The organism is Paenibacillus sp. 3LSP (genome assembly GCF_032465655.1).
GTDB classification, from domain to species: Bacteria; Bacillota; Bacilli; order Paenibacillales; family Paenibacillaceae; genus Fontibacillus; species Fontibacillus barengoltzii.
In genome coordinates, this window is the sequence record NZ_JAWDJI010000195.1 from 1 (window position 1) to 57671 (window position 57671).

At 48.2% G+C, this 57671-nt stretch carries 52 protein-coding genes and 2 pseudogenes (1 of these 54 running past the window's edge); 51 read left to right on the plus strand and 3 right to left on the minus strand.

Annotated elements, in window-relative coordinates:
• Positions 1 to 113 precede the first annotated feature (113 nt).
• The 4 genes and pseudogenes from RW092_RS16595 to RW092_RS16605 form a co-directional block, all read left to right on the plus strand.
• Complete coding sequence (locus RW092_RS16595; RefSeq protein WP_316010721.1) at positions 114 to 500, plus strand: helix-turn-helix domain-containing protein; 387 nt, start codon at positions 114 to 116, stop codon at positions 498 to 500.
• Positions 501 to 514: 14 nt separating this feature from the next.
• The gene (locus RW092_RS16600; protein WP_316010722.1) at positions 515 to 1282 is read left to right on the plus strand and encodes an ImmA/IrrE family metallo-endopeptidase; all 768 of its coding nucleotides are present in this window, start codon (positions 515 to 517) and stop codon (positions 1280 to 1282) included.
• On the plus strand, positions 1272 to 1760 hold the full coding sequence (locus RW092_RS23840) for a hypothetical protein (RefSeq protein ID WP_410055545.1): 489 nt from the start codon (positions 1272 to 1274) through the stop codon (positions 1758 to 1760). The genes RW092_RS16600 and RW092_RS23840 overlap by 11 nt, the downstream gene beginning before the upstream one ends.
• Positions 1726 to 2403: pseudogene (locus tag RW092_RS16605) on the plus strand (transposase); the annotation flags it as partial. The gene RW092_RS23840 and the pseudogene RW092_RS16605, both read left to right, overlap by 35 nt.
• Before the next feature lie 48 nt (positions 2404 to 2451).
• Here the strand turns inward: RW092_RS16605 and ltrA are convergent.
• Positions 2452 to 3852, minus strand: coding sequence for a group II intron reverse transcriptase/maturase (ltrA, locus tag RW092_RS16610; RefSeq protein WP_316010723.1), 1401 nt, complete (start codon positions 3850 to 3852; stop codon positions 2452 to 2454).
• A gap of 891 nt (positions 3853 to 4743) precedes the next feature.
• Here ltrA and RW092_RS16615 point away from each other — a divergent pair.
• From RW092_RS16615 to RW092_RS16675, 13 genes and pseudogenes are all read left to right on the plus strand, one after another.
• A complete protein-coding gene (locus RW092_RS16615; protein WP_016312649.1) occupies positions 4744 to 5652 on the plus strand; it encodes an ABC transporter permease in 909 nt (302 codons plus the stop codon).
• A gap of 33 nt (positions 5653 to 5685) precedes the next feature.
• Entirely contained in the window at positions 5686 to 6606 is a 921-nt protein-coding gene (locus RW092_RS16620) for a carbohydrate ABC transporter permease (protein WP_028537984.1), read from the plus strand.
• A gap of 57 nt (positions 6607 to 6663) precedes the next feature.
• Entirely contained in the window at positions 6664 to 8361 is a 1698-nt protein-coding gene (locus RW092_RS16625; protein WP_255315323.1) for an extracellular solute-binding protein, read from the plus strand.
• Between the two features lie 36 nt (positions 8362 to 8397).
• A complete protein-coding gene (locus RW092_RS16630; RefSeq protein WP_316010724.1) occupies positions 8398 to 9381 on the plus strand; it encodes a Gfo/Idh/MocA family protein in 984 nt (327 codons plus the stop codon).
• Positions 9382 to 9399: 18 nt separating this feature from the next.
• Entirely contained in the window at positions 9400 to 10482 is a 1083-nt protein-coding gene (locus tag RW092_RS16635; protein ID WP_127575862.1) for a Gfo/Idh/MocA family protein, read from the plus strand.
• 288 nt (positions 10483 to 10770) lie between these two features.
• On the plus strand, positions 10771 to 11367 hold the full coding sequence (locus RW092_RS16640) for a hypothetical protein (protein ID WP_316010725.1): 597 nt from the start codon (positions 10771 to 10773) through the stop codon (positions 11365 to 11367).
• Positions 11368 to 11482: 115 nt separating this feature from the next.
• The gene (locus tag RW092_RS16645; protein ID WP_028537980.1) at positions 11483 to 12457 is read left to right on the plus strand and encodes an ABC transporter permease; all 975 of its coding nucleotides are present in this window, start codon (positions 11483 to 11485) and stop codon (positions 12455 to 12457) included.
• On the plus strand, positions 12444 to 13748 hold the full coding sequence (locus tag RW092_RS16650) for a hypothetical protein (protein WP_316010726.1): 1305 nt from the start codon (positions 12444 to 12446) through the stop codon (positions 13746 to 13748). The genes RW092_RS16645 and RW092_RS16650 overlap by 14 nt, the downstream gene beginning before the upstream one ends.
• Positions 13738 to 14409, plus strand: coding sequence for an ABC transporter ATP-binding protein (locus tag RW092_RS16655; protein WP_316010727.1), 672 nt, complete (start codon positions 13738 to 13740; stop codon positions 14407 to 14409). The genes RW092_RS16650 and RW092_RS16655 overlap by 11 nt, the downstream gene beginning before the upstream one ends.
• Before the next feature lie 346 nt (positions 14410 to 14755).
• Positions 14756 to 15088 (plus strand): annotated as a pseudogene (gene tnpA / locus RW092_RS16660) (IS200/IS605 family transposase); the annotation flags it as partial.
• Between the two features lie 100 nt (positions 15089 to 15188).
• The gene (locus RW092_RS16665; RefSeq protein WP_316010728.1) at positions 15189 to 15518 is read left to right on the plus strand and encodes an ArsR/SmtB family transcription factor; all 330 of its coding nucleotides are present in this window, start codon (positions 15189 to 15191) and stop codon (positions 15516 to 15518) included.
• A 119-nt stretch (positions 15519 to 15637) separates the two neighbouring features.
• Entirely contained in the window at positions 15638 to 16438 is an 801-nt protein-coding gene (locus tag RW092_RS16670) for an MFS transporter (RefSeq protein ID WP_316010729.1), read from the plus strand.
• Complete coding sequence (locus tag RW092_RS16675) at positions 16404 to 17246, plus strand: MFS transporter (RefSeq protein ID WP_316010730.1); 843 nt, start codon at positions 16404 to 16406, stop codon at positions 17244 to 17246. The genes RW092_RS16670 and RW092_RS16675 overlap by 35 nt, the downstream gene beginning before the upstream one ends.
• 47 nt (positions 17247 to 17293) lie before the next feature.
• Here RW092_RS16675 and RW092_RS16680 read toward each other — a convergent pair whose 3' ends face one another.
• Positions 17294 to 18478 carry an ROK family protein gene (locus tag RW092_RS16680; protein ID WP_316010731.1) on the minus strand — a complete coding sequence of 395 codons (1185 nt, stop codon included), beginning with the start codon at positions 18476 to 18478 and terminating at the stop codon, positions 17294 to 17296.
• Between the two features lie 382 nt (positions 18479 to 18860).
• On the opposite strand from RW092_RS16680, the gene RW092_RS16685 reads away from it, so the two are divergent.
• The 6 genes from RW092_RS16685 (at position 18861) to RW092_RS16710 (ending at position 27229) form a co-directional block, all read left to right on the plus strand.
• Positions 18861 to 19838: an ROK family protein gene (locus RW092_RS16685; protein WP_316010732.1), complete on the plus strand. Its 978-nt coding sequence runs from the start codon at positions 18861 to 18863 to the stop codon at positions 19836 to 19838.
• Positions 19839 to 19910: 72 nt separating this feature from the next.
• Positions 19911 to 21233 carry an ABC transporter substrate-binding protein gene (locus RW092_RS16690; RefSeq protein ID WP_316010733.1) on the plus strand — a complete coding sequence of 441 codons (1323 nt, stop codon included), beginning with the start codon at positions 19911 to 19913 and terminating at the stop codon, positions 21231 to 21233.
• Between the two features lie 25 nt (positions 21234 to 21258).
• A complete protein-coding gene (locus tag RW092_RS16695; RefSeq protein WP_316010734.1) occupies positions 21259 to 22131 on the plus strand; it encodes a carbohydrate ABC transporter permease in 873 nt (290 codons plus the stop codon).
• 26 nt (positions 22132 to 22157) lie between these two features.
• Positions 22158 to 22976 (plus strand): carbohydrate ABC transporter permease, encoded by an 819-nt coding sequence (locus RW092_RS16700; protein WP_028537974.1) that lies wholly within the window; start codon positions 22158 to 22160, stop codon positions 22974 to 22976.
• Positions 22977 to 22999: 23 nt separating this feature from the next.
• A complete protein-coding gene (locus RW092_RS16705) occupies positions 23000 to 25462 on the plus strand; it encodes a glycoside hydrolase family 38 N-terminal domain-containing protein (RefSeq protein WP_316010735.1) in 2463 nt (820 codons plus the stop codon).
• Positions 25463 to 25483: 21 nt separating this feature from the next.
• Positions 25484 to 27229 (plus strand): class I mannose-6-phosphate isomerase, encoded by a 1746-nt coding sequence (locus tag RW092_RS16710; RefSeq protein ID WP_316010736.1) that lies wholly within the window; start codon positions 25484 to 25486, stop codon positions 27227 to 27229.
• A 26-nt stretch (positions 27230 to 27255) separates the two neighbouring features.
• On the opposite strand, the gene RW092_RS16715 is transcribed toward RW092_RS16710, so the two are convergent.
• Positions 27256 to 27381, minus strand: coding sequence for a hypothetical protein (locus RW092_RS16715; RefSeq protein WP_254899704.1), 126 nt, complete (start codon positions 27379 to 27381; stop codon positions 27256 to 27258).
• A 288-nt stretch (positions 27382 to 27669) separates the two neighbouring features.
• On the opposite strand from RW092_RS16715, the gene RW092_RS16720 reads away from it, so the two are divergent.
• The 28 genes from RW092_RS16720 to RW092_RS16855 all read left to right on the plus strand — a co-directional run.
• Positions 27670 to 28305, plus strand: coding sequence for a hypothetical protein (locus RW092_RS16720; RefSeq protein WP_316010737.1), 636 nt, complete (start codon positions 27670 to 27672; stop codon positions 28303 to 28305).
• On the plus strand, positions 28295 to 28849 hold the full coding sequence (locus tag RW092_RS16725; protein WP_316010738.1) for a hypothetical protein: 555 nt from the start codon (positions 28295 to 28297) through the stop codon (positions 28847 to 28849). Before RW092_RS16720 ends, RW092_RS16725 begins: the two co-directional genes overlap by 11 nt.
• A 175-nt stretch (positions 28850 to 29024) precedes the next feature.
• Positions 29025 to 29987 carry an ABC transporter permease gene (locus tag RW092_RS16730; RefSeq protein ID WP_232228376.1) on the plus strand — a complete coding sequence of 321 codons (963 nt, stop codon included), beginning with the start codon at positions 29025 to 29027 and terminating at the stop codon, positions 29985 to 29987.
• 18 nt (positions 29988 to 30005) lie between these two features.
• Positions 30006 to 30896 carry a carbohydrate ABC transporter permease gene (locus RW092_RS16735; protein ID WP_316010739.1) on the plus strand — a complete coding sequence of 297 codons (891 nt, stop codon included), beginning with the start codon at positions 30006 to 30008 and terminating at the stop codon, positions 30894 to 30896.
• Between the two features lie 119 nt (positions 30897 to 31015).
• Positions 31016 to 32713, plus strand: coding sequence for a type 2 periplasmic-binding domain-containing protein (locus tag RW092_RS16740; protein ID WP_316010740.1), 1698 nt, complete (start codon positions 31016 to 31018; stop codon positions 32711 to 32713).
• 70 nt (positions 32714 to 32783) lie between these two features.
• The gene (locus tag RW092_RS16745; RefSeq protein WP_316010741.1) at positions 32784 to 34706 is read left to right on the plus strand and encodes a cache domain-containing sensor histidine kinase; all 1923 of its coding nucleotides are present in this window, start codon (positions 32784 to 32786) and stop codon (positions 34704 to 34706) included.
• Complete coding sequence (locus RW092_RS16750) at positions 34678 to 36294, plus strand: response regulator (protein ID WP_316010742.1); 1617 nt, start codon at positions 34678 to 34680, stop codon at positions 36292 to 36294. Before RW092_RS16745 ends, RW092_RS16750 begins: the two co-directional genes overlap by 29 nt.
• A 199-nt stretch (positions 36295 to 36493) precedes the next feature.
• Positions 36494 to 38773: a helix-turn-helix domain-containing protein gene (locus RW092_RS16755; RefSeq protein WP_316010743.1), complete on the plus strand. Its 2280-nt coding sequence runs from the start codon at positions 36494 to 36496 to the stop codon at positions 38771 to 38773.
• Between the two features lie 267 nt (positions 38774 to 39040).
• Positions 39041 to 40003 carry an ABC transporter permease gene (locus RW092_RS16760; RefSeq protein WP_316010744.1) on the plus strand — a complete coding sequence of 321 codons (963 nt, stop codon included), beginning with the start codon at positions 39041 to 39043 and terminating at the stop codon, positions 40001 to 40003.
• A 15-nt stretch (positions 40004 to 40018) separates the two neighbouring features.
• Positions 40019 to 40918 carry a carbohydrate ABC transporter permease gene (locus RW092_RS16765; protein ID WP_016312613.1) on the plus strand — a complete coding sequence of 300 codons (900 nt, stop codon included), beginning with the start codon at positions 40019 to 40021 and terminating at the stop codon, positions 40916 to 40918.
• A 28-nt stretch (positions 40919 to 40946) separates the two neighbouring features.
• Positions 40947 to 42587, plus strand: coding sequence for a type 2 periplasmic-binding domain-containing protein (locus tag RW092_RS16770; RefSeq protein ID WP_316010745.1), 1641 nt, complete (start codon positions 40947 to 40949; stop codon positions 42585 to 42587).
• Between the two features lie 25 nt (positions 42588 to 42612).
• Complete coding sequence (locus RW092_RS16775) at positions 42613 to 43662, plus strand: glycoside hydrolase family 88/105 protein (protein ID WP_316010746.1); 1050 nt, start codon at positions 42613 to 42615, stop codon at positions 43660 to 43662.
• Positions 43663 to 43910: 248 nt separating this feature from the next.
• Positions 43911 to 44669 (plus strand): SDR family oxidoreductase, encoded by a 759-nt coding sequence (locus tag RW092_RS16780; protein ID WP_316010747.1) that lies wholly within the window; start codon positions 43911 to 43913, stop codon positions 44667 to 44669.
• A 94-nt stretch (positions 44670 to 44763) separates the two neighbouring features.
• Positions 44764 to 44937, plus strand: a complete 174-nt coding sequence (locus RW092_RS16785) for a hypothetical protein (RefSeq protein ID WP_016312609.1) — start codon at positions 44764 to 44766, stop codon at positions 44935 to 44937.
• 172 nt (positions 44938 to 45109) lie between these two features.
• Complete coding sequence (locus RW092_RS16790; RefSeq protein WP_316010748.1) at positions 45110 to 45595, plus strand: nitroreductase family protein; 486 nt, start codon at positions 45110 to 45112, stop codon at positions 45593 to 45595.
• Between the two features lie 215 nt (positions 45596 to 45810).
• The gene (gene helD / locus RW092_RS16795) at positions 45811 to 48186 is read left to right on the plus strand and encodes an RNA polymerase recycling motor HelD (RefSeq protein ID WP_316010749.1); all 2376 of its coding nucleotides are present in this window, start codon (positions 45811 to 45813) and stop codon (positions 48184 to 48186) included.
• A gap of 194 nt (positions 48187 to 48380) precedes the next feature.
• Entirely contained in the window at positions 48381 to 48980 is a 600-nt protein-coding gene (locus RW092_RS16800) for a TetR/AcrR family transcriptional regulator (protein WP_028539897.1), read from the plus strand.
• A gap of 171 nt (positions 48981 to 49151) precedes the next feature.
• On the plus strand, positions 49152 to 50003 hold the full coding sequence (locus RW092_RS16805) for an NmrA family NAD(P)-binding protein (RefSeq protein WP_316010754.1): 852 nt from the start codon (positions 49152 to 49154) through the stop codon (positions 50001 to 50003).
• 273 nt (positions 50004 to 50276) lie between these two features.
• A complete protein-coding gene (locus RW092_RS16810) occupies positions 50277 to 50603 on the plus strand; it encodes a hypothetical protein (RefSeq protein WP_016312604.1) in 327 nt (108 codons plus the stop codon).
• A gap of 116 nt (positions 50604 to 50719) precedes the next feature.
• Positions 50720 to 51265: a GNAT family N-acetyltransferase gene (locus RW092_RS16815; protein ID WP_198032048.1), complete on the plus strand. Its 546-nt coding sequence runs from the start codon at positions 50720 to 50722 to the stop codon at positions 51263 to 51265.
• On the plus strand, positions 51262 to 51783 hold the full coding sequence (locus tag RW092_RS16820) for a GNAT family N-acetyltransferase (protein ID WP_028539900.1): 522 nt from the start codon (positions 51262 to 51264) through the stop codon (positions 51781 to 51783). Before RW092_RS16815 ends, RW092_RS16820 begins: the two co-directional genes overlap by 4 nt.
• A gap of 29 nt (positions 51784 to 51812) precedes the next feature.
• Positions 51813 to 52319 (plus strand): GNAT family N-acetyltransferase, encoded by a 507-nt coding sequence (locus RW092_RS16825; protein WP_085170837.1) that lies wholly within the window; start codon positions 51813 to 51815, stop codon positions 52317 to 52319.
• Between the two features lie 69 nt (positions 52320 to 52388).
• Positions 52389 to 52931 (plus strand): histidine phosphatase family protein, encoded by a 543-nt coding sequence (locus tag RW092_RS16830; RefSeq protein WP_127575844.1) that lies wholly within the window; start codon positions 52389 to 52391, stop codon positions 52929 to 52931.
• 243 nt (positions 52932 to 53174) lie between these two features.
• Complete coding sequence (locus RW092_RS16835; protein ID WP_316010750.1) at positions 53175 to 53969, plus strand: aminoglycoside phosphotransferase family protein; 795 nt, start codon at positions 53175 to 53177, stop codon at positions 53967 to 53969.
• Positions 53970 to 54218: 249 nt separating this feature from the next.
• Positions 54219 to 55295, plus strand: a complete 1077-nt coding sequence (locus tag RW092_RS16840) for an ABC transporter substrate-binding protein (RefSeq protein WP_316010751.1) — start codon at positions 54219 to 54221, stop codon at positions 55293 to 55295.
• Positions 55285 to 56286, plus strand: coding sequence for a FecCD family ABC transporter permease (locus RW092_RS16845; protein ID WP_051417166.1), 1002 nt, complete (start codon positions 55285 to 55287; stop codon positions 56284 to 56286). The genes RW092_RS16840 and RW092_RS16845 overlap by 11 nt, the downstream gene beginning before the upstream one ends.
• Complete coding sequence (locus RW092_RS16850) at positions 56283 to 57065, plus strand: ABC transporter ATP-binding protein (RefSeq protein ID WP_028540220.1); 783 nt, start codon at positions 56283 to 56285, stop codon at positions 57063 to 57065. The genes RW092_RS16845 and RW092_RS16850 overlap by 4 nt, the downstream gene beginning before the upstream one ends.
• Positions 57066 to 57108: 43 nt before the next feature.
• On the plus strand, positions 57109 to 57671 hold the 5' portion of the coding sequence (locus RW092_RS16855; RefSeq protein ID WP_316010752.1) for a magnesium chelatase ATPase subunit I. Its footprint extends 376 nt past the window's final position; 563 of the gene's 939 nt are visible here — the first part of the coding sequence; its start codon is at positions 57109 to 57111; its stop codon lies beyond the right edge, outside the window.

A 57671-nucleotide genomic window follows, 5' to 3' on the forward strand; every position in this document is an offset into this window, starting at 1 on the left:
TTTCGATGTGAGTGAACCGATGCCTCTTTAGTAACATTTTAACTGAGTGATCGCGTCCCGTTTACATATCACCCGTTGATTTTATATAATAAAATCGGAATGGGGGAAGAAGCATGGCAAATATTTGGGAATTTGTTCGGTTTAATACGTCTGAACGTCCGAAATATACTCGTTACGAATTAGCGAAGTTAGTACGTGAAAAAAGGGAGCAAGCTAAATTATCTCTTGATGATGTGGCTACCCAGTTTAATGTAGATGTTGAGTTGTGGAAAAGTATTGAAAATGCTTCCCGTTCTTTTAATGTCAAGATTTATAAAATTATTAGTGCTTTTTTAGACATGTCTATCAGTGAGCTTCTTGCAAAAGATGTAGACGACATGGCTGCAATTAGTTTTCGAGCGAACGACAAAGAAGAAAATGAAGAAATTAGCGAAGCAATTTATCTTGCAAATTTAATTTTTGATGAAATGGTTATGCAAGAGAAATTAAGTTCGCATTAGTCCGAGGTGGTTTTTTGGCTAAACAGAGAAAACTAAGCCGCGAAAAAAGGGAAGCGCTGTATCATTCAGTAATCCCAATTGCCTCTAGGTTTAGGAAGGAATTCCTTGATGATACAATCCCCATTAAGGACACCTTCCAAACGCTCGAGCAGTTGGGATTTTTTATTGTTCGTTTTCCAACACACAACAACCTTTCCGGCTTTCATTTGAAAAAAAGCGATTACGATTGTATTTTCATAAATAGTTCGCATCCACTAAGCCGTCAATACTTTTCTGGTTGGCATGAATGTTACCATGCATACACCGGTGAAGGTGGGGGGATTAGCTTAGAAGAAGACACGCAGCTCGACGAAATTGAATATAAAGCTGAGTGTTTTGCCGGTTGTATTCTTATGCCTGAACATTTGGTTAGTTCGTATATTCGTGAAAAAGGAATATCTTTGAGTTACCCAAGTTATGACCAACTAGTTCGCATGCAAAATTATTTCAGAGTTAGTTTGAGTGCACTTTTGACAAGGTTGATACAAATATATCCAGAACACCAAAGTGTTCTTTCCAAAAGGTTTGCCCTGACACACGCAAGCCGGTTAGATGATATGAAAGAAGTGGTCCGAAGAGTCAACGGTGACATTGAGCTCATTCTGCCCAGTAATGAGTTTTCGGTATCTCCACGATTTTATGTGAAACTGCATGAAAATTTAAGCGCTGATCGGATAACTGCAGCAAAAGCAGAATCTATACTGGATTTAATCGAAAAAGTTAGGGAAAAGTATGGAGTTTGACTTTTCGAAATATCCAATATGTGATACCGACATCTGGGTGAATATATGTTTAGCGGACCTTCATTCGCGATTATTTGCGAAATATGAAAAACTGGTTTTTGCAGATGTAGTTGAAGGAGAAATCATGGCGTGGAATAAAAATCCGGACTTTTCATTTATCGCGGAGAATTTCGATTCTTATAAAAAACATGGAGAGATATTTGTTATCCAGCACGATGTCCACATTTATGAAGAGGATAGAAAGATTCTAGAGACAACTCTCTATCAACTAGGATTTCAAATTGATTTCAAAAACCAGCCTCCTGAAAAGAATAAAGGTGAGTTCGTTTCCGCTATTTATGCAGACCATTTTGGAATTCCCTTAATGCAATCAAATGATGGAGCATTTCAAGAAGGTGGACGAGGTCGGGTTGAATTTCCAGATCTAAGAATCAAGAACTGGTTTCTTCTACCTGGATCATCGAACGGTAGATCATAAGTACAACATCATTACCGACGTGCATATCACGCCTGGCAACGTCCATGACTCTGTCCCCTATATCGATCGACTGGAGCATATCGTTAAAAAGTTTGGATTCGAAAAAACACTTGAAGCCGTGGTGCTTGATGCAGGGTACTTCACATCGTACATTTGCAAGAAGCTTCAGGATAAAAACCTATTCGCTGTCATTGGAAAAAGATCGTTTACGCCGACCAAAGGACTCATTGCGAAGTGGCGTTTCAAATACGATGCAGACAAGAACGTATACATCTGTCCCCAAAAGCATGAATTAACATATAGCACAACAGATCGAGAAGGATATCGGCAGTACAAATCCGACCCTAAGCACTGCGCGGAGTGCCCCATGCTGAAGGAATGCACCAGGTCGAAAAATAAAACAAAGGTGATTACGCGGCATGTTTGGCAGCCAAGCAAGGAATGGGTGAATGCCAATGGAAGAAGTCGGTCCGGTAAGTATTTGTACCGGTTGCGTTATCAGACAATTGAGCGAAGCTTCGCGGATGCCAAAGAGCTCCACGGGCTTCGCTATTGCCGTTTCCGGGGTCGTAAGAAGGTTCAGCAGCAAGCATTGATGACCGCGACCTGCCAGAAATCGGATAGGAGGCTATCCATTAGTTGAATAGCCGACCTTCCACACCACCGTACGTACCGTTCGGTATACGGCGGTTCAATCGTTTAAGTGCAAGTTACGAAGACGCTCGTATTGGGCAGGGAAGTCATAATACCCTGCCTGTGCGAGCTTTTCGTTTGTTATAGAGCGTTGCAGGATTGCACTCCCAGCCACACGCCAGTACCCCAGTCGTGTGTTCCCCCATTGGTAGGCTTGCCATTCCGGTATCCCTAGCTTGCGCAGGTTCTGTACCTTCGTTCTCGGCTTCTTCCATTGCTTCCAGATGTACATGCGGAGTCGTCTTCTCAGCCACTCGTTCCATCCTTGCAGAATCCGTTTCATGTCGGCTACATAAAAGTGGCCGAGCCAGCCGCGAATATAGACCTTTACGTCCTCCATAATCTGTCGAACCTTTCTCCCTTGACTCCGTCTCGTTAGTTCTTTCAGCTTCTTCTTCGCTTTTGCGAGAGATTGCGGATGAGTGCGGATATACACACCGTTCCCGTTCTTCCCCAAAGCAAAGCCAAGGAATTTGAAATGTTTCCGAGCGACTACACTGACGACCTTGCTTTTCTGCGCATTCAGTTTGAGCTTCAGCTTGTTTTCCAAATATGCTCGACAGGATTCCAGAAGCCGCGTTGCTGCTCGTTTGCTCTTCGCCAGCACGACGATGTCATCCGCATAGCGAATGACCACCACGCCTCTGCGTTTCATCTCCTGATCAAACTCATTCAGATAGATATTGGCCAGTAGCGGCGATAACGGGCCGCCTTGTGGTGAGCCTTCTTCGGTCTCGCGTCGTACTCCGTTTTCCATGACACCGCTTTTGAGATACTTCTTGATCAAATCGGTTACTCGTTTGTCCTGGATTTGCTTGCGCAGCAAGTTCATGAGCAGTTCGTGGTTCAAAGTATCGAAGTACTTTGAGAGATCAATTTCGACGGCGTAGCTATACCCCTGATCCGCATAAGTTTTTACACTTTTAATCGCTTGCTGTGCGCTTCGCCCGGGGCGGTAACCATAGCTACCTTCCGAGAAAAGTGGCTCGAACAGCGGTTGCAGTTGCTGGGATATGGCTTGTTGAATCACTCGGTCTATCACGGTGGGAATGCCGAGTTTTCGCACTCCGCTTCCATCTGGTTTGGGGATTTCCTTGCGACGCACCGGACTTGGTTTGTAACTCCCGTCCCGGATGCTTTGCAAGAGTTCCTCTCTGTGTTCCTTCAACCACGGCAGTGCCGCTTCGACGGTCATACCGTCTATTCCCGGTGCGCCGTGGTTGCTCTTAACCCGCTTATAGGCTCTGTTCAGGTTGTCCCTCTCCAGTATCTTCTCAAGCAGGTTGTTTGCACCGTCTCTTTCTTTGCTTTCCCGAGTGTCGACGCTCCGCGCTCCTGCATACTCTTCGCGTTCCACGCTATCCCTTTGCAGGCAGCCCTTCTGGTATTCTGCTTTCATCGCGTCGACTCTCCTTCCAGTATGTACTCGAGACTGACGATTGTTCAGCCCTTCCGTTCGCTGCTGTCGCAGCTTGCGTACTATGGCGTCTGCTGACTTCTCACAGCAAGCTTTACTCCATGATTCGGATTTTTTTTTCCTACTCCATGTCTGTGAGACCTCCCCGGGTAAGAGCGATAACCTTCCCCTCATCTATCTGCCACATTTACATGGCGGGATTCGGGCAGTATTGGACTTTACTTTGTATGGCAAGCTCGTCCGTCCCCCCATGCCTCATATGTTCGTCAGACCGAGGGTTTGCCTCCGGCTTCCTTCAGATTCCGCCTCGCGGCGGACGCCCTTGCCCTTGGCTAACAGTTCCTACTGCCAAGCCTGTAGCGGACTTTCACCGCCAAGTTATCGCCCATGCCGGGCGCACCATCAAAAAGATCGCCAATATTCTGGCCAAGAGGGCCGAATAAGGAGGCGATCTTTTTAATTTCAACTCAAGTTTTGGTTTTTCTATACTTCACTCTAGTTATAAAAATAAAAGCCCCAAAAAAACGGGGCTTAATCAACATTCTGACCTAAGCTGACAAGCTTAGAATTTTTTCTACATTTAAAACTTATTACATATATTGATTATGTCATATTGAATGTTACACAAAAATGGATATATAAACCAATTTATTCCTAGAAATTTACACATATTAAACCTTAGAGGTGACTTTTACAAAAAAATATCTTGGAATTTTTCTTATAGCATATTGAATATATTCATTTATATCGAATATTATTAACACATAGAAAGAAAACGCTTGCAACTAAGGGGGGAGTCTATCGCAAAGTTAGCAGCTTAGGAGTACAAGTCACTAGAATCCATCCAACGAAGCTTTAGGAGGTGAACACAGCATGGGATCCAGCAAATTACGTAAAATTTGGTATTTCCGGCATATTTACTTGTTTTTGCTTCCGGCGATCATTTGGTATTTGATTTTTGCCTATTATCCGATGTACGGCATTTTAATAGCGTTCAAAGATTTCAAATACAATCTGGGCATATTAGGGAGCCCATGGGCTGGCTTTAAGTATTTCGAACAGTTCCTTAACGATTCCAGCTTTTATGATGTCCTCCGTAATACCTTGTCAATCAGCGCGCTCAAGCTGATTTTCGGATTTCCGGCGCCGTTGATTCTGGCTTTGATGCTCAATGCGGTGATGCACGGAAGGCTCAAAAGAGTGTTCCAAACGATTTCTTATTTGCCGCACTTCGTTTCGTGGGTTGTTGTTGTGACTTTGCTGCAAAAAATTCTGTCCCCGAACGTCGGGCTGATTAATGACATCCGGTATCAAATGGGGTTGGAACCGATCTTCTTTATGGGTAAGCCGGAATTGTTCTATCCGTTGGTCGTCATATCCGACATCTGGAAAGGGGTCGGCTGGGGATCGATCATTTACTTGGCTGCGTTAACGAACATCGATCCTCATTTGTATGAGGCGGCGGAAATCGATGGGGCCGGAAGGTGGAGTAAGCTGTTTAAAATTACGCTTCCCAGCTTGACGCCAACGATCGCGATCCTGCTCATTTTCTCGCTCAGCGGCATTCTGAACGCAGGCTTTGACCAGATTTGGCTGATGCAAACCCCGGCGACCTTAAGCGTGTCGGAGATATTAGACACTTATGTGCTGAAGACAGGACTCCAGCAAGGGCAATTAGCTTATTCTACTGCCATCGGTTTATTCAAATCAGCGATCTCACTTGGGCTCATTGTGCTTGTCAACTATATCTCCCGAAAAGTGAGCGAGGTATCGCTATGGTAATAAGCCAACGGCAAGCATGAGGAGGTTGTGCGCATGGGGGCGAAAAGGCTGACGTCGGCGGACCGAATTTACATGGTGCTTAACTATTCGGTGTTGTTTATATTTTGCGCCACGGCGCTGTATCCCTTTATCTATTTCCTTGCCCTTTCGTTTAATGACGGCTACGACGCGATGAAGGGCGGAATCTACTTTTTTCCGAGAGTCTTTACTTTAGAGAATTATGCAAAAGCGTTTACCAATCCATTGATCTTAAATTCGTTTTATGTATCGATCGCCCGAACCGTGATTGTAACGGTTGGTTCGGTATTATTGACGGCTTTGCTAGCCTACGCGCTGTCACGGAAAGGCTTGCCCGGCCGAAAGTATATTGTCTTCTTCTTTTTCTTCACCACATTGTTCAGCGGGGGCTTGATCCCGACCTTTATTCTGTTCCGGCAAATCCACATTCTCAACACGTTTTGGGTATTGGTGCTGCCTTCCCTTTACAGCTTCTTTAACGCGATTATTATGAAAACCTTCTTTGACGGAATTCCTGAAGCTTTGTCCGAGTCGGCCCGGATTGATGGTGCCAGCGAATTATCCGTATTCGCCAGAATCATCCTGCCGCTCTCGATGCCGGTACTGGCGACCATTGCCTTGTTTGTTGGGGTCGGGGTGTGGAATGACTGGTTCACGGGGCAGTTTTTTATCCAAAATGAAAAATTACACCCCGCAGCGACCTTTCTAAACAAAATGATTAGTGAAGCTTCCTTCCAGTCGATGACTTCGTCGTCAGGGAACAGCGGTTCTGCGATTCAGAACATGACCGAATCCCAGCTGGAGCTGCGAGGAGTGACCCCGGAAGCCTTGCGGATGACGTTCGTCATCATCATTACCACACCAATCATTTGTGTCTATCCGTTTCTTCAGAAGTATTTCGTAAAAGGCGTATTGGTTGGTTCGCTTAAGGAGTAGTTGGTATAAAAGGTGAAGCCTTTTATATAAAATTGTTCATTGAAAGGGGAGTAGAGTATGAGCAAGAACGGGTTGAGGAGCGGTTTTATCATCACACTGATCGCTATCCTGCTGACAGCATGCGCAGGGTCAGGCGGGACTAAGGAGGCGAGCACGGTTAACTCGGGTTCGAATGAACCGGGGAACGTGAGTGAGACGGGTGCCGAACAATTTAAGCCTGTCACCTTAACGTACCTCAGCGCCTGGAACGGCGGCGGAGGTGCTTTCCCGCAAGATCAGGAGAATAATCCCGTAGCTCAAAAAATCCGGGAAAAAACCGGGGTCACTTTAAAGATGGAATCGATTACGACCAGCGAAGTAGAGAAATTGAACACCATCTTCGCTTCCGGTACGGTTCCGGATATCGTGAATGCTCCATTCTGGTCAACGACCGGGGGAGAAGGACAAGTTATCAAGAAAGCGGCCATGGAAGGCCAGATTCTGGACTTAACACCTTATCTGGATAAGTATCCGAATGTAAAAAGACTTGTGACAACCGGGATCGCTAAAGACTTTAACGAGTTCGATCTGAACAGCCCGGATTTTGAAGGAAAAACCTATCTCATTCCTACCGAAACTCCAGACGGAACCCCTGAGAGCATTCATAACTGGAACTACGGCCTTTTTGCCCGGGGAGATATTCTGAAGGCGCTGAATGTCAAAGCCGAGGAGATCGACACGCAAGAAGAGCTGTATGATTTACTGGTTAAAATCAGAGACGGCGGCTTTAAGGATATTGCCGGCAAACCGGTCATTCCGGCAGGTACGATGTGGAATGGCTGGGATTATGGCCAATTCCTTGCCGGTTGGTCCGATTACAACATTTCCGACTACCGTGAAGAAGACGGGAAGCTGATCCACTGGACGCAATCCAAGGATCATGAAGAACGGCTGCTCTACATGAGAAAGTTGCTGAACGAAGGGTTGTTTGACCTTGAAGCCTTCAGTAATACGAGCACAACGGCGAACGAAAAGCTGACGACAGGCAAGCTCGCTGTATTCGGTGCACAACCGATGTTAGCGGAGTTGTCTAAGACGCTGTATAAGACGAATCCGGAAATGCAATACGAGCTGCTTGGCCCGATGAAGAATAAGCGCGGTGAAATTCGGACGCAAGTAGAGAAACCGGGACGTTCCGGCTTCCCTGTCCTGTTCTTAAGCGCGAACATCAAGGACCCTGATGCAGCATTGCGTTACATTGATTACGTTAACAGTGAGGAAGGACGCTTGCTTGCCTACTACGGTATTGAAGGTACGCACTACACGCTGGAAAATGGAATTCCGCAATGGATTCCGGACGTGAAGAAGCAATTTGATGAGAACCCGGATCTGAAGAGAGACGCAGGGCTTAATTTCCTTCCGGGACGATTCATTGGCGCCTTCTCTGATTCCGTCACTTGGCCGATTCCAGAAGACCAAAAAACGCAGTGGCAAAAGCTGGAGGAGAGCTTCTCGGCCAGAATGCCGATCAAGATCATCGACAAGGTCAGCGCGAGTTACCTCGCGAGAGAATGGCCGAAGTATGACGAGTTTATCAATAAGACCAGCAGCTTGAATTTTGATGATGAATTTAAGAAAGCCCTATTTGCCTCGTCGGATCAAGAAGCTCTAAATATACTGCATAAAACTCAAGAGAAATTCCGAGATGCAGGCGTAGAGGAAATGGCGGCGTTTGTGGCGCAAAAAGCGGCAGAGCGGGATGATGTAGGGTTCTAACCCCTACTCATCCTGAAGATGAAGGAGGGAACGAAGATGTTGAACGTGGCAATGTTAAGTAAATGGCATGTGCATGCAGAGGATTATGCCAGAATGTTACAATCCCATGGGGATGTGAGAATCACCGCGGTATGGGACGAAGAACCTGAACGCGGCAGAGAATGGGCGACTCGATTAGGTGCGGACTTTGAGGCAGATCTGGACACTCTTTTGCGGCGGGAAGATGTGGATGGGGTAGTGGTGGATGCCCCTACAAGCATGCACGCTGACGTCATGGTGGCTGCGGCGCAAGCCGGCAAGCATATTTTCACCGAGAAAGCGATGGCGCTGACCACGGAGGAATGTGAGCGAATATCGGCAGCGGTACGTGAGGCCGGCGTTAAGTTCTGTATCTCCTTCCCGGCCCGCACGAGACCGCAGGAATTGTTCGCAAAGCAGCTGATCGATGACGGAATCCTAGGGGATGTGACACTTCTGCGCATTCGGAACGGGCATGACGGGGCATTAAACAATTGGCTGCCGGAGTACTGGTATGATGAGAAGCAAGCCGGCGGCGGGGCGATGATGGATTTAGGCTGTCACCCGATGTATCTTGCCAGCTGGTATTTAGGAAAGCCAAAACGGATCACTTCCATGTTCCACTACTTCACTCATCGCGCCGTGGAAGATAATGCACAATGCTCCATCGAGTTTGCCAACAACGCGGTTGCCCTGGTCGAAACCAGCCTGGTGACGTATCGAACTCCTTCTGCGCTTGAAATTTACGGTACAGAAGGCACATTGATCATCTCGGATTCGAACGTGAAAGTCATTTCGAAGAAATTCGATTCCCCCTTCTCCGGATGGATATCGCCAACACAGTTCCCTGCAGCGCAGCCGCTCCCGATCGTTCAATGGGTGGATGCCTTGCTTGAGGATAAGCCGATGCCGTTCGGACTGGAAGATGGAACGAAATTAACAGAGCTTCTGGAGGCGGCCTATATCGCCCACAAGGAAAATCGAACGGTGGAGTTCAAGTAGCGCGGAGGAGGGGAACAGATGAGAACGGTAAAAGTAGGGATCATCGGTTGCGGACTCATTGCCAATGACAAGCATATGCCGAGTTTAGCGAAGGTGGACAATGTGCGGATGGTAGCCTTCTGCGACTTGATCCCGGAAAGAGCTGAGGCTGCCGCGAAGAAATTTGGTACGCCGGATGCCAAGGTGTTCACGAATTATAAGGATCTGCTGGCGCTGGAAGAGATCGAGGTTGTACATGTGTTAACCCCCAATAGTTCTCATGCCTCGATTTCCATCGATGCGCTCGAAAGCGGCAAACATGTCATGTGCGAGAAGCCTATGGCGGTCACGGGTGCTGAGGCAAAAGCGATGTATGAAGCTCACTTGCGAAGCGGCAAGAAGCTCACCGTCGGTTACCAGAGTCGATCCAGCGCCAAGAGCCAACTGCTCAAGAAGATGATCCAAAATGGCGAACTGGGAGATATCTATTTCGCCAAAGCGGTGGCTACTCGCAGAAGAGGTGTACCAACCTGGGGCGTGTTCTTGGATAAAGAGAAGCAAGGCGGCGGCCCGATGATCGATATCGGAACTCATTCCCTGGACTTGATCCTCTGGTTAATGGATAATTATGAACCGGAAAGCGTCGTCGGCAGTGTGTTCCATAAGCTGAAATACACCGAAAATGCCGCAAACGAATGGGGCTCTTGGGATCCGAATGAGTTCGAAGTCGAAGACTCCGCGTTTGGCTACGTGAAATTCAAAAATGGAGCTACGGTCATCATCGAAACGAGCTGGGCCTTAAATATTGCGGATGACTCAGGCAATTTGGTGTGCGGCACGAAGGGCGGAGCGGATTTTAACAATCGTAAGCTGCGGATCAATGGCGAACGAGACGGAAGCTTGTTCGTGAATGAAATCGATGTCGATCCTAACGCGAGAGAACTGTTCCGCGGGGAGAAGCTGACCGATTTCGAGTATGAAGCGAAACAATGGATTCATAGCATCGTCAACGACACGGAACCTCTCGTGAAACCGAGGGAAGCGATGATCGTATCTCAGATTTTGGAGGCGGTCTATCAATCCGCGGAAACGGGGAAGATCGTTTATTTTGATCAGGAATAAGTACGTATAAGGCCATGAGGCGTAAGCTTCGCGGGACAGAGGGCATGAAAACAAAATGGGGCTGTCCAGAAAGTCAGTGAAAATTGACCTCTGGACGCCCTGTTTTGTTAAATGTTAAAAAAAGGAACAAAATAACCTAATTTTCCTGTAGAATGAAGTTACCACACAACAATCTACAAAAGGCGTAGCTCGGCGTGATTGATGAGATGATTGAAGCCATCCCGGATGAGCAGTTGTTTGCTCACTATACGGCGAGGGCTAAAGAAGGTTCACACGGAGTTTGGGATTGTGGCTTTGGCTCACAATTTGCTTAAGGTGGCGGGTATCCGCCACGCTACTCTATCAATCAAAATATATATTATATTTACAAAAATGCCATTGACTACAAATAATAAGAGAATTATTATAAAAAGGTATATATTGACATTTAAGAGGATGGAGGTAATTGAATTTATGAAAACTAGTTTCAAGTATTTGGTGGCGACGTCTGTAATTAGCATTTCTCTTCTTGCAACTGCTGTGCCTGGATTTGCCGATACAGCGCTAAAAGCATCGGGTGGATGGAGTGAATCAGGAGGCTATTATATTAATCAAGCTAGATCAACTGGCGTAGGTATTTTCGCAAGTGATAGTCCCGATAAACATTATGGTGAACGTCGTACAAAAACAGAAGATCATGGTGAGACTGTATTTTACGCAGCTTATGGTTACACTATTTGGAAGGATACATACCATTATACAACTGCAAGGATGGAAGATAACAAAGGAAATGTGAGAACAACTAGTGGTAGACAATGGGGAACTGGATATACAGAGGCACAATCTCCATGGTATGCACCAGGTATATTTGAAAATACTGAGGCCAGAACGTACTGGGGACATTAAGCTTAACTCATATTGGGACATAAGTAGGATTAATATAGTGAAAAGGTTACTCAATCTATGGATTCGGATTAAGTAACCTTTCACTCTTTAACCCAAATGAAATGAGGAAAATGAATTGATTACGCTAAGAAAGAAAGATGCAGTTCTTTACATTGTTTTGACCGGTCTATTTTTATTCTTCTGTATCTTTCAAACTTATTTACATAAGCAAGAAGAGTTTAATGAAATTTCTAATGAACTATATACTAATCATCATAAAGTTCTTATTAATCAAGGTGATGATCGGTGGTTAAAGGAATTGTCGGATTCCGATTGCAGAATTTTCGCAGAATATAATAGCACCTATCGAGCGTTATTGAAAAATTCAGGGGAATGGTCTCCTCCAATAAGATCGGGGCATTATTTCTTAGAAACAGACCAAGGCCGCAAGGCAGTGGTTGGCAATGAAATGAGAAAACAAGTATATGAACGCGGAGGAAATAAATATATTACTTTTCAAGGAGTAGAATATGAAGTCACCGGTTTTATGGGGGCTTCATTTGCAAGTTCGATAGATTATTTAGTATTACTTATTAATCCTGAACTTCCGAATATCCCTAAAAATACTAGAATTATTGTGGATGGCGATAACGAATCTACAGTTGAAGAGTTAGTTGAAAAAGTTGTAAGCAAAAACCCCCTTATATCTCAGATTGAAAGTACACAGAAAGGTGTAACTAGAACAGCAGAAGTATCATTTTTTAATTTTTTGTTATTCGTTGAAATGTGCATTCTTATATTATTCACTATTACAGCTTTTATAAGATACTGGTATGAAAAAGAAAAGAAAACCATTCGTGTTTTGTTCCTCTTGGGCGTTTCGAAAAGAAAAATATATCAACAAATTATAAATAAATCACTGCTAATTGTGATTTTTTCAAGTATTTCCACATTTTTTGTCATTTATATCTTTGATTCATTCATCTTATTTAATTTGGGTTCGATGATTTTGCTGACATTTCTTTTCTTATTTAGTGTTTGGCTATTGTTGAGCTTATTTTTTTATAATGATCATGCAAAAGGAAAGGTAACCAGGAATGATCCTCAATGAATATAGGTTATATCTAAAGAAATATAAATTTTTGGTACTCATCATGTACTTGCAAATCACAGTTTTTTTAATCCTTTTTGGAACGTTTGTTGCTTTTCTACAGCAACTTGATTATGAAAGTAGGAGCCTTGGTGAAATATATGAAGGAAAGGCGGTCTATCAATTACTGGACAATTATTATGATGGGGAAAAGTATCAAGATTTTAATAGTCAATCGGACTATTTAATAAAATTAAAAAATTACTATTCGATGCTAAATACTTCAACCGATTTTCAATATTTGGCAATGTTTAATCATCACATTCTACTGGAAGATAAAGGCCTTCCGCTTAAATTTGTTGAAGGTTACGAAAGCGGGGGAGAAAAACACCAGGAAAGTATTAATGGAACAGTATATACAGCAGTAAAATCATTTCAAATGAATAAAAAAGCTGCTGATTTTTTTCATCTAAATACGTCGGAAGGAACAATGTGGGGCGAGGACGATTTTAGTAATTCTACCAATACCATGTCAGTATTATTAGGTTCTTCGTATAGGAAGATCTATCAATTAGGTGAAGAAATATCCATAAAATACTACAATAAACCACAAAGAGTAAAGGTTATTGGGTTCTTGAAGGAAAATAGTAAGTTGTTTTTTAATAATAATCCGGAGTTTTATCTTGATGATTACATAATTATTCCATATAGAGAATATGGGAATCCAAAATCAGAGGAAGATGAGTTGTTTCAACAAATAAATTATTTTGCCATGATTAACGGTTTTATTGTTACTGAAAATAATACTGTACAGACTCAAAAAATGTTTCAAAGAATTGATGCGATTGCAAAGCAAAATGCTATCGACTATTCTTTTATCGGTTTGAATCCACATTTTCTAAAATATCGAGGTTTGCTGACAACACTATTAGAAAATAAATCGTTGGTGCAATCATTCTTTTTCGCTATGATTTTTTTAAATTTGTTAATTATTAGCTATATCATCATTTTGCAACAAAAAAGAAGATTTCCTTTTTTATTTATTCATTTTATAAATGGAGCCACTAAGATGGAACTTATCAAAATGCAATTTTTGGAAATTGGAAGTGTTTTCCTGGCAGCTTATTTATCCGCGTTTATTATTATTGATCAAGTTTTAAAATTGGGTGATCTTAAAACACAGTTTATTTTGTTACTGCTGAGCATAGCTATGAGCGTTATTTCGTGCATTGTCCCCGCTTATAAGCTTCTGTATACACCATTCGTTATAAATCATGAAGAAGAAGGGGGAAGAGGGCAAAATGCTTATTGAACTAGCTGGAATCACTAAATGTTATAAGAACGGAAGCCAATACGTCAATATTTTAGAGGATTTGAATTTAAAAATTCATGAGGGAGAATCAATAGCAATAAAAGGGAAGAGTGGTTGTGGAAAATCAACTTTACTAAATATTATAGGTGGGCTTCTTCCTTTCGATAAAGGTGTAATGCTCTTCAATGGTACGGATATCTCAAAACTAACAGAAAACCAAAGAGCCGAGTACCGCAAAAAAAATATTGGCTTTGTAACTCAAAATTTCCATTTGCTTGATGACAGGAATGTTTTTGAAAATATTGCCCTCCCGCTACAATATCTTGGGATGCCAAAACATCAAATAAAGGCTAGGGTTGAAGAAATTCTTTATGATCTGGAAATTGAGTATACAATAAAGAGAGAAATTTCAACATTATCTGGTGGTGAACGTCAACGGGTTGCTATTGGACGTGCTATTGTAAAAAGACCCTTATTGCTTTTGGCAGATGAACCTACCGGTTCACTTGATGAACAAACCGAAGAATCGATTTTGAAAATATTTAGTTCTCTGCATCAACAAGGAGTGACGCTAGTCATAGTTACTCATGACGATACTGTTGCAAAAAGTTGTCAGCATATATATAAACTACAGCATATGGAGTTGTATTCTGTAAGTTAGTAAATTAGTATTCAGTAAAAATATGTACAAATTAACGAAGTCTTCACGTTAACAAATATTCAGACAATAAGGATGTGAGAGCCAAAAACCGACGGGGCTGTCCAGAAAGTCAGTGAAAACTGACCGCCGGACGCCCCGTTTTTGTCGAATGATAATAAAAGGAACAAAATAACCTAATTTTCCTGTAGAATGAAGTTACCACACAACTTTAGCCAGTTGAGCACGCGAAGCGTGCGAAACAAAAAACCACCCGCTATGCGGGTGGAGGGAAGCAAGGTTTGACCAACAAGACCATCCCCATAAAATTGAGATGTTCAGGCTCAATTAAAGAAAGGAACGGTCTTAGATGGCAAACAAGAGCTATAGTCTAGTTCGCACGAAGTGGATGTGCAAATACCATATCGTGTTCACCCCGAAGTATAGACGGAAAGAGATCTATAATCAAGTGAGGAAAGACTTGATCGAAATATTTAAACATTTGTGTAAGTACAAAGGAGTAGAGATCATAGAAGGGCACATGATGCCAGATCATGTACATATGCTTGTAGCGATCCCACCCAAAATCTCAGTATTGTCATTCATGGGATATCTAAAGGGAAAGAGTTCACTGATGATATTCGAGAAGCATGCCAACTTGAAGTATAAATATGGCAATCGAAAATTTTGGGCAGAGGGATATTAGGGTGGTTATGATTTACAGCATGTGTTAAAATTTTTCAAGGTTCAATATGTTTACATTTGCGCACAAATGCATATAATAAAAATTAGGCGGTGAGATTATGGGACTCAATTATGATCCAAGTAAATGTAAGCAAATAATTGACAATATTGATATTGAATTTTTTAGAGCTCTTTTCGACCCAGTTCGAAGTGAATTGTTGATATTTCTTTCCGCTAATGGTGAAATGACGGTTGGGGAAATAGCAGAACATTTTCCTCAAAATCGATCGGTGATTTCTCGTCATCTAGATTTTATGAATAGATATAGTATTGTTCAGAGAAGGAAAGAAGGTCGAGAAATTTACTACAAAGCAAATAAAAAGTTCATTGCCGATAAGTTTGAGGCAACAGCGCATAATATGAAAGCACTCATGAATATAAAAAAATGATGATCCCACAGTGACTATTGATTGGGATCGGCACTGCTAATATTCAAAATAATAGAGTGCTTTTTATTTTGCTCTATATATGCATTTATGTGCACATAAACACGGAAGGGGTTTTTAGGATGGAACAGTCGAATAGAAAATGGTGGATTCTAGTCACAGTTAGTTTAGCTGTATTTATGGCAATGTTGGACATTACAATTGTGAATGTAGCGCTGCCAGAAATTCAAAAAAAGTTTTCATCCAATTTTTCAAATCTACAATGGGTATTGAATGGTTACACTTTAGTATATGCTGCGATGCTATTGCCAGTCTCGAAGTTAGGGGATATTATCGGACTTAAAAAAGTGTTTCTATTGGGATTAAGCGTCTTCGTGATAGGTTCCCTTACAAGTGGCTTAGCGAGTAGTCATCTTTGGTTGAACATTTTCCGAGGTTTGCAAGGAATTGGTGGAGCAGCAATGATGTCATTATCGTTAACGATTGTGACATCATCATTTCCTGACAAACAAAGAGGATTAGCATTAGGGTTTTGGAGTGGAGCGGTTGGTCTAGCTATATCAGGGGGACCCCTTATTGGCGGGGCTTTAGTTGATAGTTTGGGTTGGCGATCAATTTTCCTGATTAATATACCTTTTGGTATTTTGGCAATCCTATTAGGGATCTTCTTCATCCAGGAAAGTAATAGAAATAGTAACGAAAAAATTGATTTTTTCGGATTTCTTTTAAGTACTGCAATGATCTTCACTATGGTATTAGCTCTAATTCAAAAAGAAATGCATGAAAATTATTCGTGGATCGATTGGCATATATTAAGTTTATTAAGCTTATCAATCGTTTTCTTCATTGCTTTTCTTGTGGCTGAAAGAAAGGTGAAGAATCCTATGATTGAATTGTCCATTTTTAAAAAATGGTTCATTTAATGGTGCCAACATTGCAGCATTTGTTTTAGGTGCGGGTTTATATGGCGGTTTCACATATCTAGCCATTCTTATGCAAAATTATATGGGCTATTCCGCGTTTGAAACAGGAATGAAGATGTTATTAATCAGCGGGTTTACGATTATATTAGGTCCTATGGCTGGTATAATTTCCGGGAAAATTGGGAACCGTTGGTTGATTAGCGGTGCGTTATTGATTGGAGCGATTGGAATGATTGTTCTTCGTCATATGATGAAAGTACCTTTTGAATGGAGTTATTTAATACCTGGATTTGTTCTTGCTGGGATCAGTAATGCTTTGGTAAATCCTCCAATCTCTAATGCTGCAATGAGCTCTGTTGATCCAAAACATGTTGGTATGGCTTCCGGTATTTTAAATGTATTCCGGCAAGTAGGTATTTCATTTGGTGTGGTAATATTAGGCATTAATTTGACAGAAGGTTATAACCATTCTTTGGATAAGCAAATGATGGGAGTACAAAATATTCCTGCAGAGTTTAAAAATCAAATGCTAGATGTTTTTCACAAAACGGGAGCTTTTGCTGGCTCGCAAATTTTTGAAAGTAAGCAAGCTGAAGTATTCAAGCAAATGCCAGCTTTTGGAGACATCAAGAATATTGTCTTTAGTGCTTTCAACACCGGGATGAAAGATGTCGATTTATTCATTGCCATCTTATTGCTTATTGGCTCATTTGCAAGTGCTGTTCTGATTAAAAAAAGAAAGCCGAGCAATCAAACGGCTGTGATTCATATGGATAACGCAGCTTCTGAAAATAGTAATTTAAAATAGGGAACTGTAATTCAAAATCCACGAGGCGACAGCCTCGTGGATTTTGCTTATCCATTTCCGTTTACTCTGCGGTACTCTTGGTTATTTTCCATGACGAGGGCGGCGGTGCCGATAAAAAACGCATTTCCCGGGAATTTTGAACGTGCGATCTGGACTTTGCGGCGGTTGCCTGCGGCGATGATCCGGCGATTTACCTCCTGCTCAAAATATTGAAACAGCGGGTCTTTGGCAAACCATAAGTCGCCTCCGATAAAAATACATTCCGGGTCATATAGATGCACGATGTTGATCAGGCCGCTCAAAAGATAATGCTTCATCCGTTCCAATGCAGCGGAACAGATCGCATCGCCGGCTTCCGCCTTAATCAGAAGCTGCATCCAATCCATATCGTGCGGCGCGCCGTTCTGATGTGCCCAGTGGAGGGTGGCGCGAACGCTGCTCATCGCCTCCAAGCAACCACGTTGCCCGCAAGCGCATAACTCTCCGTCGGTCTGCACAATCATATGGCCAATAATTGAAGCGAGCCCATTCGTGCCGCTATATAAGCGTTGATCAAGAATCACTCCTCCGCCGATCCCTGCGGTTACCCCCACATACACGAAGTTGTTATACTGATTCCCGTCCCCGTAATACATCTCCGCCAGGGCGGACACGGCCATATCGTTTTCGATATAAACAGGAAGGTTCCAACGTTCTTTTAACCGTGGAACGATATGGATGATGTCGATATTAAAATCCGGCGGATCGATGATGACGCCTTCCGTCATATTGATCGGGCCGATACTCGCGATCCCGATGCCCCAGACCTTCTCGAAGGGGACGTTCTGTAGAATGACCTCGCACATGGCTAATAAGCCGCTAATAAAGCTGTCCTCCGTCGTGAATTGCCCGATCGGAACTTGGTTGTGCAGCACGATTGCGCCAGTCAGGTTGATAATTCCCACCTGCAAATAGTCCCGCCCCACACTAATGCCCAGCGTAAGCAGGCTGTCGGGCACCACTTCCAACAAGGTCGGTCGCCGTCCTGACGTTGAAGCGCTTGTCCCGCATTCGCGGACAATGCCCTCCTCCAAAAAATCAGCAATCAGCGAAGTAATGGTCATTTTACTTAGCTCCGTTTTTTTGCTCAGCTCGATTCTGGATATTGGACCACATGTGGCAATGGTCTTTAGGATGAGAAACTTATTCGTTTCGATCATATTCTGATGATTTACGCCTCGCATGGCTGCCATCTCCATATGTAAGAATAGGTATTCCTTTACAATTCAAAGTATATTACTCGTATTATATCACAGTTACATAGGGTTCGTGCCATAATAGATTTCTCAAATATATCTAATTTGTATCAATGACAGGATGATGAATAGTAAATTTAGGATATTAATTATGTTTGGATCAAGTTTAAGACCCATAATTATGAAAAAAATATTATGATTTAAATCTGCTTAAATTGTATTGACATCCCGTTGAAAGCGGTTTTATAATCCATTTAGTAAGAGATATTTACTATTTGGTATTCCTGTAAGGTGTCGCAGTTTATTAAAGGTTATATAAACCGAGTTCATCAAGAATTCTGCCTATTGCGGGGATACGAATGGAGTGATGAAGTTTGCTATGCGGATAGGAGTGGATATTGGCGGCACGAAGATCTCATGTGCGCTGGTAGGAGAGGATCAGACCATTCTTTTAAAGGTAAGTTTTGATACAAGGGGGGGACGGCCCTATACGGAGGTGTTGCGTGATATCGCGGATTCCATTTACTCGGTTCTGGACTTAGCTGGAATCCAACTTGATGAGGTTAAGGCGATTGGCCTTGGCTGCCCGGGAATCTTGGATCAGCAAAAGGGAGAAGTGATTTACTCCAACAATATTGCCTGGGAGCATGTCCCGCTAGTCAAAACGCTGCAGAGCTATGTACCCAAGGAAGTTTATATCGACAACGACGCCAATTGCGCTGCATTGGGCGAGTATCTCTGTGGAGCATCCCAAGGAACAAGCTCCTCGGTTACCGTGACGCTGGGCACTGGAGTTGGCGGGGGGATTATCCTTGGCGGGCAAATTCACAGCGGTTTTAATTCAGCGGCTAATGCGATTGGACACATGGTCATCGTATCCGGGGGCGTGCCATGCACCTGCGGGCGACGTGGCTGCTGGGAATCCTACGCTTCGATCACGGCGCTGATTCGGATGGCGGAGGAGATGGCAGCGCAATTTCCGGATTCCCTTCTGGCTGAAGTGAAGAGGCGCTCCGGGCAATTCAACGGGAAGAACATCTTTGATACGGCCAGACTCAACGACTCAGCAGCCTTAAAGCTGCTGGATCAATACTTCTATTATGTGTCAGAGGGGATTATCGACATCAATAATATTTTTCAGCCTGAGATGATTGTGATCGGCGGAGGAATTAGCAGTGAAGGCGACTATCTGTTACAGCCCATCCTGGCTTATGTCAAAAAAGGGGTGTACTGCAAGCAAGTTCCGCTGCCGCAAATTACGATTGCCAAACTGAACAATGATGCCGGACTCATTGGCGCAGCTTACTTGCACGGGTATCAGGCAACAGTGGTGAAGCAAGGAATTCAACGCGTTTAGTCTACAAACCCGCTTGATGCACATCGTGCCGCGGGGTCATTGTATAGATCAAACCAAGGGCAGGATAAATCGATGTCTGGCAAAAAAATGATGTCCTTATTTCTTACCATGTTCCTTATGACGGGGATCCTTGCAGCATGTGGTGGCGGGAACGCCGCCGATAACACCTCTGGAAATCCTTCTGGAAACACTTCTGGAAATACCGGAAATACAACTGCTTCCGAGAATCCGCCTGCACAGACTGGCGGAAAAGTAGACTTTTGGCTGGATAAACTGGGCGATGCGGAAAAGGCGGCTCGGTTGGCTGAAGCTTGGAGGAACGATTCAGGGATCGAGGTCGAGTTAACCAATTACCCTGATGTAGCAGCCTATCAAACGGCCATCCAACAAACGATTGATGACCCCGGAGCTCCTGGCCTGTTCACCTGGTGGAGCGGCCCCCAATTAGAAACACTGGCCAAGAACGGCAAGCTGGCAGACTTGACTGCGGAATGGGATAACTACATCGCCGACGGTGTTTCCGCAGATATCAAGGATGCTTTCACGGTGGACGGGAAGGTCTACGCAGCGCCATACAGTCTCCGTTACATGTCCGTGCTCTATAATGTGGAAGTTTTTGAGGCTGCCGGCGTGGCTGTTCCAACGACATTCGAAGAGTTTCTCGAGGCTTGCGAGAAGATCAAAGCCAGCGGTGTCACTCCAATTGGCTTGAAGAACGACTCCTGGGCCAGCTTCATCTGGTTCCAGCAATTGATTGCCGCTTACGATCCTCAGCTGTATATCGATATTTGCAATGGCACCAAGCCCTATACGGATGAGGCTGTGAAGGAAGTGATGGCAATCTGGAGAGACATGTTTAATAAAGGTTATTTTGGAGAGCCCATCGTCTACAGCGATCTCCATAAAGAATTTGCGACAGGCGTCGTCGCCATGATGTTGGATGATAGTCCTACCGTAACGGGCTTACAGAACGATTTCGGCATGGAGCCTGGAACGAATGTTGATGCCTTTATCCTGCCAAGCATGAATGGTGCAAAGGGGACGATCTTCTTTGAAGCTTCGCCAATTGTAGTAACTGAGGCTAGCTCTTCCAAAGAACAGGCCCTCGCTGCGCTGCGCGGCTTCTACAAACCAGGTACCCAAGCGGTGATGGTGGGTGAACTCGGCATTGCCAACATTAGTTCGATCTCCGTGGAAAATGGGACCATTCAGCGCATTTTGAATATGACCGGAGATTCCTCCAAGTACCAGCTTCTGCTTCGCTTCTATGAGAATACCCCTGAGGATCTGCGCAATACGGCCATTGATGAGCTCTCTCGCTTTATGTACAGCGGCGCGGATATTGACGATGTACTGAATACGATTCAGGTCAAGGCGGATGAAGTATTCGGTTAAATTACGACGGAGTGAGGGGGTTCCTTTGAAGAAGAGCAACATTGCTTGGACGAATTACCTTTATCTGCTGCCGGCGGTTCTGCTGGTTGCCGTATTCTTTGCCACATCCATCGTGTATACCGTTCGTTTGAGTTTCTATGATTATGATGGATTTTCCGCCATGCGGTTCGTGGGCATAGAGAACTATCGCCATCTGTTTCAGGATGCGAACTTCAAAATCTCTCTCATGAACACCGTGATCTGGGTTGTGTTTTCCCTTGTATTTACGTTGGCGCTGCCGCTGCTATTGGCTGTTTTCATTAAGAACAGTTCCTGGGTTGGCGGATTCAAAAATATTTTCTACTATCCCACAGCACTATCGAGCACCATTGGCGGCATTATCATGGTGGCCATTCTCTCGAAATACGGCATTCCTCAGTTGTTCGGCTTACTGGGATTCAAGAGCTGGGTTCGCGATTGGCTGGCCATCCCGTATGTCAATACGTTCATCATGATTTTGATGGGAACGTGGCAAGGTGTTGGCTTGAACACCATTCTATTCATCACCGGGCTGACCACCATTCCCAGCTCTCCGATTGAAGCCGCCAAGATCGAAGGCGCGCGGACGATTCAGCTATATACGAAGGTGATTTTCCCGCTTCTCCAGCCGACTACGGTGGTGGTGCTGCTCATGTCTCTGGTGAACAGCTTTAAGGTGTTTGATTCGATCTGGGTCATGACAAAAGGGGGGCCTTACCGGACTTCCGAAACGTTAGCGTTGACGATGTACCAGGAGTCCTTTATCCACGGGAAATTTGGTGTCGGTGCGGCAGTCGCTGTGGTGCTCACTGTCATGATCCTGATCGTCTCCTATTTTAATATCCGCAACACCTTCGGAGACACCGACCGGACGGTCTGAGGAAGCGAGAAAGGAGAACCCATCCTATGAAAAAAGTAAGCCGAGGAAGCATCGCCGTAAATACCGTACTGATCATTCTATCCGTTTTTTGGATATTTCCGGCGGTGTTCGCCTTCATCGGGATCTTTAAGAAGAAGCAGGAATATAATCTGGGGAACTTCTGGGATCTGCCGAAGGGAATAAACTTGGCCGAAAATCTAAAAGGGATTGCCAGCGCTTTTGGTATGGTGAAGGGGATGGTCAACAGCTTCCTGTATGCCTCTGTTTCGGCAGGGGCAGCCGTCCTCATCGCCATCCTGGCCGCCTATGCGATCTCCCATCTCAAGATCAAACGGCCGATGTTCTGGTTCCTCTTTATCTACAGCGGAACGATCTTCCCGTTCCAGATCTATTTGATTCCGGTTTACAAGGGACTGACCGCCACGAAGCTGTACGATACCCAACTGGGGATGATTTTGTTCTATACGGCCATCTGCGTCCCCTTCTGCATGTTTGTGCTTCGGAATTATTTTCTTGGCATATCGAAGGAAATTTGTGAATCGGCCAAAATGGATGGCTGTAACAGCCTGCAGATTCTAGGGCACATCTTTGTCCCGATGTCGACCGCCCCGCTGGCTGTGATCTTCCTGACCCAATTCAATTGGGTGTGGAACGAGCTCATGTTTGGACTGACCTTCACGAAATCCCGGGAGATACGTCCGGTGATGGCTGCCATATCCTTAATGGACAAAGCGAATGTACCGGTCATTCTCATGGCCTGCGTGGTCGCATCGATTCCTACGCTGCTGCTGTTTTTCTTGCTGAACAAACATTTTGAAGCTGGCTATGCTTATCAGAGCAAGTAATTCTTAAGGAACGGAGTGGCTTTATGAAACTGTCAAAGAACTGGAAGGTATTCCTCATTCATCATTCACACACCGATATTGGCTACACCGAGCGACAGGACAAAATCATCCATTATCATTGCGATTTTATCAAACAGGCCGTGGATATTCTGAGAGAGATTGACCGCACCGGTAATGAAGCTCGCAAAGGATTTGTGTGGCAGTGCGAAAATCATTGGCAGGTCAAAAACTTCTATGCCCATGCGCCTTCGGACTATATTGCAGATTTTGAAAAATACGTGCGAGAAGGGCGAATTGGCCTTTCTGGCAACTATTTGAATCTAACCGAGCTGGTTAGTCGAGATATTCTTTACGATTGTACGATACAAGCCAAGACGTACGGTGAGCAGATCGGTTATCCCATCCGCAGCGGAATGAGCGCCGATATCAATGGGTTTGCCTGGGGATATGCCGACGTGCTGCAGGAGTGCGGCGTGGAGCGTCTGTTTTCCTGTCTGCATCCCCATCACGGCATGTTCCCGCTCTACAAAAAGCAGACCCCTTTTTACTGGCAAGGGCCGTCTGGGAAGAAGGTACTCGTTTGGAACGGGGAGCATTACCACTTTGGCAATGAGCTTTGCTTCTCACCGTACGCAGCTTCGACCTATATGATTTTTGATGAAATAGGCAAAAAGATTCGTGGCAATCAGCTCTTTACCACCAGCCCCGAGGATACGGAGCAAGTCGAGTTGGCCATTCTCGATGAACGACTGGAGCGCTACCTGCAGAACCTGGAGGCTGAGGGGTATCCCGGTGATTTTGTGCCGTTCATGGTTTCGGGAGCGATCACGGACAATGCGCCGCCCAATGTGAAGATCGCGGAACGGGTTGACTTGCTGAACCGGAAGTACGCCGGAACCTTGGAGTTCCAGATGGTAACGCTGGATCAATTTTTTGATCATCTGGAAACAGAATGGAAGGATATTCCGGTCTACCAAGGCGATTGGAACGATTGGTGGGCGGACGGCGTAGGCTCCACTCCGGCGGTGGTCAAGGTGTATCGGGAGGGGCAACGCAAGTACGATCTCTGCAAAAAGCTGGATCCCGATGCCACTTTGGGGGATGCAGAGTTGATGCAGAAAGCGGCGGAAAATCTGATCCTCTACAGCGAGCACACCTGGGGGTATTCCTCCTCCGTATCGGAACCTTGGGAGACTCTGGTTGGGGAACTGGAGCACAAAAAATCGGCTTACGCCATTAATGGCAACACCGAGGTGGCAGATAACCTGGACCGGATATTAGCGAAAAAAGGGGAGGTAGCCATCCGCCAAGATCGGCCGCAGCGCTATCGAATTATCAATCCCCACGACATTTCGCTGGAGACGACTGCCAAAATCTATATTGAGTTTTGGGAGTATGTTGATGGGTTGAACTACAGCCTGGATGTTCCTATCGAAGTGGTTGATTTGACGACTAACGAAGTGATCCCGCACCAGGTGAAGAGAATCGCCCGGGCTTTTGAAATCGAAATTCCGCTCAAGCTGCAACCGAAGGAGGAACGCAACGTTGGGGTGCGTGCAACCGGCCGCTATCAGAATGGAACCTCCCAAAGCCACGCTCATATTGGCGCGGAGGGGGTCGAGGATGTGCTGCAGCCTGGGGCGCTGCGCGAGGATGTGGCCTGCGTGGAGACGGCGTTCTACCGGGTGGAGTTCGATCAAAAGCGGGGAATTACTTCGATAATCGATCGGAAGAGCGGGAAGAATCTGGTTCGGCAGGACGCAGCCTATGCCCCGTTTAGCGGCATTTACGAGGTGACCGATATCCGCACTTCTCCGACAGAGGAGCGTCGGCGAATGGGGCGCAACCGTAAATCGCCGGCAACCCGGCGGTATGAATCTCGTCTCACCGATATCCAGATTGTGGAGAGCGGGCCGTTGTTTGTCTCCCTGCAGCTCGATTACAGCCTGGAGGGCACGCGGTTCTATAAGGTGTTCCTGAAGCTGTACCGGCACATCAACAAAATCGAAGCGATGGTACGCGTTCACAAGGATAGTGTGTGGGACCCGGAAAACCTTTATGTATCGCTGCCATTTACAGCGGGGGATGAAGAGGTGAAGTACGTAGACAAAACCGGCTGCATCCTTCGCCCGGGCATCGATCAGCTGCCAGGCAGCAATATGGAATTTTATCTGATCCAGAACGGATTGGTAATGGAAGCCGGCGAACGGCAGGTGCTGGTCGCAGTTAAAGACACGCCGTTGCTGACGTTTGGCCCTTTGGAAGCGAAGCCGATCCAATTATGCGACGGCAACAATTGGGAGCTGAACCGTGGGGAGACCTTCGCTTGGGTCATGAACAACTACTGGGAGACGAACTTCAAGGTCGACTTGGGCGGGTTTTATGAATTTGCGTTTACTCTGTCCAGCCAGGAAAAACAGACCACCGAAGCGGCAATGCGCCTTTGCGAGGCTTATAACGAGGGCTTGCTCGCATTCTACATCTAAATCGTTGAGGAGCATTTGGATATGAACAACACGAAGTACCGCAACTACGACTTGGAGCCGGTAGTGGACATACCGGGTTGGGATGAGCATGCTTTTTCGGGATGGGAAGCCATTCGGGAAGAGCTGAGGCAGCAAATGAAGCAACACCGTGTGTTTGTGTTTGATTGTTATCCGGGCACGGATAAAGAAGAAGTGGCCCGGGAGCTGGCGCTTTTGTCTCCAGCGCGGATGCTGGATTGCGAAACGTGCTTGTTGCCGCCGGAGCAGCTGGAACAGCTTCTTGCTTCCAGTCTTCCGCCGGACCCGGTGTTTGGGGTGATGTTTTACGGCAAGCTGGAGCATTGTTTTGATCCTGCCTCCCTGGATGCATTGCGGGAGGAAATTAAACGATCCGATGGCCCGGTATTTCTCTACGGAACCGGCGCCTCCCTTGTCACCCAAGGGGATTTGCTCGTATACCTCGATTTGCCCCGTTGGGAAATCCAGCTGCGCTATCGCCGGGGAATGACCAACTGGCTGGCTGACAATCCTGATGCGCCTACTTTAGAAAAATACAAACGCGGCTTCTTTGTCGAATGGCGCATCGCGGACCGGCATAAAGCCGAGTTGCTGGGAAGCTTGGATTATCTGATGGAAACCACCACGCCGGGACAGCCCAACATGGTTACCGGGAACGCTTTTCGCGCGGCTCTTCAATCGGCGGCTTCGCGGCCGTTCCGTCTGAAGCCCTATTTTGATCCCGGAGTATGGGGCGGGCAATGGATGCGGGAGAACTTCAGCCTCCCCGATGGACCGCCGAACTATGCCTGGAGCTTTGACGGGGTGCCGGAAGAGAACAGCCTTCAGTTTCGGTTCGGAAACGTTACTATGGAAGTTCCGGCGATGGACCTGGTGCTTTTCTGCCCCCGTCCTTTGTTAGGGGAGCGGGTACACGCTCGCTTCGGAGCGGAATTCCCGATCCGCTTTGATTTGCTGGATACCATGGGGGGCGGGAATTTGTCGCTCCAGGTTCATCCGCTGACCGGATATATCCAGCAGACGTTTGGCATGCACTATACCCAAGATGAAAGTTACTATATTTTGGACGCAGCTGAAGACGGAGAGGCTTTTGTGTATTTGGGACTCAAAGAACAGGTGGACCGCGAACGCATGGCGAGCGATCTGTACCGTGCTCAAAGTGGAGAGGCGCCCTTCCCGGCCGAGGAGTATGTGAACAAAATCCCGGTCAAAAAGCATGATCATCTGCTGATTCCTGCAGGGACGATCCACTGCTCAGGCAAGGACACGATGGTGCTGGAGATTAGCGCGACCCCGTATATTTTTACCTTTAAGCTATGGGACTGGGGACGTGTAGGCCTGGATGGTCTTCCTCGACCTACCCATCTGGAGCATGGGCTAAAGAATATCCAATGGGATTGGGACACCGCTTGGGTTAAGGGGAATCTCATTCATCAGGAGGAAGTGCTGGAGGAATCGGAACACCGTAAAGTGGAGCGAACCGGCCTGCATTCACGGCAATTTATCGAGACCTTCCGGTACACCTTCTCGCAGTCGATCGACATGGAATGGAACGACAGCGTCCAGGTGCTGAATCTCGTAGAAGGCGGGCAAATTACGATCTATAGTAAGACCGACGCTTTTCCTCCATTTGAGGTCCATTACGCCGAGACGGTGATTGTCCCGGCAGCCGTTGGCACTTACTCGATCCGGCCTTCGGGAGTGTCAGAAGGGGAGAAGGTCATGATTATCGTTGCATCGGTTCGCTGAGTTCGCTACCATCGAATGATGGCAGATTACGCCGAGCTGGTGCCGGAGCTTAAATCGACATTCCTTACAAGTACTTTGGAGCCGGATGCTTTGGCCATGTTGATTTCGGCAGCAATCTCTATGCCATTGGCAGGCGAACGATCCCGTTCCATGATGAACTGGATCGTTCACTTGTTTTCTTTATGAAAGAGGTCTCCTAATTTCGGAAGAGGTTACGCAATTTCGGAAAATCGCAGGAAGCGCTTCGGAATGTCGTATAATTTCTAAGAATTGACCATTCCGAAGGAGCGACTGTAGACATGAGACCTACACAGGTGAACGTAAGCGGCGGCATTAAATTGTAATCGCTTCCAGAAGGCGGGCGTGTCATCGAAATCTCCCCCGATGGGGGAAGACTCCATTTTGCCGGCCTGCGGTTCAAGAAAGGCCAGTACCTGGTGATGGAGCTGACGGTTCAATCGATCACGGAGTTTCAAATGGTGCTGGGATTCTCCAAGCGTGACCCCGGTTCGGAGCAGGGTGTGCCGGATTTGTATTGCATGACCGGCTTCTTGCCCCAAATTCGGATTCGTACTTATTTTGATCTAGTACATCTAAATGCCCAAAGCATCTATCTGGAACGAACGCCAGGCAAACTGAAGTCGTTCCTGCAGGGAGCCGCCTTGGAGCCGGAGCAAGCCCAGCATTTCGAGATGATTTTTCTGCCCTTCTATACGAATCGTTCCTTGATCTTGCATGATTTGTATCTGGCGGACGAGAAGCCCGATTGCAGCCTAGGAGCAGAAGTGGAACCGATCGTCGATGAGCTGGGACAGCTGAAGATGAAGGACTGGAGCGGCAAAACGGGTTCGGCGGACGAATTGGTTCAATATTTGCGGAAGGAAGCCGAAGCCGGTCCGGCAGCGGATTTTGGACCGGAATATAGTGTGTACGGAGGGTACAAATCTATTTCCTTTGAACCGACGGGATACTTTCGGGTGGTGCAGCATGACGGCAGATCTTGGCTGGTGGACCCGGACGGGTATGCTTTTTACAGCAAAGGGCTGGATGTAGTCGCTCCGCAGGATGGCGCATGAGTTTATTCGAGTTCCGGCTGAAGCTTTAAAGCGGGTAGACCCGAATCATTTGAACCTCGGCATCCGGTACGCCTGGATATCGTCGGAGCTGGTGCTGGAAGGGAGCGAATATTTTGATGTTTATACCTATAACTGCTACAAGTTCAGACCGGATGAGGCGGATATCAGGTACATTTATGAACAGACCGGGAAGCCGGTGATGATCGGGGAGTTCCACTTTGGGGCCCCGGACGTCGGGCTGCTAAGCCCCGGCTTGAAGGGCGTCTATACCCAGGCGGATCGCGGCAAAGCCTACCGGTATTACACGGAGTTTGCGGCGAGTCAGAAGCATTTGGTCGGTACGCATTATTTTATTCTGAATGATCAAGCGACGCTTGGCCGATTCGACGGGGAGAACTATCAAATCGGGATCGTGGATGTCTGCCACCGGCCCTATGAAGCTTTTGTGCAGGAAATCAAGGCCACCCATGAGGGATTGCTGGACGTGCTTCTAGGGAAAAGAGAGCCGTACGATGTTCAGCCAAAAGAGCTGATTATTAAGTAAGCATTGAAAACCCGTACTTTTCGGTACGGGTTTTCATTTTTAGCCGAAAAACGAATACACCGAGACGAAATCTGGAGCATATCCCTACGACTCGATCCCAAGTACAATAGATACAGAAAGGTGAAAGTGCTTACATTACTAGACTTGAACAGCTTGGAGGTCAGAGGAGATGGATATGAAGCCGTCGACGCAACCCGCAGCCATGCAAGAGATAGAGACGCCGCCTTCATCAAGGCGAAAATGGCTGAAGAAACTTTACTCGCAAAGACATATTCAAATTATGGCTTTGCTCGGCATCGCTTGGATGATCATTTTCAACTATATTCCAATGTACGGTGTCATTATCGCTTTTAAGGACTACGACATTATTCGAACGATTGCAGAAGCACCATGGGTTGGTTTGGAACATTTCAAAGAGTTTCTGTCCGATGAAAATTTCGGCTATGTGATCAAAAATACGCTGGGGATCAGTTTCCTGAAGCTGCTCACTTTTCCGTTGCCAATTATCTTCGCCTTGTTCCTGAACGAAGTTCGCTCGCTCCGGTACAAGAAAGCGATCCAAACGATCTCCTACCTGCCTCACTTCCTGTCTTGGGTTGTGCTCGGCGGGATCCTGGCAACCTGGTTGTCGGATGTAGGGATTATTAACGAGATCTTTATGGCTTTGCATATTATCGATAAGCCGATCTCCTTCTTGGCGGAGCCGAAGTACTTCTGGACGATCGTCATCACCTCAGATGTCTGGAAGGAGCTGGGATGGTCCGCAATCATCTACTTGGCGGCGATTACAAGCATTTCGCCCGAGATGTACGAAGCGGCAACGATTGACGGAGCTGGGCGTTTTCAGCAAATGTGGTATGTGACGCTTCCAGCCATCAAAGCGACCATCAGTATTTTGTTTATCCTGGCAGTCAGCGGTGTGCTGAACTCCAACTTTGATCAAATCCTGGTGTTACGTAATTCACTGAATGATAGCGCAAGTAACGTCATCGATTACTACGTCTACTATACAGGGATATCCTCCGGCCGTTATTCGTACTCAACAGCAATCAACTTGTTCAAATCTGTGATTGCACTTGCCCTGCTGCTGATTGCGAACCAAGTTACCAAAAAACTCAACGACACTTCGTTGTTTTAGGCCAAGGGGGACCTGCTTATGTTTTCATTACGCCGCAGAACAAAAGGCGATGTCGTATTCGATACGATTAACAATTTAGTTATGCTCATCGTATGTTTTGTCACCCTGTATCCGATCTGGTACGTGTTGGTGAACGCTTTTAACGACGGGAAGGACGCGATGCTTGGCGGCATTTATTGGTGGCCGCGGAAGTTCAGCTTTGAGAACTTCGAAGCGGTCTTTGATAATCCCGGCATCATGACGGCGATGGGACTCACGGTTGCCAAGACCGTCATTGGGGTTATAGCACACGTCTTCTTTACCGCGATGGTCGCGTACGCTTTCTCTCGCAGAGACCTGATTGCAGGAAAGTTCTATATCTTTATGGGAACGATCACGATGATCTTCTCGGGAGGGCTCATTCCAACCTTCCTCCTCATTCGCGATTTGCATATGCTCGATAAATTTATCGTTTATATTATTCCCGTGTTGTTCAGCTTCTTCGATCTGATTATCTTCATGACCTTCTTCCGGGACATTCCCGATGGTCTGGAGGAAGCAGCACGAATCGATGGAGCAAGCGATTGGACCGTCTTCCTGCGGGTCGTGCTGCCGGTATCGCTGCCCGTTCTCGCCACCATCGCTTTGTTCCACGGGGTGTATCAGTGGAATGACTATTTTACGGGGATCATTTATGTCAACAACGAGAACCTGCAGCCAATTCAGACGTTCCTGTACCGGGTTGTGGCACAGTCCAGCTCCAATATCATGACGACAGCAGTGCAGGGCAGTGCGATAACCAAAACGGTCACATCCCAATCGATCAAGCTGGCAACTATGGTCGTGACCACCTTGCCAATCGTATTTGCTTATCCGTTCCTGCAACGCTACTTCGTTAAAGGGATGATGATTGGTTCGATCAAAGGTTAAGTGTAAGTCTCTGGTAAACTCGCTCTATCACAGTTGGTAACTCCTCCGAGCCGCATTACGGCGGCTAATGGAGTTGCACATAAATGGAATCACATCAAATGAGAAAAGGGGTAAAAAGCATGGGCATGAAAAGCAAGTCCAAAAAAGTGATGATGCTGCTGATGGCGGCCATCATGGTCCTGTCCCTGGCTGCTTGCGGAGGCAATGGCAATAGCAGCAAAGAAAGTGCTAACAATGCTGCTGCGAACACCAACAGCAATACCGGTACGCAGGACACCACCGATCCGGCTGCAACACCATCGGCAGACGAACCGGGATGGAAATCCGATACGTCCCCCATCACCTTCGATTGGTACCTGAACTTTGCTTGGTTCCCGAATAAATGGGGCGTTGATCCAACCTCCCAATACGTCACGAAGAAAACCGGGGTTAACATCAACTTCATCGTCCCTGCCGGGAATGAGAACGAGAAGCTGAACACGCTGATCGCTTCCGGCAAGCTGCCTGATTTCATTACGCTGGGCTGGTGGGAAGACGGCGTGAAGAAAATGATCGAGGGCGGACTTGTGGAGCCGCTGAACAAATTGGCTGAACAATACGATCCTTACTTCTTCAAGGTGGCCGACCCGGATAAACTGGGCTGGTACACGCAGCCAGACGGGAACGTATACGGTTATCCGAACTCTTCCTCGTCTCCGAAAGACTATGAGAAATACGGCGACAAATATGTATCCAACCAAACGTTTGTCGTACGTAAAGATATCTATGAAGCGATCGGCAGCCCGGACATGCGGACTCCGGAAGGCTTCATCGCCGCTCTGAAAGCGGCTCAAGAGAAATTCCCTGAAGTGAATGGCCAGCCGCTGATTCCGCTTGGCTTGCATGAGTTCACGGCTTCCGGCAACGACTCCCTGGAAGGATATTTGCAGAACTTCCTGGCAATTCCGAGAGAGAAAGACGGCAAGCTGTACAACCGCGAAACGGATCCGGAATATATTACTTGGTTGAAAACGCTGCGTAAAGCCAACGAAGAAGGCTTGTTGGCGAAAGACATCTTCATCGACAAACGCGCTCAAATGGAAGAAAAAATTGCGCAAGGCCGTTACTTCGCAATGCTGTATCAACGCACCGATTTTGCAGCTCAACAAGGTACCTTGTATCAACAAGATCCAAACAAGATTTACATCGCCGTGGACGGTCCGGCTAACTCCAAACTGGATCCGCCTACATTAAACGGCCCTTCGATCTCCGGCTGGACAGTCACCCTGATCTCTAAGGATGTGAAGGATAAAGCTCGCGCGATCAAGTTCCTGACGTACCTGATGAGTGAGGAAGGACAGAAAGACCTGTATCTGGGTGAAAAAGGCGTCAGCTACGATACCATTGACGGGAAAGATCAATTCAAACCGGAAGTCTTCGATCTCATGAACAAGGATCGTTCCGCTTTCGATAAGCAATATGGCTCCTCCTTCACGTTCTGGATGATGCAAGATACGAACATTATCCAACAATGGCAGCCTGAATCGGTAGAACCGTACAAACAATTGGAAGACTGGACTCGCGGTAAAACGATAAGCGTATCCGAGTTCGACCTGCTTGATCCGCTGGCAAACTCGGAAGAAGGCATCATCCTCAGCAAAATCAAGGATCTTCGCGGCAAAACATTGCCGAAGCTGTTGATGGCATCGTCCGAGGCTGAATTCGATAAGATCTGGGCGGATTACATCAAGAAGCAAGAAGATCTGGGGCTTGCCAAAGTCCAAGCGTTCCAGCAAACTAAGTATGAAGAGAACAAGAAAAAACTTGGCATGCAATAATCGTTAATGCCCCAAAAATGCCCGCATTTCGCGGGCTTTTGGGCTTTTATTCAAAGGAGTCGCTCGGCATATGGGAAGAAGCAAACCTTGGACAGCATGGTGGGAGTCATTTAAGTATTGGTTTGGGCGCCGCTCACTTCAGAGCCGCCTGCTCGCTTCGTATATCTTTATCATCTTGGGACCCAGCGCGCTAGTGTCCTATTATTCCTATGGATTGATCAACAATATGTATATCCGGGATGCCGAGGACAAGAACAACTCGTTGCTGGAGATGGAAATCCAGCATATCGAGACGCAGATTGAATCGATGGTACGGGCGGTGCAGGTCGCCTATGATGATATCGAAGTTCGAGATTATCTAGCGAATACCACCGAGCCCGGCACCGAGGAACTGGTGAATTTCAGTAACCACAGCTTTAAAAGCCTAACACGCATTCAATATTACAACCCGAATGTGGAGCATCTGCGCCTGTTCTCAAGCAGCAACGTAACCGAAATTTGGCCGATCTTTTTCCGGGAGAACCGGGTAGCGGATGAGCCGTGGTATCAAGAAGCGAAGGAATTAAAGGGCATGGAGTCTTGGTCGTTTTTGCACAATGATCCAGACATCATGGAACGGTACCAAGGGCAGACCCCCGCCCCAACGCCCAAAGTGTCGCTGCTGCGGGAAATGAGCATTCCGGCAAATCATCATGTCGGAATGGTGCAGGTGGATATGCTGCTCGAAAAGTTCAGTCCAAGAACTTACGCGGCGGCTCCGAATAGTGACTCGCAAATGGTGCTGATGGACAACAAAGCTCAAATATTTACCCGCGCTCAGAGCTCCTATCTCCAAGCGAATCCGGGGTTGGAGCAGGCGATCCGGGAGCGTCTGATGCACTATAAAGAAACAGGCGAATGGAATAATGACTATAAAGAGAACGGAAAATCATTTCTGCTGCTGCACAAGCCCATCGAACGAATCAATGCGGACTTGGTGAATGTCGTTTCGATGGACGGTGTGTTTAAAGAAATTTCACATATGCGGAATATTTTGATCGGTGCCAATATCGGGTTTATTACGTTGGTTACGGTCATTGCTTATATTCTTAATGCGTTTATCCTGAAGAATCTCCGTGTGCTGACGGAAGAGATGAAGAAAGTACGACGCGGTGAGGCATACAGCGGCATTACGATCCGTGGCGGCGGCGAGGTTGGCGAGTTGGCGCATCATTTCTCCAAACTAATGAACACCATTAATACGCTGGTGGCTCAAGCAGTTTACAAAGAAGCACTTACGAAAGAAGCGGAGCTCCGAACGCTTCACAATCAGATTGATGCCCATTTTTTGTATAATACGTTAGAGAACATTAAAATGCTGGCGGAGATCGAAAATCAAAGACAAATTTCTGATGCGCTGACTTCTCTCGGAGGCATGATGCGATACAATTTCAAATGGTCCGGGGAGTACGTCAAGCTGCGCGATGAGCTTCGCCATATCGAAAATTATATCGATGTGATGAATATCCGGTTTGATGAACCCATCGACCTGCGGCTGGATATTCCGCAGGATCTCCTGGATATGGAGATGCTCAAAATGTCGCTTCAACCGATCGTCGAAAATGCGGTGAAGCACGCTTGGGAAGGGGATGAGACGGGGCCGCGGAACATCTCGATTCAGGTGCAGCAATTGCCGCAAAGTGACATTCGAATTGTCGTCAAGGATAACGGAAGAGGGGTCGACGAGAATTCGCTGGCTGAATTGAACCTGGAACTGGATAAGGTCGGCCTTACGGATAAAGCTCCGGGGAATTTTGCGCCGAAGCCGCCAAATCAATACGGAATTGGCCTTCGCAATGTTCAGGAGCGCATTCGCTTATATTATGGTAAACAATACGGCCTCAAGGTTTTCAGCGATCAAGGACAGTACACAGAGGTAGTGATGATAATGCCGAAGGTGCTGTTAACAGGGAGGGTTGGCACAGATGAGATTCAAACTATTGATCGTGGATGACGAGAAGAATATCCGTATTGGGCTAAAAACGATGATTGAACGGGAGTTCCCGGAACAATTCGAGATCTCGATGGCAGCTCAGGGGGCAGAAGCCCTTGAGCTGTATCAGGCCCAAGGCGCTGATGTGATCATTACAGATATCCGCATGCCCGTCATGGATGGCATTGCACTCATCGAACAAGTATCGGAAGGACCGCAGCCCGCCATTCAAAACGGTCGACCACAGATTCTGATTCTGAGTGGATACGAAGATTTTCGGTACGCCAAAGCTGCGATCCGGTATCAGGCGGTGGATTATTTGCTCAAGCCGATTCGCCGGGATGAGCTGTTTGCCGCGCTGCGCAAGTGCGAGGAGAACATCGCGAAGCGTTCGCAAATGGCTGAGCAGTTAGCCGTGACGGAAAGCTATCGACTGCAGGTTCAATCGGTACGCTTACAGGAGTTCTTGCTGCAAACGGATTTGAGCGAAGAGGATATTGGCATTTGGAGTTCCGAAATCGGTTTCGATCAGTATGCTTTACCTTTCTCGGTTGCAGCCTTGATTTACAAAAATTTAGATGGCAGTCGCATGAAGAAAGAAGATCTAAAGTCGCTTGCCGAGCATATGTTTGAAAGCGTGGATGGGATTCTCAGCGCTACCTTGCTGGATCGCGATGGGCGAATGATTCTGGTTGGCGGCCCTAGAAGCAAGTTTGAGGATTTGTCCCTATTGGCGGCAGAACGGGAACTTGACGGGATGCTGATTGGTGTCAGCCAGGAGGGGAGCAGTCTTACGGACCTGCCGCGATGTTACCGTCAGGCCTGTGAAGCGCTGAAATACACGTTCATCTATCCGAAAGCCCGGTTAATCTGGCACGAAGAAATGAATTCGAATCGCTTGGTTTTCCCCGTACCAAGGGAGGCCATTCGCAAGCTGGGAAATATCCTGGGGACGAATCGAGAGAAGGAAATTGGGCCGCTGTTGCATGAGATTTTCCGGGTAGATCAGCTGCCTGAATTAGATATTACGTATCTGGAATCAGTCAGCCGGCATATGAACGAGCAGGTGTTGGATGAAGTGTTCCGGGTGTATGGAGAAGCATCCGTAGATGTGCTGAAGCTCTATCGCAAAGTCGGGGATATGTCGAGTTTCTGTCATTTTCATGATTATTTCCGATCACTGGAACAGCTGCTATTCGATCTTGACGCCTATATCAAGGAAATTCGATCCGCCCACAGCGAGCATGGCGATATGAAAGAAGCCGTGGCGTATATCGAGAGTCATTACCACCGTCCATTAAATATGGCAATCGTCAGCAATCATGTCTCGTTGAACTACTCCTATTTTAGTGAGGCGTTTAAGGCGTATACCGGGGAAAATTTTGTCACCTATTTGAAAAAAGTCCGGATCCGCAAAGCGAAAGAGCTGCTCGAAGGCGGCTCCAGCAAGCTGTCGGAGATCAGCAATGCGGTGGGGTTCGAGAATACCCGTCATTTCTCCCGCGTCTTCAAAGAGCTGGAGGGAGTGTCACCGCAGGAATACCGCGATAAGTTGGTGGCCGGTAACGGGCGGTTCGCAGGAGCCGACCTCCCCACGGACGGCGAGTGAAAATCCGATTCATCAGGCTCGTACCTATAGGGTGCGGGCTTTTAATTTTTTGGAGAATGATTAGATTTTAGATGATAGAAATAGACCCTAAGAGCACCGATGTTGTATAATTTATCCAAGTGTGCGATGAAAGCGCTTTATTTCCTTGGCCCAGAAGTCTGCTGCGGAAAAGACCATTTCGGAGGGGATGAAGGGGAAGATGAAACGGATTCCGATGATGCTTCAGTTGGGAATCATCCTGTTCTGCGTCATGGCGGTTCCTGCGATCATTCTGACGTTGTACAGCGGTACGCAGATTTTGCGGTATTCAGAGAAGGCGATTGCCGAATCTTCCCTGGCGGGGCTGGATGCGAACCGAAGACTAACCGAAACGGCTTTAAACAATCTGGCGCAAGATACGGTGCGGCTGACCGCGAACCGGGTGTTTGACCGCATTCGTTCGTTCGAAACGTATGCTGAGTTACACGGGAATTATCAACATGTCAGCCAAGCTCTGGTCGTGCTCCGGGAGCTGGTGAATTTGAATCATCGGGTGAACGGGGTGTATTCCTCTTATTTCTACTTAAGCGATGCAGATTATGTGGTCTCAACTGACAAGGGTATCACGATGCTGGATCGCTATGAATCGTTGGACTGGCTGGATGAAGCGTTGGCCGGACGCCGGGGGATTAGCGGCGTATGGTACCCGCGCCGACTGGCCACCGGGGAGACTGTTATATCTTATGTCTTGCCGCTTAGCCGCTTGTCCACAACCACCCGTGGCACGATCGTAGTCAACTTGCGGGAAAGCCAGATTGGGACGTATTTACAGTCCACTGAACCTGGGGAGCAAGGTTATATGCTGCTGGACGCGGACGGGACGATCCTATCGCATAACGATAAGTCACTGCTGCTTACCGATGGGCGCAATCAACCTTATATTCAGAAGATTCTGGAGAGCAAAGCGGAGGAAGGGTATGCCTTCCATGAGCTGGACGGGGAGCGGCTGTTATATACGTGGTCCCATTCCAAGCTGTTTGACTGGTGGAATGTTAACGTCTATTCCATGGACGCGCTGATGACCAAAACGAATAAGCTGCAGCACAATATCGTTTGGCTGACGGCTGTCGTTATATTTGCCGGCTCAGTGCTGACGGTGTTTCTCGCGACTTGGCTGTCCAAGCCGCTGCGCGAATTGGTGAGGACCGTAAGATCCCGCGGCAGCCGGGGGGTATCGGACAAAAATGAACTGGCCTTCCTCAACTCGGTTTTCAACCGGATGCAAGAGGAAGAGGAGCAGCTCTATAAGCTTCTGCGGGAACGGGAGCAGGATGCCCGCAGTCTGGCGGTTCATCGTTTGTTGCGCGGGGAAGAGGTGCAGTCCGTAGAAGAGATCTTCCCCGAAGCGAATTACCTCGTGGCGGTCCTCTCGATTGATCGGTATCGAAGCTATGTGGACGCGACAAACCCAGAAACCCGCAGCTATCACCGGTATTTGATCGTCACCCATAGCGAAAACGTGTTTCCGCCTGGGATATCGGCGAGGTGTGTTTATCAAGGTGAGGGATGCTTCGCCGTGGTGGTCAATTTCGGAGAAGGGGAAGCCGATTGCGGATACGAAGGCATTAAGGAAGCGCTGGGGACGCTTCGTCAGTATGCCGGAAAATTGCTGGGGCATACCGTGACCGTTGGCGTCAGCAGCCGGACAGAGAGCTGCTCCGAACTACAGGATCGCGCGGCGGAGGCGATGGAGATTATCAAGCAGCGCATGGTGAACGGCGGCGGCGGGATCTCCTTCTGGAGCGAGGAGGATGAACGCGGGCGCGGCAAGCATTATCTGTATCCCGTGGACAGCGAGAGACGGATCCTTAATTACTTGACTGCGGGTGAGCTTGAGCGGCTGCTGGAGGAATTAACGGCGATTCGTCAGGAAATTCAAGGATCCCCGTCAATTTCCTACGACAACATCATGTTCATCTATCATCAGTTAGTTGGGGTTACGATTAAGCAGCTTCGGGAAAATCAAATCAACCCAACGCGGATTTTTGCCGGGCGGGGAAACATCTATTCCTCCATCGCGTCGATGGACACGTTGGAGGAGTTGGATGCGTATATGCGCGAGTTCTACCGCGATATTGTTCAATACCTGGCTCGCAAGCCAGAGAGTGACGCGGGGTATGGAGATCGCATTCTTCGTTACCTGGATGCGCATTATTGCGAAGAGATCGTCTTTGAGGAGATGGCCAAAGAGATCGGCATCAGTTATTCCTATATGCGAAAGATCGTTTACGAGACGACGGGGACCAGCCTGATCGATTACCTTAACCTGCGGCGCATCGAGAAAGCGAAGGAGCTGCTGCTGGAATCCGGGATGACGGTGAAGCAGATTGCGGCAGAGGTGGGGTATGGGAACGTCCAGAGTTTCAACCGATTTTTCCGAAAATATGAAGGGATGCCGCCGAGCAGTTACAAGGCCAGCAAGCTGCAGAGCTCGGGATAGATAAGTTGGAGCTATATTGCTTCGGGGGAGCCGGGGCATATAGCTCCATTTTTGCTACAACCTATCAAATTTGATTCTTTTGCTGCAGGAGACAAGCGATCCGCAGGCTGGAGAATCAAAAGTGAAGCGTAGTATCAAAACTCATGATTTACGTCAGGCCAGGCGGGACGGTATGATTTGACACAAACTCACCGTCGCCAAATCGAATGACGAAGACGGAATCAAGTTCAAACGAGTCAGGCCAGAACGAACGAGGAGGTGAAGGTTGTGAAAGTTGTAAGCGCTTCAAACGCGAAGTCCAAACCGAAGCTGGACCCTTCGTTAGGTCGGGGGGCGGCCTTTTATCTTCGACGGGATTGGGAGCTTTATGTGCTGCTGCTGATTCCATTGTCCTTTGTACTCTTGTTCAAATACGTACCGATGTCCGGGCTTGTGCTCGCCTTTAAAGACTACAAAATCGCCCGGGGGTTCTGGGGCAGCGAATGGGTAGGCTTTGAAGTGTTCGCCGAGATCTTCGGAAAACACGACTTCGGCCGTGCGGTCCGCAATACGTTGTTGCTGAATACGCTCGATCTGGTTTTTAGCTTCACAATTCCTGTGCTTCTTGCCATTTTGCTTAATGAAATCAAGAACGTGAAGTTCAAACGGATGAATCAGACGTTGCTCTATCTGCCGCATTTCCTGTCCTGGATTATTATCGGCGCCATCGCTTATCAACTGCTCAGCGAAAGTAACGGCGTCATTAATAATCTCATAGCGATGATGGGCGGGACGCGCATTCCCTTCCTGCAAGAAGATTACAACTGGCTGGTCAGTTATCTGGCGATCGGTGTCTGGCAAAGCATGGGCTGGGGGACGATCATCTATCTGGCCTCGATGAGCGGCATCAACCCCGAGCTGTATGAGGCAGCGACCGTGGACGGTGCCGGAAGGTGGCGGAAAGTGTGGAATGTAACGCTGCCTTCAATTCGTCCAACGATTGTTACATTGCTCATTATGAATTTAGGCCGGGTCATGGAAGGATCTTTTGAACGGATCTTTGCCTTGCAAAATAAAGCGACAACAGAGTTCACGACGACGATCCCGGTATTGGTGTACCGCTGGGGGATTGAGAGCGGGAACTTCAGCCGCGCCACTGCACTGGGGCTGTTCCAGTCTGTCATTGGACTCGCGCTCGTGCTGATGGCCGATCGGGTCGCCAAGAAGCTTGGCGAAGACGGGTTGCTCTAAGAAAGGAGGCGAACCATGAAAGCATCCGCAAACACGCTCCCGCTGCGTCGCAGCAAACGCTATGATATCTGGGATGTCCTCATCCATATCACGATCGTTCTCGCCTCGCTCGTATGCCTGCTGCCGTTTCTCCACGTCGTCGCCAAATCATTAAGCGATGATGCGTATGTCATCGCGAACAAGGTGTTCTTATGGCCCGAAGGGTTTACCTTGGAGGCGTACAGTAAAATTTTTGCTGACGCCAGCATCCTGCGCTCCTTGTATGTGTCGGTGGTGGTGACGGTGCTGTTCACCTTGCTGGGCATGATCATTACGGTTTGCGCGGCGTATCCCTTATCTCGCAAGCAACTGAAGGGCCGTACGACGTTGACCTTTCTCTTCATGTTCACCTTGTACTTCAGCGGCGGGATCATTCCCGAATACATGCTGATTAGCAATCTCGGCATGCTGGATACGTGGTCGGCGCTGATTCTGCCGCAAGCGTTCAGTGCTTTTAATCTGCTGATCATGAAGACGGCGATCTCCAGCAGCATTCCGGTCAGCCTGGAGGAATCGGCGCGGATCGACGGTGCGGGGCATTTCCGCATCCTGTGGAGCATCGTGCTCCCGCTCTCCAAGCCCATCTTGGCTACGTTGTCGCTGTTTTACGCGGTGGGGCGCTGGAACGCTTATCAAGACGCTCTTTTTTACATTAAACAACGGGTGGATTTACGGCCATTGCAGCTCAAATTGTATTACCTGGTCATTCAGGCGAGCGAAAGCTTCCAACTGGAAGCGACGCAAGTATCGTTAAGCAATCCCGAGGTGCTCAAAGCCTCGTGTGTTGTATTCGCTACCCTGCCGATCTTGTTCGTGTATCCGTTCATCCAGAAGTATTTCGTCCAGGGGGTCATGCTCGGGGCGGTGAAGGAGTAGCCATCTATTCAAAATAGGGGGAATCGACATGGGTAAAAGGTTCACTTGGATCTTAAGTTTGGTGATGATCATTGGTTTATTGTCCGGCTGTATGGGAGGCAGCAGCAAGAGCGCCAATTCGAACGACAACACCACGGAGCCGTCTCCTTCCTCCAACACGAACACCGATGGCAAGTATCCCGATTATTCGACGGGTTTTCCGGAGAGGGTCACGCTTGAGCTTCCGGTTTATGAAAGGGCTTTCGAAGGCTGGAACGTAACTGACAACTATTACACGCGTTGGATTCAACAACAATTCGGCGACAAGTACAACGTTGACGTGAAATTTATTCCGATCACTCGCAGTAACGAGGTGACGGATTATGAGCAGCTGCTGGCTTCGCATAAAGCGCCGGATATTATTTTCCATTATGATATGCCTCAGGCTTTGGCCTACTACGGCGAAGGCGTCATGCAGGAGCTGGATTGGAACGAAATCGCACATTATGCACCGACGTATTGGAAAACGATGGGGGATACGATTCAGCAGTACGGGGTCGTTGATAAGAAGAACGTGTTCTTCTTTGGTGAACGCCCCAGCTTGGACAGCTTCACGACGCTGATCCGCAAGGACTGGGTTGAGAAGGTGGGCATGAAGGTCGAAGATCTGACTTCCCTTGAAAAATATAATGAACTGCTGGGCAAATGGCGAGATGCGGGCCTTGGCGTCGGCGGTGAAACGTTGAAAAAGAACAACTACACGTTCAACTACGCGTTCCGCGATTGGCCGATTGACGAGAAGTACCGCGCCCTTTACTCCGACTTGGGCGTTGCGGATCTGACCACTGCGGATACGGAGCGATACCTGCGCAACCTGAACTACCAGTACAATAACGGCTTAATTGATAAAGAATTTTATCTGCGCGATGATGAGAACAAAGCCAAAGCTGAATTTGTGGCAGGAAAAACCGGTACCTTCAGCTTCTATCTTTCCAGCAACACCGACGTGATCACTTCAACCTTGAAAAATAATCCGGATGCCGAGTTCGCGGTACTGGACCCGCAAGCCGGGGTGCCGGAGGGACGCAAGCCGCAGGGACGCGCATACTGGCCGTTTGGGATGATCATGGGCATTAATTATGAATCTTCGGATATGGAACGCGCAGCGGTATGGATGTATCTGGAATGGATGAGCCAGCCGGAGAACCTGTTCTTCCTGCAAAACGGCGTGGAGGGTCAAAACTACACGCTGGATGCCGATGGCATCGCGGTGAAAAATCCGGATTTTAAAGGAGATTCTGTCCTCTCGCAAAATAACAACAAAGACTATTGGTGCCTTGTGGTTGAAACGGTGAAATACGACGATCCGGTAAAAATGCGCGAAGCATATCTCCGCAGCATGTCGCCTCCAGGGCATGAAGATTTGGCGAAGGATTCGTTAGCTTATTACGACAAATATGCGGAGTACCGTACACCGGACGCTTTGTTTAGCGTGGTGCTTGAGAAAGTAAATGAATATAAAGCGGATCTGAATTCGTTGTTCCAGGAGCTGTATGTCAAGATCGCGATCGCGCCGGAGAGTGAGTTCGATGCCACCTATGAGGCGGCGAAGAAAACGTACCTAGATGCCGGATACCAGGAGATTTTGGACGAGAAGCAAGCGGCGATTGATGACGGGAATTACAAGTAAGAGTTAGCCGTTCACAAGAAGGGAGATGGAAAGATTGAAACTGAAGGCAGCCCCTTCCGAGTTGAAGCAAATTGCCGGGAGCATTGTGGAGTACACCTTCGGGATGGACCTGACCTGGGATTGGCCGTGCGGCGTGGCTTATTACGGGATTAGCCGGGCCTTTGAAGCAACAGGGGAGCAGGCTTATGTGGAGCGGATGGCGGAGTGGTGCGACGAGTACATCGACGCCGGGCTTCCGGTGTGGACCGTAAACTCCTGTGCGATGGGGCATATGCTGCTGACGTTATATGAACAAACGAAGGAGCAGAAATATCTTGATCTCATCCTGAGCAAAATCGACTATCTGCAGAACCAAGCTCCCCGTTTTGGGGATCGGGTGCTTCAGCATACGGTATCTGCGGGCAATGATTTTCCGGAGCAGTGCTGGGCGGATACGTTGTTTATGGCGGCCTACTTTATGCTGCGCACCGGTATCATGCTAGACGAGAAGCCGCTCATCGATGATGCGCTGCATCAGTTCTTCTGGCATATCAATTACTTGCAGGACGAGGACACCGGGCTCTGGTATCATGGGTACAATCACATCGGCAAAGATCATATGTCCGGGATCTACTGGGGGCGCGCCAACGCTTGGGCTGCGTACACGATGTCCCGTGCGGCGAAGATTTTGCCGGAAGCTTACCTGTATCCGCCGATGATGCATATCTGGAGCTCCTTGCGCGATCAGCTGGCGGCGTTGAAAACATTACAGCACGAGGACGGATTGTGGGGCACGGTGCTGGATTACCCGGCTGCTTATGGTGAAGTGTCCGCGACAGCGGGGATCGCGGCGGCGATGGTCATTCAGGGCAATCCACTTCATGCCAAATATGTGCAGAAAGCGTTAGATGGCGTGCTCCAGAACGTCACCGATCGCGGGCGGGTGCTCAACGTATCCGGCGGTACCGCCGTGATGAAGGACATCGAAGGATATCTGGGCATCGACAAGAAGTGGGCCCAGGGCTGGGGGCAAGGGCTGACGCTGGCGTTGCTGGCGGCTGTTCTCGAAGACGGCGGCTTGCAGGCGGACCTCTAATCTCGAACTTGAGTCAGTGATCACACGAAGAGCGGTGAGATCACTGGCTCTTTTTTTTTCACACGATTGTCAGATTCTCCATCTTGTGAAAGCGCTAAAATTTGAAATATCATAAAATTAAATATTCAAAGTCGCGCCTAGGCGATGGAGCAACAACAACTGTCGCATACTTGATGGCATTACGTACATACTATTCGCGGCGTGATCTTGGATAGGTCCAACAATTCTATGAATGAGGTGCATGACGAATGAAGCTGGATGGAAAAGTTGCGGTCGTCACAGGTGCAGCATCAGGGATGGGCAAAGCGATCGCGGAGCTATTTGCCGCCGAGGGAGCTAAGGTTGTGGTTTCAGACTTGAACCTGGACAAAGCTCAGGAAGTTGTGGACGGGATTACAGCGAAAGGCGGCGAAGCGATTGCCCTTGTGGCGAATGTCGCGAAGGAAGAAGACGTCCAAGGATTGATCGACGGGACGGTCAGCCAATATGGTACGGTGGATATCCTGATTAATAATGCGGGAATCATGGATAACTTTGTGCCAGCCGGTGACCTGACGGATGAGCTTTGGGACAAAGTCTTTGCCGTGAACACGACAGGGCCGATGCGGACGATCCGCAAGGTGCTGCCGATTTTTACAGAGAAAAAATCGGGGGTTATCGTAAATGTAGCCTCGGTCGGCGGGCTGTTTGGTTCCCGCGCCGGTGCAGCATATACGGCATCTAAGCATGCGGTTATCGGTCTAACGAAGAACGTCGGATTCCAATACGCTACGCAGGGAATCCGTTGTAATGCAATCGCGCCGGGAGCGGTAGAAACAAACATTGCTTCAACCCTTACAGCGATCAATCCGTTTGGCATGGAGCGGGCACAAGTCGGTATGGGCGTAAATCCAGGCACGGGCCAACCTGAGGAAATTGCTAAAGTCGCTCTGTTTCTCGCTTCGGATGATTCGAGCTTCCTTAATGGTACGACGGTTACGGCGGATGCTGGATGGACAGCGTACTAAGCCATTCGATTACATAGGAATAAAAAAGGGCATTCGGCCGCACCCTATCGCACATAAGGCATTACATGAAAGGCAGAAGGAGTGTGCATAGGTGATGGCGAATCCATCGAAAGATACGTCCAAAGCAGCGAGGGAGCAAACCCCGGACAAGAAGCGGGCAACCCCCGCAAAACGCGCCGAGGATACGGAATTTGCCGATGAGTTGACCCAAAGTGATATTCAATCGGCGTTTAAAAATCCGGTCACCGGTGAGGAACGTTTGTACTAGGAATGTCAAAGGTTCAGAACCCAAGGCAGCCCTGATTTGATCGGGGCTGTCTTTTGTTTTGGAGACGAGGAGGGGACGCGCTTGACTTTTGCTCTGGATACGTATAAAAACAAGAGGGAGAGTTAGAGGTCATTTATTCCATTTGTTCGCTACTTAAGGAGGTACATCCCCAATGTCTACGATCGATTTGATCAAAAGCCGGAGAAATATAAAAGCATTCAAACCCGACCCGATTGACGAGTCAGCGCTCATGAGTTGGCTGGAAGCGGCAAGCTACGCGCCAAACCATCGCTTTAATGAACCGTGGGAGCTGCTGCGCGTTGGACCTGAGACGCGAGCAAAGCTGAAGCACAAGAGCGATTTCTGGGGAGCTCCCGTTGTGATCGCATTGTTGTCCAAGCCTGGAGCTACTCCGCTCGAACGGGATGAAAACATGATGGCTGCCGCTTGTTTCGCTCAAAACTTGATGTTGGCTGCCCATGAAGCAGGCGTCGGTACATTCTGGTCGTCCGTCGGAAGCTCGGCGCAAAATCGGGAAGTGCTGGGTGTCGCCGAAGGGTACGAGGTGATTGGCGTATTTGGAATCGGGTATCCGGCCGAAATTCCAGAGGCCAAGCCAAGAACACCGATTGCGGAAAAAATCAAAACGCTGCCGTAATTCAGAATCGATGTGAAAATGCCCAAAGTTGCCTTTGCTCCAATTGGAGAGAGGCGGCTTTGGGCATTTTCTATATTGATAAACACAAAAAAGCGTGCTATATTGGTATAGCATGCGCACGGATTTTGTGTACGATTATATATTTTCCCTAATTTTATTGTACAGAAAAAACGGCGCTGCGTCAACCCCTATTTTTGCCAAAAGGAGTGCTGATTATGGAGAAGGAGCTTCACCAGGAGCTGGAGCGAGAGCAGGAACGGTTGGACCGTGTTATGGAAGTCCTCGCAGAGAGCATCGGCGAACTGGAGGAGGATACCTCACGCCGCAGACAGGAGGTCGTCGAGTTCCGCAAGCATTTCTGGGAAGACGTCACGGTGAACGTGGACAATTTTGACGATTTTCTGGAAACGGTAATCAGCTTGCGCCAGCAGGCCGAAGTATTGTCATTAAGCCAAAGCAGTCATCGTCAAGCCTCGAAACGCCGGGCGGCACTGCTTAGAATGCAGGAGAATCCCTATTTTGGACGGATCGATTTCTTGGAGGAAGGGGAGCCGGAGGCCGAACGGGTCTATATTGGCGTCTCCTCCTTGATGGATCCGAGCGGCGAGAGTTTTCTCATCTACGATTGGCGGGCCCCAATTTCGAGCGTGTATTACGATTACGGGCCGGGTCCAGCTCAGTACGATACGCCCGGCGGGACGATTCACGGGGAGCTGAAGCGGAAATGGCAGTACCTCATTCGCCGAGGACGGATCGAATCGATGTTTGATACCTCGCTGACGATTGGGGACGAAGTGCTGCAGCAGGTGCTCGGACATACAGCCAATACGCAGATGCGCAGCATCGTGGCTACGATCCAACAGGAGCAGAACCGGATCATCCGGCATGATCAAGGTCGGTTGCTGATCGTGCAAGGCGCTGCGGGCAGCGGGAAAACGTCCGCGGCGTTGCAGCGGATCGCCTATTTGCTGTACAAATACCGCGATCGGATGACAGCTGATCAGATCGTGTTATTTTCGCCGAATGCCATGTTTCAGACTTATGTATCCGGCGTCCTTCCTGAGCTTGGAGAGGAAAATATGCAGCAGGTGACGTTCCAGGAATACCTGGATCACCGACTTAGCGGGATGTTCGAGGTGGAGGATGTTTATGGACAGCTGGAATATGTGCTAACGGCGAAGAAGGATCCAGACTATAAAGCGCGTCTGGCTGCGATTCGGTTGAAGGCGTCAGCATCTTTCTTCGAGGCGATTCAAGCTTATCGGTCGTCCTTGGAACAAGGCGGCATGCGGTTCCAGCCGATCCAATTCCGCGGGGAGACGTTGGTGTCGGCGGAAGCAATGACAGAGCAGTTTTACGGCGGAGAAGAGTCTCTGCGTATGTCCGGGCGGATTGAACGGCTGACGACATGGCTGAATGAACGAATCAACGAGATTGAGAAGCAGGAGCGCCGCAAGCCCTGGGTGCGGGACGCGATTGAGATGCTCAGCAACGAGCAATACGAACGAGCTTACGAACGGATCCGGAAAAAATACGGCTTAACCGAGGATTCCGACGAGGAGATCGAAGGCGAACGGTTGGAGAGGGAGCTTGCCCGCATCGTCGTGCGCAGAAAGCTGAAGCCGATCCGGGAACAGATCCGAGAATTGCGTTTTATCGATCTGACCGGGGTGTATAAGCAGCTGTTTGAAAATCCAACGCATTCCGGTGCTTGGTTGGAGACGGAGGCGCCGGAGGTTCGAGACGCCTGGTCAGAGATTTGCCGGATTACGGTTCAGAGTCTTGATAAGGACAAATTGTTTTATGAGGATGCGACGCCGTTTCTGCTGCTGCATGAGCTGATTCTTGGGTTTCAGGCGAACGTATCCATCCGTCATGTTTTGATTGATGAGGCGCAGGATTACTCCCCGCTTCAATTTGAGTTTATTAAGAGGCTGTTTCCGGCCGCAAAGTTTACGGTACTCGGCGATTTTCATCAGGCGATATTTGCGCATGCTGCCGAAACGGCGGATTTCCAAGGGTTGTTACGCCTGTATGGGCCCGAGCAAACGGAGACGATCCAGTTGCGGCGAAGCTATCGGTCGACCCGGCCGATCGTTGAGTTTACGCGGAGTCTGATCCCCGGCGGCGAACAGATCGAACCGTTTGACCGAAACGGAGATCTGCCATTGCTGACGCAGACGGCTGATTATGAGGAGTTGCACCAACGGATTGAAGCCAGAGTCGCTGAATGGAAAGAGCAGGGGGCGGCGACGATCGCCATCATCTGCCGGTCGGCAGCGGAGAGTGCAACCGCCTATGAGGCTTTTAGAGGAGAACGAATCACTGATCTCAAGCTGGTTACCCGTGATTCGGCCGAATACAAGCAAGGGGTGGTGGTCATCCCCGCTTATTTGGCCAAAGGCATCGAGTTTGATGCGGTGATCCTTTACGATGCTTCGGCAAGCTCCTATGGCGAGGAAAACGTGCGGCGATTGTTTTATACGGCATGTACCCGGGCGATGCATCATTTGCAGCTGTTTAGCGTAGGTGCTCCAAGTCCGTTCATGGAGCCGGCGATCAATCAGGGGCTTGTAGTAATTGAGCAGTAAAGCGGGAGAAGCCAGGAGAAATAGGCTCGATGTCCATCCCGGAGATCAAGGCGAAGCTGATGACGGAGTCTTAGATGCATATGAAAAGTATGACCCTGCGAGTGGCGGGGTTTTCTTTTTCATCGTCAGATAAGTGTGAATTCGGTTATAATGTAACTATTATCATCACGATCATAGTTAGAGGTGCTTGTCCATTGGCTGATGAAGTGTTGTCCAAAGAATTGGTTCTCGATACAACGGAGACCGTGCTGCGCAAGTATGGTCCGGCGAAGACGAATATGTCTGACATCGCCCGGGCGCTTGATGTCACGCACGCCGCATTATACCGTCTATACAGCAATAAAGCTGCCCTGAAGGAGGCTGTGGTTGAACGTTGGCTAGAGCGCTCACTTCCTCCGCTGCAGGCAGTTGCCAGTGAGGCATCACCTGCCAGTGAGAGGCTGTACCGCTGGCTGGATACATTGCGCAAATTTAAAAGAAACCGCGCTAGCCAGGATCCTGAATTGTTTGAAATGTACTCGATGCTCGTCGAGGAAGCACCTGAAGCCATTCGGGTGCATCGCGATCATTTGTTAGACCAATTGACCGCAATTATTGAAGATGGCATACAGGAAGGGACGATTGCCAAGCAGGATGCGCGAGCTGCTGCAAACGCTGTGTTTACTGCTACGGCGGCTTTTCATCATGTTGCCCACGCTGCAGAATGGGAACTTTCCGATTGGGACAGCCGTTTTGAAGCTGTTTGGCGTTTGATTTCCGTCGGCTTGTTTACTGATCCATCAGCTGTCAAGTAGATCTAAGATGAAACTATAATCTAAACATTGCAACCTCCTTTCGAGCGCAGAAAGGAGGTCTTTTTTTGCGGATCAAGTTACAAAAATAATTTTTTGTATATTGTAACTTGTAAATCTATGTGCTAGAATAACCACATTCGTCATAAGGAGGAGATACATGTGTACGTCATCATGGGAGCGACAGGTCAAGTAGGCGGAGCTACCGCAAAGGCTTTGCTGGCAGAAGGTAATAAAGTGAGGGTTGTGGTTCGGAATGAAGAGAAAGCGAAGGTTTGGCGAGAATACGGAGCTGAACCGGTGTTTGCCGATTATGGCTCGGCCGAGGCATTGCAAGCGGCCTTTACATTAGCTGAGGCTGTATTTGTGATGAACCCGGCGGTATTTTATCCATCAGAGGGCTTTTCGGAAACGAGAGAGACTGTAGCAGCGGTCGCCAAAGCGCTTGTTGGGGCAAATGTGCCGAAGTATATAGCATTGTCTTCCATCGGGGCACATCTCCCGAACGGGCTTGGGATTATTGAATCTCTGAATATTCTGGAACGTGGTTTGGCTGATCTGCCGATTCCATCAGCCTTCCTGCGCGCTGCTTGGTTCCAGGACAATTCCAAATGGGATATCGAATCTGCTAGAAACGATGGGAAGGTAGTAAGTTTTCTTCAGCCGCTTGATCGAAAAATTCCAATGATCGCCACTGCGGATATTGGAGAGATTGCGGCGAAGACGTTGCAACAAAGTTGGGAAGGTGTCCGCTACCTTGAACTGCAAGGGCCAGAGCCTTATTCCCCGGACGATATTGCCTCTGCATTTTCGAAACTGCTGAAGCGTGAGGTTAACGCAGTGGCTCTTCCGCACAATGAATGGGCTGAAGCATTTATAGCTCAAGGAGCGCCCGAGGACCGCATCCATGGCAGGATTGCTATGCTGGAAGGTTTCAATTCGGGATGGATTGATTTTAAGTATGAAGGTACAGAGCTTATTTCTGGGAAAATCACCTTGGAAGAAACGTTAAGTCAATGGGTGTAAAGCCACCTGAGGAACTCGTTCATTCTTGCGACTCCGGGTAACCAGTATGTCAACGAAAATCGATATTTGATTAGGATTAATTACATTGGGCAAACGAGCAGATAGCAGATCTCAACTGAGATCTGCTTTATCTTTTTGGAGGATAATGAGATAGAAGGCTGCTAATTATCGGATTTGTTGCTATTACCGTCTTCTGAATGTTGTATAATTATGGAAGTCTAAACTTCCAGGATAGCCGAAGAACCTTATCATGTGAGAGGAAGGGGCTGCGGAATGAAGCGTGATCTTCAGTCGTACAAAGGCTGGTTATGGATGACGGGATACTTCGTAGTATTGATTTTAGCAAGCAATCACAGTCAAGGATATTCCTTGTTGGATCGTTTTCTGGACGACCTTGGAATTGGCAGCTGGACGAAAGAAGTGGAAATTGGAGGGCGATTGCACACCACTTCCTTGATTTCGCTCCCTTTGTTGCTGCTTTGTTTGTACCAAACGGTTCGTGGGTTAAAGGAAAGGGTTCCCCAAATCTTGTTCATCTTGCTCATCGTCACGGGGATATGGACTGTGGTGTACCCGAAGATAACGGAAGGGATATTTTAGAATTCATGGTGGACAGCCATGAAAGATTCGATCCAGGCGGATCCTTCTCATCGTTTGCATCAAAGAATGAAGGTAAAATATAACTTGGATGATTGATAAATATGGGGGGGATATGCGTGCGGATAAATATAGATGGAAAGCTGCGCATTGAACGATTTGAGCTTAGCCATACCGATGATTTGTTTAGGCTTATTCAAGAGAATCGGGTTCATTTTGGCAAGTGGCTTGAATTCCCTCATCGCACCCATACCGTTAACGATGCCAGTGCGTTCATAATCAGAACGCTTCAGAAGCAGGCTGCGGGAAATGGAGGTTGGAGCGGGATCTGGCTGGAGCACCATTTAATCGGAGCTATTGGGTTAGTACAGATCCACCGGAACGATCAAATAGCTGAAATTGGGTATTACCTCGCACAGGAATATGAAGGGCAAGGAATCATCAGCCGATCGTGCCGCGAAGTCATAAATTATATCTTCGAAGAGTTGGAACTCCATCGCATTGAGATCCGAGTTCATCCCGAGAATTTAAGAAGCCGAAAAATCCCGGAAAGACTGGGATTTACTCAGGAAGGAATCTTGCGTCAAGCGGAATGGTTTATCGACCATTATAGGGATAAAGTAATTTACGGACTGATAAAAGAGGAGTGGAATCCAGGTCAATGATCATTAGAGCGGAAGAACCAAGAGATGCCCGAGCTTTATTTGCACTTCACTTTCAGGCTTTCGGGGAGCGGGAGGATGAGTCCAAGCTAGTAGACCGCATCCGAAACTCCCCTCAATATATCCCCTCCTTGTCGTTAGTTGCGGAACATGAGGGGCAGATCGTTGGACATGCTCTTTTTAGCAAAGCAGAGGCAGTTGGTAAGGAGCAAGTAAGCCATGAGGTAGTTGTTCTCGCTCCCCTGGCGGTGAGTCCTTCCTTTCAGAAGCAAGGGATTGGAACACAGTTAATTCAGGAGGGTTTACAACGAACCCAAGAACTTGGTTACGGAGTGGTCTTCTTAATCGGACATCCTGAATATTATCCTCGGTTCGGGTTCAAGCCTGCAAGGTCATTGGGCTTCGAACTCAAGCAGTTTGAAGTGCCGGATGAAGTGTTTATGGCCATGGAACTGAAGGAGGGAGCAACTTTATCTATTCAGGGGGAACTCCTATATCCGGAAGCCTTTTTTGAAAAATGAGCATCAAGAAGGAAGTGTCATTCGCAGTAATGAACGATTTTGAACGTGTATTTGAGATCATGTCCGCATCCTTTCCGGAGATTGAATATCGAACCAAATCTGGACAAATGGAGTTGTTGCGGCATCCAGAATATCGGCTGATCACCGAATCGGATGAGAAGGGACGGGTTGTCGCTTTTTTGGCGGTTTGGGATTTTCCGGCCTTTCAATTTATTGAGCATCTCGCGGTAGATCCTGCTGTGAGAGGAGGGGGGATTGGGAAAAGGTTGGTCGAAAAATGTCTGAAGACCTCTGCCAAACTGACCGTATTAGAAGTGGAACTTCCGGAAAACCACGTGGCCTGCCGACGGATTCGGTTTTACGAACGGCTGGGATTCCATCTCAACGATTTCAACTATGTCCAACCACCGCTGCGGCCCGGTAGAGCCGAACTTCCCCTGAAAATGATGAGTTACCCGAAGCCGCTGACGGAGGAAGAGTTCCTGGTGTGCAGAGCGTTGATCTACAGCAAAGTCTATTGCGTGCCTGAAGCTTAACATGTGTAATCGGTCCATTCTAGTTTGCATAAGAGAGGATGTTGTCCATGAACCGGGGAGGGCATGAAAATGAAACGAATTTACCTGATCAGGCATTGCAAAGCGCATGGGCAGGAGCCTTCGGCGGAACTCACCGCAGAGGGACGCAAGCAAGCGGAGTTGTTGGCCGATGTTTTGCTTGACCGACCGATCAATTGCATTGTCTCCAGCCCTTATCTTCGAGCCATCTCCACAATTCAACCGTTAGCAGAACGATTGGGGTTGCCCATCCATCAGGATGATCGGCTTTGCGAGCGAATTTTGGCGGTTCACGATTTGCCGGATTGGATGGATCACTTGAAAAGATCGTTTGATGAACTTGATATGAAGCTGCCTGGCGGAGAATCTTCAAGAGAAGCCATGAACCGGGGAATCGCAGCGATTGAAGACCTGCTTCAACGGCCGGAGGAGCATGCAATTGTCGTCACCCATGGGAATTTGATGTCCTTAATTTTGAAACACTATGATGATTCATTTGGGTTCGAGGCATGGAGCCGGCTGACGAATCCGGATGTGTATGAGCTGGGGTTCATCGGGGATAAGGCAATTGAGGTAACGCGTCTTTGGAAGTAGTTTTGGATTTCTAATTAGACTTGTAAGAGGGTGTACACGAAAAATCGAGTACATTTTTGAATTTTCGGTGGTTTTGTCGCAATGTATATGAAATTTCATATATATTTGCACGTTTTCAAGTGTTTTGGTCCAAATCTATATGAAAAATCGAATACATTTCGGATTTTTCGACGCTAGCGCCAATTTATACATGAAATTTCGAATACATTTCCGAAGTAGAACTATCGATGGGAGGTTGACATCTTGTCCGAACACGAAGAAATGTTGAACGGTGGTAATATCAATCAGGTTGTAAAAGTAGGGGGAACCGTACGCAGGAATGCGAAACCGAATCCATATGTGTATGACTTGCTCAAACACTTGGAAGTCCAAGGTTTTGCCCACTCCCCACGATATTTAGGACAAGATGATCAGGGGAGAGAGGTGCTTACTTATCTTGAAGGCGATGTACCGGGGGACAACTACCCCGAGTTGGACCTCTACATGTGGTCGGACCGTGTGCTTACCGAGTTAGCGAAACTCTTGCGAAGCTATCATGAAGCTACATCTGGGTTTGTGACCCCCCATGAATCGGTCAACCGTTATCCCGATGAAGCAAGGCATGAGGTCGTTTGTCATAACGACGCTGCCCTGTACAATATTGTGTTTTACAACCGTCAGCCTGTAGGCCTCATCGATTTTGATATGGCTGGGCCGGGTCCAAGGCTGTGGGACATAGCCTACACTTTGTACACGTCGGTTCCTCTCGCTGGTTTTTCGCCAGGAGACACGGATCGGCAAGTTGTTTCTTACCTGCGGGAACGTCATGCGGCTCTGCGAGAACGAAGGATTACTTTATTCTTCCAAGCCTATGGCATGGAGGCTCCAGATAACCTTAAGGATTGGGTGATTTCGCGAATCCAAACTATGTGCAAGACCTTGTCTGAGCGCGCTGCTGCCGGTGATCCGGCTTTTCTGAAATTAGTCGAAGAAGGACATCTAGCTCACTATGAGCAAGAAATTAAATTTCTAGAGGAACATTTTGAGGACTGGTGGTGATCGTATTCCCGCCAGTCTTTTTTAGTGATTTATCCCCGGTGAAAAGTCCACGTTTACCTCAGCCTGGATCCTTCCCAATAGACTCCTCAACCACCTTTCTATCCTCTGTAAATCGTAACTGTTACGTATAAGATGATAAAATGTGTCAAAATTCCCCACTAAAATATGGATTGACAACAAAAAGAAGGTCTGATTATACTGTCTACATCGTAATAATTACGATTAAGGAAAGGAGAGAAACTTAAAAATATGAATCAAACGCAAGCTACAGGCTCTAAAAGCATAACGGTCAAGCTGCTAGCAGGTGGACTGCTGGGGAGTATGCTACTGGCTTTGACTTCGGGGTGCGGGTCACCTGCGGGCAGTCAGGCAAGTGAGACGACGATCACCAGCTCGTCGGCGACAACGGTGCAAGCCACAGAAGCTGCAACGGTTACGGATCAAGGAAAGAGTGAGACGTTTCTGTCCTTTACAGATGATGTTGGGCACGAGGTTACACTTTCGTCCCGTCCTCAGAGGATCATCGTTCTTTCTCCACAGCTGCTGGATTTATTGTATGCCGTGGATGGTAATGCTATCGCCCGCGCGACTTCCACCGGGGGAGCTGTGCCGGAGGAGGCAAAGTCGATTGAAGATGTGGGGAACATGACCTCGGTAAATACTGAAAAACTACTGTCCCTAAAACCGGATCTGGTCATGGGCTCAACGGCATTTCATCGTGATCTGGCGAGCGTACTCGAAGCCAGCGGTGTTCCGCTAGCGTTATTTAATCTCAGCACGTATGAGGATTTAAGGGAGAAGGCGCTGCTGTTCGGTAAATTAGCCGGTACGGAGACGAAAGCATCTGAGGCGCTGGCGAAGTTACAAGGTCAAATCGAAGAGCTGACCGAGAAGGTGCCGACGGGTTCATCGCCTAGCTTTATCATGCTGAACGTGACGCCCAGCAGTATATCAGTTCAGCGGGAGAATACCGTAGGACTGGAAGTTGCTAACCTGCTACATATGGAAAACGTGGCGGCAACACTGACGCCATCCCAGAAAAGCCCAACGACAGCTCCTTTTAGTATGGAGAAAATTGTGGAGCTGGATCCGGACTATGTGTTCCTGCTTATTCATGGGGCTCGCGAGGAAGGGGAGAAGATCATCGAAACCGACCTGGCGAGTCAACCGGCTTGGGCCTCGTTGCGTGCGGTCAAGGAACAACATATGGCGATTCTGCCTTCCGACCTGTTGCTCTCCAATCCGGGATTTCGGTTCAACGAGTCGGTAGAGTATTTAGCAAAACTGGTGTATCCGGAAATTTTTGGACATGGAAATGGCAACTAAGACCAAGTCATTATCGGCAGCAAGAGGAGGGCTTGTACTAGCGATCATCGCGTTGGCAGCGGTGGTTGGGATCGTATGGAGCATTGGGACGGGAGCCGTCTTCATCCCAGCGAGAGAAGTTTGGCTGTATCTGTTTCATGGGTACGACGGCCCCCTGAAAGAAGTAATTTGGAATATCCGATTGCCCCGTACGTTGGTTGCGGCGCTGGTTGGCGTAAATCTGGCTTTATCGGGAGTTATTTTACAGGGAGTTATGCGGAATCCGCTCGCTGACCCGCATATCATCGGCGTCTCCTCTGGGGCCGGGCTGCTTGGCATTATGATTCTGATCTTATATCCGGAGGCCTGGCCATGGTTGACGCCGGTTGCCTTCCTCGGAGCTTCAGCCGCAGCTGCAATCATCTATGTGTTAGCCTGGAAACAGGGGGTTCAGCCGGTTCGTCTGATCCTGGCAGGTGTGGCAGTATCCGCGTTTCTTGGTTCAGGCATCTCGGCACTGCTCACCTTCTACAGCGACCGTGTCAATGGCGCGCTTGTCTTCCTCGTTGGCGGCTTGTCAGCCAAAAGCTGGCCGGAGCTGCATATGATGCTTCCTTATTCGCTGGCAGGCACGGCGTTGGCGCTGTTGGGGGCGGTGCACCTCAATCTGCTGGCATTAGGTGATGCCAATGCACGGGGACTTGGGGTGAGAGTAGAAGCCACGCGGCTTATCCTCACGGCAGTCGCCACGCTGCTAGCCGCTAGTGCGGTAAGCGTGGTGGGGTTGCTTGGTTTTGTAGGACTGATCGTCCCCCATTGTGCGAGATTGCTTATCGGCAGTGACCATCGTCTGTTACTGCCTGCCTCTGCCTTGCTGGGCGTCGCCGTGGTGACCGTTTGTGATACGCTGGCCCGCTTGTTGTTTGCACCGATCGAGCTTCCAGTTGGCATCATTCTGGGAGTGCTGGGGGCACCGTTTTTTCTGTATTTGTTAAGGAGGGAAGGCGAATGACCGCGTTAGTGCTGGATCATTTGGCTGTTAGGTACAACGATCGTACGGTCATCGAGCAGATCAGCTGGAGGGCAGAGAAAGGCAAGATCTACAGCATTATCGGGCCGAACGGATGCGGTAAAAGTACCTTATTGAAGGCAATCTCCGGACAACTCAAGCCGGCTCGCGGCACGATTTTGTTGGACGGCAAGCCCCTCTCAAGCTATTCCAGACGGGGCCTTGCCCAATACTTGTCCATGCTGCAGCAGAGCCAGGAGAAGCAGCCGGACCTGACGGTACGCACCTTGGTTGGCTTTGGTCGCTTCCCTCATAAACCAGCTTGGGCCGGGTTTCGCCGGGAGGATGAGGAGGTCATTGACTGGGCCTTGGCGCAAACAGGGACTTTATCGTTTGCAGAACGGAAGCTGTCTGCTTTGTCGGGAGGAGAACGCCAGCGAGCCTGGATCGCTTTGGCTTTGGCGCAACAGCCCAAGCTGCTGCTGCTTGACGAGCCAACAACGTATTTGGATGTCAGCCATCAGTGGGAAATTTTGGAGCTGGTCTCCGAGTTGAACCGAAAGTATGGCATTACCATCCTCATGGTGCTGCACGATATGCATCATGCCGCTGCTTTTTCCGACGAACTGTTGGTGCTGCGTCAAGGGGAGGTCTATGCCAGCGGATCACCGGCAGATACGCTAACCGAGCAAACATTAGGTGAAGTGTTTGGCGTGAAAGGACAAATTGTACAGGATCCCGCAACCGCTCGCTTAAGCTGTTTGGTGACGGGACTGCTATAAAGACAGGAACATCGAAAATAAGGAGTAACGGGAGAGGATGAAGATGAACGGGAAACCGGAAGTGTATCCGTTTGCCGCAATTGTTGGACAGGAAGCCATGAAAAAAGGGTTGCTCTTAAACCTCGTTGAGCCGCGGTTAGGCGGAATGTTGATTCGTGGCGAGAAAGGCACCGCCAAATCAACGGCAGTCCGTGCCCTTGCCGATCTGATGCCGGGGCTTCGGGTCGTCAACCTTCCGGTGAGCGCCACGGAGGATCGGGTGGTCGGCACACTGGATATCGAACACGCGATCCGTGAAGGGGAGAAGCGTTTCGAACCCGGCTTGCTGGCTGCAGCGGACGGTCATATTTTGTACGTGGATGAGATTAATTTGTTGGATGACGCGATTGTAGATGCGTTGCTGGATGCCGCTGCGATGGGGGTAAACACCGTGGAGCGGGAAGGAGTGTCGTATTCGCACTCCGCTCGTTTTATTCTGATCGGAACGATGAATCCGGAAGAAGGAGAACTGCGGCCCCAGCTGTTGGATCGTTTTGCGCTGTCCGTAGAAGTGGCCGGAGAACGCGAGATAGCGGATCGGATGGAAGTCGTCAAGCGCCGCCTGGC

Excerpts from the sequence above, each read along its gene's own strand:
- RW092_RS16790 (WP_316010748.1), top strand. The coding sequence starts at position 45,110 with ATGTCTACGATCGATTTGATCAAAAGCCGGAGAAATATAAAAGCATTC.
- RW092_RS16845 (WP_051417166.1), top strand. The coding sequence starts at position 55,285 with ATGGCAACTAAGACCAAGTCATTATCGGCAGCAAGAGGAGGGCTTGTA.
- RW092_RS16650 (WP_316010726.1), top strand. The coding sequence starts at position 12,444 with ATGATCCTCAATGAATATAGGTTATATCTAAAGAAATATAAATTTTTG.
- RW092_RS16655 (WP_316010727.1), top strand. The coding sequence starts at position 13,738 with ATGCTTATTGAACTAGCTGGAATCACTAAATGTTATAAGAACGGAAGC.
- RW092_RS16745 (WP_316010741.1), top strand. The coding sequence starts at position 32,784 with ATGGGAAGAAGCAAACCTTGGACAGCATGGTGGGAGTCATTTAAGTAT.
- RW092_RS16830 (WP_127575844.1), top strand. The coding sequence starts at position 52,389 with ATGAAACGAATTTACCTGATCAGGCATTGCAAAGCGCATGGGCAGGAG.
- RW092_RS16775 (WP_316010746.1), top strand. The coding sequence starts at position 42,613 with ATGGAAAGATTGAAACTGAAGGCAGCCCCTTCCGAGTTGAAGCAAATT.
- RW092_RS16720 (WP_316010737.1), top strand. The coding sequence starts at position 27,670 with ATGGAGCTGACGGTTCAATCGATCACGGAGTTTCAAATGGTGCTGGGA.
- RW092_RS16765 (WP_016312613.1), top strand. The coding sequence starts at position 40,019 with ATGAAAGCATCCGCAAACACGCTCCCGCTGCGTCGCAGCAAACGCTAT.
- RW092_RS16820 (WP_028539900.1), top strand. The coding sequence starts at position 51,262 with ATGATCATTAGAGCGGAAGAACCAAGAGATGCCCGAGCTTTATTTGCA.
- RW092_RS16850 (WP_028540220.1), top strand. The coding sequence starts at position 56,283 with ATGACCGCGTTAGTGCTGGATCATTTGGCTGTTAGGTACAACGATCGT.
- RW092_RS16680 (WP_316010731.1), bottom strand. The coding sequence starts at position 18,478 with ATGGCAGCCATGCGAGGCGTAAATCATCAGAATATGATCGAAACGAAT.
- RW092_RS16595 (WP_316010721.1), top strand. The coding sequence starts at position 114 with ATGGCAAATATTTGGGAATTTGTTCGGTTTAATACGTCTGAACGTCCG.
- RW092_RS16715 (WP_254899704.1), bottom strand. The coding sequence starts at position 27,381 with ATGGAACGGGATCGTTCGCCTGCCAATGGCATAGAGATTGCTGCCGAA.
- RW092_RS16630 (WP_316010724.1), top strand. The coding sequence starts at position 8,398 with ATGTTGAACGTGGCAATGTTAAGTAAATGGCATGTGCATGCAGAGGAT.
- RW092_RS16710 (WP_316010736.1), top strand. The coding sequence starts at position 25,484 with ATGAACAACACGAAGTACCGCAACTACGACTTGGAGCCGGTAGTGGAC.
- RW092_RS16825 (WP_085170837.1), top strand. The coding sequence starts at position 51,813 with ATGAACGATTTTGAACGTGTATTTGAGATCATGTCCGCATCCTTTCCG.
- RW092_RS16785 (WP_016312609.1), top strand. The coding sequence starts at position 44,764 with ATGGCGAATCCATCGAAAGATACGTCCAAAGCAGCGAGGGAGCAAACC.
- RW092_RS16740 (WP_316010740.1), top strand. The coding sequence starts at position 31,016 with ATGGGCATGAAAAGCAAGTCCAAAAAAGTGATGATGCTGCTGATGGCG.
- RW092_RS16730 (WP_232228376.1), top strand. The coding sequence starts at position 29,025 with ATGAAGCCGTCGACGCAACCCGCAGCCATGCAAGAGATAGAGACGCCG.
- RW092_RS16735 (WP_316010739.1), top strand. The coding sequence starts at position 30,006 with ATGTTTTCATTACGCCGCAGAACAAAAGGCGATGTCGTATTCGATACG.
- RW092_RS23840 (WP_410055545.1), top strand. The coding sequence starts at position 1,272 with ATGGAGTTTGACTTTTCGAAATATCCAATATGTGATACCGACATCTGG.
- RW092_RS16690 (WP_316010733.1), top strand. The coding sequence starts at position 19,911 with ATGTCTGGCAAAAAAATGATGTCCTTATTTCTTACCATGTTCCTTATG.
- RW092_RS16705 (WP_316010735.1), top strand. The coding sequence starts at position 23,000 with ATGAAACTGTCAAAGAACTGGAAGGTATTCCTCATTCATCATTCACAC.
- helD (WP_316010749.1), top strand. The coding sequence starts at position 45,811 with ATGGAGAAGGAGCTTCACCAGGAGCTGGAGCGAGAGCAGGAACGGTTG.
- RW092_RS16700 (WP_028537974.1), top strand. The coding sequence starts at position 22,158 with ATGAAAAAAGTAAGCCGAGGAAGCATCGCCGTAAATACCGTACTGATC.
- RW092_RS16805 (WP_316010754.1), top strand. The coding sequence starts at position 49,152 with ATGGGAGCGACAGGTCAAGTAGGCGGAGCTACCGCAAAGGCTTTGCTG.
- RW092_RS16620 (WP_028537984.1), top strand. The coding sequence starts at position 5,686 with ATGGGGGCGAAAAGGCTGACGTCGGCGGACCGAATTTACATGGTGCTT.
- RW092_RS16625 (WP_255315323.1), top strand. The coding sequence starts at position 6,664 with ATGAGCAAGAACGGGTTGAGGAGCGGTTTTATCATCACACTGATCGCT.
- RW092_RS16615 (WP_016312649.1), top strand. The coding sequence starts at position 4,744 with ATGGGATCCAGCAAATTACGTAAAATTTGGTATTTCCGGCATATTTAC.
- RW092_RS16755 (WP_316010743.1), top strand. The coding sequence starts at position 36,494 with ATGAAACGGATTCCGATGATGCTTCAGTTGGGAATCATCCTGTTCTGC.
- RW092_RS16810 (WP_016312604.1), top strand. The coding sequence starts at position 50,277 with ATGAAGCGTGATCTTCAGTCGTACAAAGGCTGGTTATGGATGACGGGA.
- RW092_RS16770 (WP_316010745.1), top strand. The coding sequence starts at position 40,947 with ATGGGTAAAAGGTTCACTTGGATCTTAAGTTTGGTGATGATCATTGGT.
- RW092_RS16670 (WP_316010729.1), top strand. The coding sequence starts at position 15,638 with ATGGAACAGTCGAATAGAAAATGGTGGATTCTAGTCACAGTTAGTTTA.
- RW092_RS16780 (WP_316010747.1), top strand. The coding sequence starts at position 43,911 with ATGAAGCTGGATGGAAAAGTTGCGGTCGTCACAGGTGCAGCATCAGGG.
- RW092_RS16665 (WP_316010728.1), top strand. The coding sequence starts at position 15,189 with ATGGGACTCAATTATGATCCAAGTAAATGTAAGCAAATAATTGACAAT.
- RW092_RS16635 (WP_127575862.1), top strand. The coding sequence starts at position 9,400 with ATGAGAACGGTAAAAGTAGGGATCATCGGTTGCGGACTCATTGCCAAT.
- RW092_RS16685 (WP_316010732.1), top strand. The coding sequence starts at position 18,861 with ATGCGGATAGGAGTGGATATTGGCGGCACGAAGATCTCATGTGCGCTG.
- RW092_RS16750 (WP_316010742.1), top strand. The coding sequence starts at position 34,678 with ATGAGATTCAAACTATTGATCGTGGATGACGAGAAGAATATCCGTATT.
- RW092_RS16840 (WP_316010751.1), top strand. The coding sequence starts at position 54,219 with ATGAATCAAACGCAAGCTACAGGCTCTAAAAGCATAACGGTCAAGCTG.
- ltrA (WP_316010723.1), bottom strand. The coding sequence starts at position 3,852 with ATGAAAGCAGAATACCAGAAGGGCTGCCTGCAAAGGGATAGCGTGGAA.
- RW092_RS16725 (WP_316010738.1), top strand. The coding sequence starts at position 28,295 with ATGGCGCATGAGTTTATTCGAGTTCCGGCTGAAGCTTTAAAGCGGGTA.